This is a genomic window from Anabaena sp. FACHB-595 (assembly GCF_048568275.1).
Lineage (GTDB): Bacteria > Cyanobacteriota > Cyanobacteriia > Cyanobacteriales > Nostocaceae > Trichormus.
Genome location: NZ_CP183473.1, coordinates 5664729 through 5722399, shown reverse-complemented (window position 1 = coordinate 5722399; position 57671 = coordinate 5664729). Strand labels below are relative to the sequence as shown.

Here is a 57671-nt window from a genome sequence, read left to right as displayed (position 1 = left end):
GGTTTCCTACTTATTTTTACTATATTTCAGACCCTGATCAGTGAGGAATTTGGGACTGGGGACTAATTGGGCAGAGGGGCAGGGTGCAGGGGGAAAAGGGGATAATCTTTCTCTAAATTTTTCCCCTTGCTCCCCTGCTTCTTCATCCCTACGCTAAGACTGGTACAGGAATTTCTAAGTGCGGATATAAGGGGAAGCGATCGCACAATGCGGCTACCCGACGTTTACAATCTTGAGCGACTGTGTCTGAATCTGGGTTGAGTAGGCGATCGGCGATAATGTTACCAATTTCGGTAAATTCCGCCTCTCCCATTCCCCGTGTGGTCATGGCTGGTGAACCCAAGCGCAAACCACTGGTAACAAATGGTGATTGGGGATCGAAGGGAACCGTATTTTTATTAGCGGTGATATTTACTTCACTCACTAGCTGGTCTGCTCGTTTACCCGTCATGTTCACAGACCGTAAATCTACGAGCATTAAATGGTTATCCGTACCATCAGATACCAGCTTCAATCCGCGAGTCTGGAGTTGATTGGCTAATGTACGGGCATTATCAATTACTTGGGCTGAATAGCCTTGAAATTCTGGTTTTAAGGCTTCACCAAAAGCAACTGCTTTCCCAGCAATGACGTGTTCTAAAGGGCCGCCTTGAGTTCCAGGGAAAACGGATTTATCCAATTTTTTACCGAGTTCTGCGTCACGGGTCAAAATTAAACCACCTCTGGGGCCACGGAGGGTTTTATGGGTGGTGGTTGTGACTACATCACAATAAGGTAGTGGGTTAGGATGCAGTCCAGTTGCGACTAAACCTGCAATGTGGGCAATATCAGCCAGCAAGTAAGCACCAACTTCATCGGCGATGCTGCGGAATTTTTCAAAGTCAATAATCCGGGGATAAGCAGAATAACCGCAAATCAAAAGCTTAGGACGCTCCCTCAGCGCCAGCTCACGAATTTGGTCGTAGTCTAATTGTTCTGTTTGTTGGCTCACACCGTAGTGACAAACTTGGAACCACTTCCCGGAAACATTCACCGGGGAACCGTGGGTGAGGTGTCCACCATGAGACAAATCCATCCCCATGATTTTGTCTCCTGGTTTGAGTAAAGTCAGGAAGACGGCAAAATTGGCTTGTGCGCCAGAATGGGGTTGGACGTTGGCATGATCTGCACCAAATAGCTGTTTAGCACGATCAATAGCTATTTGCTCAATTTTATCGATAAACTCACAACCACCGTAGTAGCGCTTCCCAGGCAGTCCCTCAGCGTATTTATTTGTCAATACTGAACCCTGAGCCGCCAAGACAGCCGCAGAGGTGAAGTTTTCACTGGCGATTAACTCCAAGTGGTCGCGTTGACGTTGGAGTTCTTGATTAATCAATCCGGCGATCGCTGGATCAGAATTAGTGAGAAAATCTGAATTTGTTCTAGTCACTTCAACTATACCTAATGGAAATTTGCACAACAGTTGATTTTGTTTGAGCGCAGCATATAACTGAGAGTCACCAATCAAGATTTCCATCTATTTTGGCTACTGTACACATCCGATGAATCGCATCTGTACCATTGACTTTTATTCATGCTGATTTATTTATTATTAGCTCCCAGATTGGTTAATGGGATAACCATCATTCGCCTCTCTCCGGAAATATGAACTATAAATACTCTCCATCACTCAATACATCAGTGGGATGAATACTAATGGCTTGCTTGATTCAGCTTCGTTGTCAAAAGGAATAATAATTTATATATGAGTGTTCACCCAGAGAGTTAATCTCTGAGATATACAACATACAATAAATTCAGGTTCACTTGGCAATTTTTTACGAATAAAATTTTCCCCAAAAACGCTGCCGAGTTCTATTAGCGCTACCAGTGCGTTCAACCCGTGCTGAGTTAAGAGGCCGCTAGGTTACCTGCTCCAAAAAAAAGTAAGGCTCGTACCAACTTCAGTTCTGAGTCAGGATACTTTCACTCACTAATCACTACTCAGCCCTAACTTTGGTTCATTTGAGGAGTTACAGGAGGAGATGAGATGCTAGTCATTTTAATGGAAGATCAAATCCTTGCCCCTGAGAGGGTTTGTCCATCTTGTTTACTCGCTAACGGCAGTGGTCAACCCCGATGGCGTGGTGGTAAACTCACCTGTGGTCAAGCTATTAGTCAACTAGCTCAAGAACAGCCAGAGCAGTACGAATGTCTCATGGGTTTTCGTGTTGCCCATATAGAATAATCATAATTGCTAGTAATGCTGAGTAACTGCGTTATCCTAAGCTCAAGTAGCTCATGAAATTTAGCCACAGGAGAACGCACGATGACATGGCGCGGGTCTACAACCATCAAAGATAGAATTTTTGCTTGTTTACCTTATCTGCTTCCTCTAATTGAAGTGTTTGCCTTTGGTGAGTTTTTGTTGAGACAGTTTCCAGTTTTGCAACTACTGTTTCTGCCCCTCATTCCACTATTGAGAATTTATTACGGCGTTCGCTATGCTGGACTGATTATTTTCTTTGTTTTGTGGTTATTGGTAGTGAGGAATGAAAAAATTAATCATTTTATTCGTTTCAACACAATGCAAGCCATATTGTTAGACATCATTATATTTTTGTTTAGCATCCTCACAGATATAGTTGGATTGATTCCTACTGGGGGCTTTGCCATACAAACCCTATACACAACTATTTTCATCGGCATCATTGCTGCTGTGGTCTATTCTGTGGCTAACTCTTTGTTGGGACGTTACGCAGAAATTCCCGCCATTTCTGATGCTGTTTATATGCAGGTGCGCTAGGGCTAACGGGCTGCTACGGTGTTTTCTAGGCGACCAATGCCTTCAATTTCCACACGGATGCGATCGCCTTGTTGCAAAGCTCCTACACCCTCTGGCGTACCCGTTAAAATCACATCACCCGGAAGCAATGTCATCACCTGACTGATATATGACACCAAAAAATCAGGGGCAAATACCATTTGATCAATTCCCGCCGATTGTACGGGATTAGCATCATCATTGAGAAAGGTCTGTAATCTTGCCCCTGGACTCAATTCTCGGACAATCCAAGGCCCCAATGGGCAGAAAGTATCAAAACCTTTCGCTCTTGTCCACTGCCCATCTTTTCGCTGTAAATCCCGCGCTGTGACATCATTAGCAATGGTATATCCCCAAATTTTAGTTTGGGCTTCCTCTGGTGTACAGTTACAAGTGCGATCGCCAATAATCAACGCTAATTCTCCTTCATAATCCACTCGTTGTGACTGGAGAGGATATTTAATCTCTGTTTCCGAGGCAATAATCGTTGTTGGTGGCTTCAGAAAAATCAGTGGTTCACTAGGAACTGGCGTTCCCATTTCGGCTGCATGGTCTGCATAATTTTTGCCGACTGCGACAATTTTAGAAGGAGCGCAGGGAGCCAAAATTTGATAATAATCTGGTTCTAAAATTAAGTCTGTGGGTTGTCCATGCAGCCACGGTGGAGCATCTAGAACCTGCACATTGAAAGACAGTTGTAGTAACCCATAGTAAATCTTACCTTCCCGATTTTGAACTCGCACGTAGCGCTGCGCCATAACTTTGATGAATATCCTTGATATTTCGGCGGATTGAGCTGATGATTCAAATTGAAAACTGGTAAGATTATAGTTCCTTGTTGCTCAGATGTTGATTGATGCAAGTAGTTCTTATCAGACTATTGTATAAATTAGTACGAGCAGCCAGCTTGTCCAAAAGGAGACTTACTCATAATGTCCACAGTTTACGAAACCTTATACATCCTACGTCCTGACCTGACAGATGAACAGGTGGAACTAGCGATCGCCAAATATCAAAACCTGCTACAAGAACAAGGCGCAACTGATCTCGAAGTGCAAAATCGGGGTAAGCGCCGCCTAGCCTATGAAATCAAAAAGCAGCGTGATGGTTTCTACGTGCAGTTTAACTACAATGCACCAGGAAAAGCGATCGCCATTTTAGAACGTGCCATGCGTTTGAGCGAAGAAGTAATTCGTTACTTAACAGTTAAGCAAGAAGTAACAAAAGAAAAAGAAGACAAAGTTGCTGTCACCGCTTAATATAGTCTCTAACTAATCTATACTGGGCATTGAGTTGTCACCACTCAATACTCAGTAAGAGTCTGTGGAGCAGGGAGCAAAGAAAAAAATTACTCCAATCTTTAGTCCCCCAATACCCAGTCCCTAATTCCTTTTACAAAAAATTTTACCTTTTGGCTTTTTTTTGATTTAGTTGGGAATGCTAGATTAACAAGTACTTGCCAAAAGCAGTACTATTGCAGTTAGACATAAGGTTCGACATTCGTCAATGGGAACTGTAAGCCACCGTGATCCAAACTGACACACCCAACATCCAATCTCTATCGACAGAAGTATCGCAGCTGCGTCAAGAACTACAGCTTCGAGATCAACTAGTACAACAGCTATCTCAAGAACTATTTAGGCTAGTCAAGGGCAATACTAATTTTATGCCCCAACGCTTGGAGTCTGAGTATGATTTAAGCCAGTTACAAGCATTGCGAGAGCAATTACAAGCTGTTGAACAACAAGTAACATTTTATCAAGAGCAAATCACATCTCGTGACACTGAAATTTACCAACTGCGTCAGTCTGTACAAGAACTTACAGACCGTAGTCGGATGTTGGAGCAAGTAGTGCAGGAACTACCCCAAATTTACCGTCGTAAGTTTGAAGAACGTATGGCTCCCGTTAGAGAAAAAGTCGCCGTTCTACAACGAGAAAACCGTCAGTTGCAAGCAGAACTCCAAAGTGTGAGTTATCGTCTAGCACTCAAAACCCGTACCTCTAGCCACAGTGGTATTGATTTGCCTAACTTCCCCCGTCCAACATCGGGACAAGCTAATATTCCTAGCGTGCATAACGCGTGATTTTGTAGTAACTTAAAGTATCTCAATACTAAAGAATAGATTCCACCCCTCTATCTTTTCCTTTATATTTGTCATTAAAAGTCTATTAAGTAGACTTGGATTATGTGGGGTGAAAATATTTTTACGCCATAAATTAAAATATATATCAGCTAAGTTTTTAATTTAATATTCTCGACGCTATCACTATCATAGACCGTTAAATTTTTTTATGCGTAGGGTTTTTCACAAAGTTAACAATCATCTACCAGGTGCAGTATGGTTAGCAAAGAAGCTTGATACTAACTTTGGCAATTTCCGGCTGCACCCGCATTGACCAGCGACTCGCCCAATAAATAACCAGTGAGAGACTAGAAAACTAGAAGTTATGGACTAGAAAGTTTTACTTGACACTAAAAAAAGCTTTTTCAAGTTTGAATCGGTGGGGCTTTGCTATCAGCAAAGCCTGTTTATGCTGTCAAAGCATAGGCTGGCACTTCGATGATGAGAAGATTTGAGATTGCTTTCACTCGTAAGTTTTGCTCTCCGACGATAAGTGCAATTATAGGCAATGGCGAATAAATATGGCTATTAGCTGAATGTCACCACTCAATATTGACATTGCCATACATCTATCGTATTTTTATAGGTTAGCTTACTAAAGCAAAACTGTTATCGTTGACGAGGGTTAGAATTTCTTCGTAGGTATCGAAAATTTCAAATACAGAGTCTAGCTGAGTCAGTTCTAAAATCAATCGGACTGGAGTTTGTACGTTGCATAAAACCAAGCGACAACCAAGTTGGCGCGCTGAAGTAAGTCCTTTTACTAGTGAAACTAATCCGGAGCTATCCATAAAATCTACCTCCGCTAAATCAAGTACCCAAAGTTGATGCGGTTGAGACCCTGCCTGAGTCATCTGTTCAGTCAAAGCCAAGCCACCTTGCAAGTCTATACTGCCTTGGGGCTTAAACAAAACTACTTGTGGTTCTTGAGTGAGTGTCATAAATTTAACTAAGTAAATTGCAATCTCAACAAAAGCAAGAAACGACATTAATACTGGTTAAGTCTTATCTGCAAATTCTTGCTCTACCCGCATAAGCAGAATATAGCAGTCATGCAGTTGACCAGTTATCCGTCAGTATTCATGCCGTATAATTTGTGTTAACTTTTCTCAATATAGGCACAAACGCCTAAGGATTTCGGTATCAATCGTATCTTTTACACAATTTTTATATTTTTCCGTGGTTTTTATAAATTTTTCATAATTAAAAAGTTGATTTATCGCTGTAATTGTGCATTTGTGCTATTAACTGCTCACTATTTGATTGTCAATACTGAATAAGTAATAAATATAATAGATTTAATCTAATCTTATCTCCAAAAGCAGCTTGATTGACACCCCAGCCATAAACGAGCCAAGATAAACTATATGGTAAAAAATTGTAAAGACGGCGGTGCGGGATGTCTCTTGAGCTGATTTCACTAGAAAACATTCAGGAGTTTGCCCATCAGTACGGTTACTGGGCTATTTTCCTAGGAATTTTACTAGAAAATTTGGGTCTTCCCATCCCCGGTGAAACCGTAACTCTAGTGGGTGGCTTTTTGGCTGGCAGTGATGAATTGAGTTACTGGCTGGTTCTCGGTGTCGCCGTTACCGGAGCCGTAATTGGCGCTAATTGCGGCTACTGGATTGGTAAACTAGGCGGCTGGCCTTTCTTGCTGCAAATAGGGAAAATTTTTCGGATATCTGAAGAAAAACTATTAAATATCAAAGAACAATTTAGTCAAAATGCTGCTAAAGCTGTGTTTTTTGGCCGCTTTTTTGCGTTATTAAGAATTTTTGCGGCACCCTTGGCTGGTATAGCTGAAATGCCTTTTGGAAAATTCTTTGCATATAACCTAGCCGGAGCAACCGCTTGGGCTAGTCTGATGGTAACATTAGCCTTTTTTGCGGGTAAAGTTATCTCCCTTGAACAGTTGGTAGCCTGGGTCGGTCAATTTGCAATTGTAGCTGTGCTAATACTTGCGGCATTGATTCTCGTGCCTATATGGTTGGAATCGCGCCAGGTTAAACGTGCGGCTGGGGAATAGGGAGTGGGTACTGGCGATTAGGGACTGGGAGAAAAGAGGTGAATCTTGCTTCCAATCCCTACTCTCTCATCCCTCGTTTTTAACCTCTATCCTGCTGCGCCCAGATACGAGTTGGTAATCCCCAAACGTAAATGAAGCCTTCGGCGGCTTTGTGGTCAAATTGGTCTTCAGCGCCGTAGGTTGCTAAATCGGGGGTGTAGAGTGAACTATCGCTCCAGCGTCCGACTATGGTGGCGTTACCTTTGAATAGTTTCACTCTGACAGTTCCTGACACCCGTTCTTGGGTCTTTTGAATAAAGGCATCTAAGGCGGCTTTCAGGGGGCTGTACCACAGACCGTTGTAAACTATTTGGCTGTAGGTCTCTTCAATACCTCGTTTGTAGTGGCTAACATCGGCGGTTAATGTCAGGCTTTCTAGGTCTCTGTGGGCTGGAATTAGCACCAACATTGCCGGAGATTCGTAAATCTCTCGTGATTTGATTCCCACTAATCGGTTTTCAATCATGTCGATGCGTCCGACACCGTGACTTCCTACCACCTGATTGAGTTCTTGAATGAGTGCTACAGGGTCTTTAGGTATACCGTTGAGTGTAGTTGGCAGACCTTGAGTAAAACCTATTTCAATGTATTCTGGCTCATTGGGGGTGTCGGCGATCGCCTTTGTCATTTCATAGATTTCTTCTGGTGGCTCAAATTTGGGATCTTCCAACGCACCAGCTTCAATACTACGACCAAGTAAATTTTTATCAATGCTGTAAGGCGAAGACTTTTTCACGGGTGAGGGGATGCCAAACTTTTCACCATAGGCGATGGTTGCTTCTCTGCTCATTCCCCATTCCCGCGCCGGGGCGAGGATCTTCAAATTAGGATTGAGTGCAGTACAAGAGACATCAAAGCGCACCTGATCATTACCCTTACCTGTACAACCATGTGCGATCGCATCAGCACCGTATTTTGCCGCAGCTTCGACCAATATCTTAGCAATTAACGGACGGGCTAAAGCAGTTCCTAGCGGATAGCGATTTTCGTAGAGGGCGTTGGCCTGTATCGCGGGAAAAGCATAATCTTTAATAAAACTTTCTTTGACATCCGCTACGAGGGATTCACTTGCACCTGATTTTAGTGCTTTTTCTCGGATTGGTTCTAATTCATCTCCCTGGCCTAAATCTGCTGCTAGGGTAATTACCTCTTCTACTCCCCACTCTTGTTTGAGATAGGGGATGCAAACGGAGGTATCTACTCCACCAGAATATGCCAGAACAACCTTTTTGGCGCGACCCATTGCTTTCTCCAGTTAGGAAAACAAATAATGAGTCATTATTATATCTAACTACACCGTGTATATTTTCTTTGTGCAACAACTGATAAGCTCATCCGAGAGTTATCAATCATCATTCACTGACATAGGGATGTCTACAACGATGCTCTACCTACGCAAAAAATTGAAATACAATCATTCTGCTTAACCATTTATTCTATTGTTTTTAACCTCTTGTCGTTGGTTCAAAGCTTATTTAAGTGAAATCGCCACAATATTCACTTTTTAGCTTTGGAGTTGTTTCTGATGAAGTTAAGCAAAAATTTTGGCATTGCTACTTTTGCGATCGCTATTTCTCTAGCTGCTATTGAAGCTAAACCAACACAAGCTGCCATCGTTAATTATAATTTCGCTGTGAATGCTACTGGAGATAATCCGGGGGTATATTTTGGGTCTTTTAGTTTTGATGACGCGAACTTAAACGGTGTTGGCGAAGAGAGTCTGGATGTTGGCAATGGACTATTATCCATTGTGTTTGATTACTTGGGTACTCAATACACAGAACTGGATGATGTTGATTATCCAACGGGAGTAGCACCTTTAGTTAGCTTTCAAGATGGCAAACTCTTAGGACTGAGCTATTTAGTTGAAGACAAGTTTTTTCTTGGTGGTGACTTAGATACTCCATTTACAGGAGGTAATCAGTTTTATAGTATTGTGGGTGCTGATTTATTGTCTGCGAATGAAGCGGGTACAGTCAGCTACTCTACAGTACCAGAACCCTTGGCTATTTTCGGCACAGCGATCGCCACTTTTGTCGGTTTGTGGTCGAACCGCCAGAAAAAAAACTGCCCATTTTTAAAAGCGATGCAGTATTTCCTGTATACAGCTTGTTATTTTTTGAATTTTATAGTACAATTGTACTGATAAGAGAAATCCTGATTGAATCACTCCCCACTTCAACAGTGGGGTTTTTATTTTAAAAGTAAGAGATAGGAGTAGGTGCAAGAATAAGCTAATGAGCGGCTAAATTGTATAACTATACTAATAAGGGCTTTTGAAAGTTAACAGCCCTCACGATGGATTGTGCAACTTAAAAGCAGAATAGCTTATCTTATCTCATAACTCAGTAATCAGCACTTTGCCATATTTCCGTAATTTCACGGTTATGCTGTTTGTATTTAACCCTGGGTTGGGCATTCCTTAACCTCTTGTGATCATTGGAAGGCTTATTAAGTGTAATTGCGTAACTATTCTTCACTTTTTAAGCTTGGAGCATTTTTTCATGAAATTAGCTAAAGGTTTAGGTATTGCAACTATTGCGGCAATTTCTGTTGCTGCTGTTGGTGTTCAACCAACACAAGCGGCGATCGTTAATTACAATTTCATCGTTGATGCTACATCTGGCAGCAATCCCGGTCAGTATTTCGGTTCTCTTAAATATGATGACTCATTCTTAACTGGTTTAGGGCTGGAGACATTGGGAGTTGAGAATGGGTTAGAAGTTAAATTCAACTACTTAGGTAATACCTATACAGAAGAAGATGATGAATTTTATGATTTATACCCGATAGTTAGCTTTAACGACGGTAAACTTTTGGGACTCAGCTATTTTGTTGCAGACAAGTTTTTCATCGGCAATGAAAATAATCTCGATGTAGGCGGAAATATATTTTATGAAATTGATGGATCAGTATTTGCCACAGAAGTGGGTACTGTCCGCTACAGTCAAGTACCAGAACCCTTTGCAGTTAGTGGTATAGCGATCGCTGCTACCGTAGGACTATTCATGAAGCGTAAGAAAAAAGCCACATTAGTAGGCTAGAAACAATGTTTTAAATATTGTTAGCTAGGCAGGTTTTGTACCTGTCTTTTTTTATTGTCATGTCTCTGTAATTTGAGGTGATTAGTTCATGCAATAATTTCATGTTTTCTACCATTATATTGATTAAATATTGAACGATGGGATGAATAACCGAATTCATCATCCCGTTCTTCATATTGTTGAATCCAATTCTGTAGAAACTCGAATGTTTGTGCCTGCTCCTCGGTTGATTTGAATTTGTGTGGCTCCCAAGGTCGATTGCGGTTATTCTCAAGACACTTACTAATGCCAGGATTCAGAAAATAGATTTCAGTTGAGAAGTCAATAGCAACTTTGATTAGCGTACTGTAGCAGCCTTCAATTACCCAAGAAACATTATTGTCTATGAAATGTCTTAGATCCTTTTCTGAATCTTCTTGAGGACGGCGTATGGCTATTTGGTTTGGTTCCCAAACGATAGTATCGAGATCCAGAATTGGAATATTGAAGTCTTTACCAAGTTTATTTGCAAGAGTGCTTTTTCCAGACCCAGAATTGCCAAATATTAAAATTCTATACATTGTGGGGATTTAATTAGGGTGTAGCTGAGTAATTTCTCGATTTTCAAATCACTATAAATCTTTTCTCTGACGAGACGCACTCGCGTTCGCCTGCAATTCCACTCGGTTTTAAGCCTAGCTTTTTTCTATAAAAATAAAGAGACGCTGCAATGCAACGTCTCTTTATTTTTGATCAACTAGAAAAATCTAAATTACAAACCACCAATAACACCACCATCGTTGCGGGTAATTACTACCGTTGCCGAACGGGGGCGGCCAGGTAGGCCGTAACCTTGGCTATAAGGCCAGTGGCTGTTCTGAGTGGGATTCGCGGTAGTCCCGCCATCCCCAGGGTGCTGGATGCCGACAAACATCGCTTTACCATCAGGTGTAGTGATAACACCAGTTACTTCACAATCAGGAGGGCTAGTTAGGAAACGTCTCACCTGTCTGGTGTTGGGGTCAGCACAAAACATACCGTTACTACCGATATTTATTAGCTCAGGAACACCATTAACTGTGCTACCAAGACCATCACCAGCTTGATCAGTTTGAATCCAGAGACGACCGAAGTCATCAAACCAGAGACCATCTGGTGAACTGAGGTCATCACCGTTGATATTGCCCTGAAGGTTGGGTTCAGTTCTTTGGCTATCACCAGCTTCAATGAAAATATCCCATTTGAAGGTAGTAGTTGCAACACTGCGACCATCTTCGCGCCAGCGAATAATGTGACCATAACGGTTGTCAGGACGGGGGTTAGACTTATCTATAGGAGGACGCGCACTACCTGCGGTTGTTGAACCGTCTGCTTGGTTAACAGATTCGGTTCCTGTTCCACGACGGTTGTTGTTCGTCAGGGTGCAGTAGACTTCGATCTCTCTAAATCCACCAATCCGAGGACGTACAGCTACCCATTCTGGTCTATCCATCATAGTCGCGCCGACTCTATCCGCAGCCTGACGGGTTTTTACCAATACTTCAGCTTGGTTTCTGAAACCATTTTCTGGTGTTAAACCATTTTGTCCATAGACTAAAGGTAACCACTGACCAGTGCCGTTGTCGTTAAATTTGGCAACATAAAGAACACCAGTGTCGAGTAAATCGCGGTTAGCCTCACGATTTCTAGGATTATAGGGTTGGGCGCAAACGAACTTGTAAATGTAATCGTTGCGCTCGTCGTCACCCTGATAGAACGCTACACGATTATTGTCATCGACAACAACTTGAGCGCTTTCATGCTTGAAGCGTCCCAGAGCTGTACGTTTAACTGGTGTGCTTCTAGGAGTGTATGGATCGATTTCTACTACCCAGCCGAAGGTGTGGGGTTCGAGTGGGTTGGTGCGGTTGTTGAAGCGAGGGTCAACTTCATGCCAACGATAGCCGAAGCCACCGGCAGAAAGACCGTAACGATTTTGTACTGCTAGAACTTCTGAATCGTTAATCCCTGGAGTGGAAGCTAAAGGCTCACCATTGTTACCGAAGTAACCGTTCCAGTTTTCCTCACAGGTTAAGTAAGTACCCCAAGGTGTGTAACCATGAGCGCAGTTGTTTGCTGTACCATAGGCGGTGAAACCGTCGTTTGTACCAATCTCAACAGAACCATCTGGGTTGATAGCAAACTTTTTGGATTTCAACAAATCACTACCAGCCGCAGGGCCGGAAATCCGCATTGGGGTGTTGGCAGTAATGCGGCGACCAAATTCAGAATTGCGGTTGAAAGTCCAGTCATTACCATTCTTGGTAATTTGTACAACAGACACGCCATGAGCAGCCTGAGATTTACGCACTTTTTGAATTGTGACCGGACTCAGACCTTCGGAACCATGTAGTATTGATTCCTGGGTATATTCGTGGTTTACACACAATAAGCCAGTGTTTATGTTCTGATTTAAGAAACTTCTTAATGATCTAGTTTGTGAACCAACTGTCCGACCAACAGCATTCCCAGGTGATAGAGGGAAGTAGTGCATACCATCAACGTGCATACCATACTGCATTTCTTGAGCAGCAGCACCTTGGGATGCGTCTGGCAACCAGTTTGGCGCGGTGGGCATGATTGGGTCTCCCCAAGCAATCAACACTTTGGCTGTGTATCCTTCGGGAACACTAACCAAGTCTTTTTCTAGAAGTCCTGTAGCTGGGTTGAGTAGGTTTGGGGGAACACTCTTGAACCCAATACCAGCAAATCCTGTTCCTTTCGGAATTGGAGATGCTTCAACACTTTGGAGAAAGCCACCAATAGAAACTTCACCCACAACAGTTAATAGTGACGCACTAGCAGCTGTGAAGATGAATTTACGGCGACTCATGCTCATACGGTCAATTACATCACGAATTGACTCGTTACTAGATGGGTTGATAGTTTGATTATTTTTAGGGTGAAAGCGTCCTTTCATTCTGAGTACTCCACTTAAAGTTCACAAATTTTGCTATTTATTTCATCGCTTGATAGCAAGAAAGGTTGAGTAAATAAAAACTCTACAGATTTACATAGAACACTCAGAAACAGCTTGATTTATTGTGTATTTTTAACGGCAAAAGTCCGTGGTGAATACAGGATAGGCAAGCGTATATTCCTGTAGTTACGACATTTTTCAAGCTTTTAGTGAATTTAAGTAACCAGTGTTAACGTCAGGTTATATATTGATTAATGGGAATTTATTAATAGGGATTATTTGAGCAAAAATATATTTTTTTCTGAAAATTACTGCTTTAGCAATGAAAATATATCGCTATATTTAAAACAAAATTTCAGTAGCTTCGGCAGCATTTATGAGGCAAGTATCTCCGTAATCAGAGTTAGATAAGGAACAGTCGGAAGTACCACACTGTCCTATTCTGGAGATGGGTAGTAATGTTGTGGGTGAGACTGTGTTTATTAGTGTTGTGATACCGACTTACGATCGCCAGCCGATTTTAGAAAAATGCCTCCGCGCCCTAGAGGCGCAACAACTCAGCGCATCAACTGTAATTAACGAATATGAAATTGTTTTAGTCGATGATGGTTCGACAGATGGCACATTAGACTGGTTAGCAACACACAAAGAAGAGTTTCCCCATGTGCGCTGGTTCGAGCAAGACCATGCAGGCCCGGCGGCAGCGCGGAATTTAGGCGTAGAAAAGGCGCGGGGTGATATAATTATCTTTATAGATAGCGATTTAGTTGTGCTGGACAATTTCCTGCAAGCTCATGCAGATGCGTTATTGCAAGGACAAGAGAAATTGGGGAGCGATCGCTTCTTTACATACGGTGCAGTAATTAATACTTGTAATTTCGATAATCCTACTGCTGAACCTTATAAAATCACCGATTTTTCCGCCGCTTTTTTCGCTACAGGCAATGTCGCCATCCCTAAGCATTGGCTAGAACAAGCTGGACTATTTGACACTGGCTTTCAACTCTACGGTTGGGAAGATTTAGAATTAGGTGTCAGACTCAAAAACCTCGGACTACAACTCATCAAATGTCCGGCGGCTGTCGGCTATCATTGGCATCCACCATTTAATTTAGAACAAGTACCTAACTTAATCGAGAAGGAAATTCAACGCGGACGTATGGGTGTTTTGTTCTACAAAAAACATCCCACATGGGAAGTGCGAATGATGATTCAAATGACATGGTTACATCGTTTACTTTGGGGGATTCTTTCGCTTAATGGTGCATTGAATGAAAACACAATGGCTCCTCTATTGCAATGGTTAATTAAGTCGGGGAAACCCCAGTTAGCTTTGGAAATCGCGCGAATTTTCCTCAACTGGTACAACGTTAAGGGTGTCTATCAAGCTTATTCCCAAATGCAGAAAGTATCGTAAAAAATTAGGTTGACATAAGAGGATAACCTGTGTGTTACCCTAGTATGGCTAACCAAATTCCGCACATCTGGGAATTCGGGTGTTTCCTGGTGAGGAAATACACCCAGGTGGAGGTTTAACCCGAATAGGAGTTATAAAAATATGCCAGTAGTTTCATTGGCTCAGATGATGGAGTCTGGGGTTCACTTTGGGCATCAAACCCGACGTTGGAACCCAAAAATGTCTCCTTACATTTACACCTCTCGCAATGGTGTACATATCATCGACTTGGTGCAGACAGCCCACTTGATGGATGAAGCGTATAACTATATGCGATCGCAAGCCGAACAAGGGAAGAAATTTCTCTTCGTCGGTACAAAGCGGCAAGCAGCAGGGATTATCGCTCAGGAAGCTGCTCGTTGTGGTTCCCACTACATTAACCAGCGTTGGTTGGGTGGAATGCTCACCAACTGGGCAACCATCAAAACCAGAGTAGACCGCCTAAAAGACTTAGAACGTCGGGAAGAAAGCGGCGCTTTAGATTTACTGCCGAAAAAAGAAGCATCCATGCTACGGCGGGAACTGGCGAAACTACAAAAATACTTGGGTGGCATTAAAACAATGCGGAAAGTCCCCGATGTAGTGGTAATTGTAGACCAACGCCGGGAGTACAACGCAGTTCAAGAATGTCAAAAACTCAGCATCCCCATTGTGTCTATGTTGGATACAAACTGCGATCCAGATGTAGTAGATATCCCCATTCCAGCAAATGACGATGCTATCAGATCAATTAAGCTGATAGTGGGTAAATTGGCGGATGCTATTTATGAAGGCCGTCACGGTCAGCTAGATGTAGAAGAAGAGTACGAAGATTACGAAGGCTCTGAGGAAGACTACGATTACGATGAAACCGAGTACGCTGACTCGGTGATTCCCGAAGACGGAGAGGAAGCAGAATAAGCCAAATTGTAGGATGAAAGATGAAGTTTACAAGCTCACGCTTCATATTTCATCCTTCAGGCTTGGAATTTCATCGCTTTTTCTTCCCCAGCCCTGATTAAGATAGAAATACTCAACACACTTGCATGGCGCTGAGTATGATCCCAAAATAAATGTTGAGAAAATTCAGCAAAAAAATGGCTGGTTTTCCCAGCAAAAAACGGGAGTAAAAAGTACGTACTGTTGTTTAAGTACTTTCACTTGGCACACAGCACTCTTAACTCAGCACTGTTTCAGTGAGCGATTACAACTCAAGGTCAAGTTAGGAATTGAGGCAACATGGCGGAAATATCTGCAAAACTCGTCCAAGAGCTACGCCAAAAGACTGGTGCTGGCATGATGGACTGCAAAAAAGCGCTGAAAGAAACTGAAGGCGATGTCGAACAAGCCATAGATTGGCTACGGAAAAAAGGTATCGCTTCTGCGGGTAAAAAAAGCGATCGCATTGCGGCAGAAGGTCTAGTGGACACCTACATTCAACCCGGTGGTAAAGTAGGTGTACTGATAGAAGTTAACTGCCAAACAGATTTCGTCGCCCGTAACGATGCTTTTAAAACTCTAGTTAAAAACTTAGCTCAACAAGCAGCAACAGCCGATAGTGTTGAGTCTTTGCTAGCTCAACCCTACATTGAAGATGCTAACCTCACTGTAGATGAAGCCATCAAGCAAACTATTGCTAACTTGGGTGAGAATATCCAGGTACGGCGCTTTATCAATTTTGCACTCACAGATAAGACAGGCGTTGTAGACAGCTACATTCACACCGGCGGTCGAGTTGGTGTGTTAGTTGAACTAAACTCTCAATCAGAAGCTGGTGCTGCTAACGAAGAAGTGCAGAATTTAGCAAGAAACGCAGCTATGCAGGTTGCAGCTTGTCCCAATGTTGAGTATGTCAGCGTAGACCAAATCCCTGCTGAAGTTGTTCAGAGAGAAAAAGACGTTGAATCTGGTAAAGAAGACATAGCAAATAAACCAGAGAACATTAGAGAAAAAATTGTTCAAGGACGAATTGAAAAACGCCTAAAAGAACTAACTCTAGTGGATCAGCCTTACATTCGCGATCAGAGTATTTCTGTAGAAGACTTGGTGAAACAAGTTAAGGCTAAAGCGGGTGAAGAAGTTGAAGTCAGCCGTTTTGTACGCTACATACTGGGTGAAGGCATCGAAAAGCAAGAAAGCAACTTTGCTGAAGAAGTCGCCGCCCAAATGGGTGTGAAGTAATTAATTAGTCATTAGTCACGAGTCATTAGTCATTATTTATGAGTTTTTTGACTGTGGACTGCGGACTATTGACTCTTATGCAGCAGGTCAAGCAGATAGCCTGGCCTGCATTTTATTAATCAGAGCTATATTAAATTTTCTCGCTAGTTATTTTAAAATAATTGCGTACATTTGTACCATGAGTAGGTTCAGGTGGACAAACACAAGATATGGGAAGAGCAATTGAGCGAATTGAGCAGGATATTGCAGCTTTACAAGAAGCGATACAAGCGATCGCCTCAGAACTCCATAGCGCTTATGCTAGTTATCTAGGTGCTTTGGGTCAAGCACTAGGTAAACAGTTAATTTTGGCGAGTTACCATCTGTGTACACAAGGATATCCCGAAAACTTTTTGAAGTTGTCGTTAAATCAACGGCAGCAATTACAGCAAGGTATCCGCAAACTGGGTAAGCAGGCGGCTGAAAAATTACTAGTCCAGCTGATGAGTCAGGAAATTGAGGGAGATGAGGAAGATGAGGGAGATGCAGAAGTAGGAGAAGAGGAGGAGCTAACATCTGCGGCTGAAGTTGCTCAGGTTTATGTATTAGATATTTCTAATCCCGTAGTACTGGCAAAGTGGCAACAGTATATAGAAGAAGAAACCCAACGGACATTGAGAAAGGTTTCTCATGAAACTAATGTGTTACTGCAAAAAGCTCAGGTTTTACCCCAAAAATTACCAGAACCAATTTTAGAAGCTGCTGCGGCTGCATCGGAAGCTTCTGGGGAAATGATGCCAGGGCCACCTAACCTTTTAAACTTGGTAATTGAAATTGAAAATGAGCAAGATGAAGAAGAATCCAGCCTAACGCAAATTACAACAGTTAATTTAAGGTTAGGAGAAATAGAGTTTGCTGACCCCACCCTTTCCTCTAGTCGTAAGCAAATTCGCCATATTTTAGGAAAGCTCAACCAGTTAGGAAGAGAATATCAGAAAAAACAACGAGAACGTTCAATTGCGGAAGCTGAAGCCGCATGGCGTTCAAGTTGGTATGAGGATTAGTTAGTTGTCAGTTGTTATTAGCATTGGTCATAATACTGACTCTGATTGTATTGATTTTGAATTTTGAATTCCCCTTAGGGGTTGACTAATGAGCAATGACCAACCAGATTGGATAAGATTGCATAAAGCCTTAGCGGTGGAAGCAGAACACGGCTTTACAGACTTGCTAGGTAAGCAATACCGCTTTAGTGAATTTCTCAGCTTGACTTTTGGGAAATTCCCGACGGTCTTACCTGCTATTGAACGTCGTCGTTGGCAGGAATTGGCAGAGAAGTTTGCTAACTATCCTCATTTGGTACAGAAAGAAAGACAACATCTCATAGCGGAAACTCGTAGGTATCTTTACCAACTGCAAAAAGAGCAAGAAGAACCTAAAGAGGCGCAAGCAACCAGTTATAAATCAAAACTTCCTAATGCGACCCCAGTTGTAGCGGAGGTAAGTCGGAGGTTAGCACCGAAAATTGACCAGAAACTCAGTGATTTACCAGAAATAGGTATTCGCAAAGCCGATAAATTAGCGGCTTTACGTTTGTATACAGTGCGCGACTTGCTTTTTTACTATCCCCGTGACCATATAGACTATGCGCGTCAGGTAAATATCCGCGAGTTGGAAGCGGGTGAGACGGTGACCATAGTAGCCACAGTCAAAAAGTGTAATTGTTTTACTAGCCCCAAGAATCAAAAATTATCGATTTTAGAGTTAATACTTAAAGATAATACAGGTCAAATTAAAATCAGTCGTTTCTCGGCGGGGGCGCGGTTTACCAGTCGCGCTTGGCAGGAAAGTTTAAAACGCCGTTATCCTGTGGGTAGTGTGTTGGCGGCTTGTGGGTTAGTTAAAGGGACTAAATACGGCTTGACGCTCGATAACCCCGAATTGGAAGTTTTAGCGAACCCTGGAGACACTATTGAGTCTTTGACAATGGGGCGGGTAGTGCCGATTTACAGCCTCACCGAGGGAGTAATGGCTAGTATGGTCAGACAGGCGGTACTTGCGGCCTTACCTGCGGCGGTGCATTTAAAAGACCCATTACCTAAAGGTTTGCGGGAAAAATATGGTTTGATGGAATTGAAGGATGCGATCGCTAACATCCATTTTCCTGATGAAAGTGCTACCTTGCAAGTTGCCCGTCGTCGCCTCGTTTTCGATGAATTTTTCTACCTGCAACTCGGTTTATTGCAACGTCAGCAGCAAGCGAAAGCGATTCAAACTAGTGCAATTCTGGCTCCCAAAGGTAAGTTAATCGAAAATTTCTACGAAATACTACCATTTCAACTCACAGGCGCACAACAGCGAGTCCTGAACGACATCCTCAACGACTTACAAAAATCCGCACCGATGAATCGTTTAGTACAGGGTGATGTGGGTTCAGGTAAAACTGTAGTGGCGGTGGTAGCAATTTTAGCTGCCATTCAATCTGGCTACCAAGCCGCGTTAATGGCTCCTACAGAAGTATTAGCAGAGCAACATTACCGTAAGTTAGTTAGCTGGTTTAACCTGCTGCATTTGCCAGTGGAATTACTTACAGGCTCTACCAAAACTGTCAAAAGAAGACAGATACATTCCCAATTAGAAACAGGTGAATTACCCTTATTGGTGGGAACTCACGCTTTGATTCAAGACCCGGTAAATTTCCAGCGATTGGGTTTAGTTGTCATTGATGAACAGCATCGCTTTGGGGTCAAACAAAGGGCGCTGTTGCAGCAAAAAGGCGAACAACCCCATGTATTAACTATGACGGCTACACCCATTCCTCGGACACTGGCATTAACTATACACGGGGATATGAACGTCAGTCAAATTGATGAGTTACCACCAGGACGGCAAAAGATTCAGACCACAATGTTAAGTGGTCAGCAACGTCCCCAAGCTTACGACCTCATCCGCCGAGAAATTGCCCAAGGTAGGCAAACTTATGTAGTCTTGCCATTGGTAGAAGAATCAGAGAAACTAGATTTGCGATCAGCAGTAGAAGAACACCAAAAGTTACAAGAGAGCGTTTTTCCAGATTTTCAAGTCGGTTTGCTACACGGTCGCATGAGTTCGGCGGAAAAGGACGAAGCTATTACCAAATTCCGCGACAATGAAACGCAGATTCTTGTATCTACAACCGTTGTTGAAGTTGGTGTGGATGTACCCAATGCAACAGTCATGCTCATAGAAAATGCTGAAAGATTCGGCTTGTCACAACTACATCAATTGCGCGGGCGTGTGGGTCGAGGTGCAGCCCAGTCTTACTGTTTATTAATGAGTAGTTCTAGAAGCCCTGACGCTCAACAACGTCTGAAAGTATTAGAACAGTCTCAAGACGGCTTTTTCATCTCCGAAATGGATATGCGTTTTCGTGGGCCGGGTGAAGTGTTAGGAACAAGGCAATCTGGTGTGCCTGATTTTACCTTAGCTAGTTTAGTAGAAGATGAAGAAGTTTTATTATTAGCCAGACAAGCCGCCGAGAAAGTAATAGAAATAGATGCCAGTTTAGAGCGTTGGGCTTTGATGAAAGCAGAGTTGAAATATCGCTATGAACGCTTGATGGGTGGGGCAATTTTAACTTGATAAACTCAGCCCTCACAATAGTAATTGATCCTTACCAATTACCAATAACCAACCCCCACAGATATTATCTATAGGACTTACGCAAACACGTTATCTGTTGAGACCGGGTGTAAGGGTTTCCGGGTACAGGGGTGTAAGGGTTTCAAGCATTTATACCCTTATACCCCTACACCCTTGTCCAAACCCTTGATCTTTCCGTTTTCATGCGTAAGTCCTAATTTACTCTCCGTCATTATGACGATTATTTCCCAAAAATGGAAAATTAAAATTTCTCACACCACGACGGTAACGCTTAACAGGTCTTCTTGTTTGTCGCTTGGTGATTCTGTCGCTTATCTCGTCACTCTCAAGCTCTTGCGTATCGTTAACAGGTAATTGAGTTTTTGTTTCTTCTTTGCTTCGCCACCAAGCAATAATCCAACCTCCCCCAACAGCACCTATTCCACCTAGTAAGATACTCATGGGTGCAGGATATCCCAATAATCCAAACCCCAGCAAGAAAAATAACCAGTATTTCAATCCTGCATCAATACCATCAGAAGAAGCAACAACAGGCGCTTGGGGGCTACTTTTAGTAGAATTAGTGAACCAGCCTAAGGCGAAACCGCCGATAATTCCCAGAAAAATACTTAAAGATAGTGGCGAACCTGTCGTGATTAATATGAATATTAAAAATGCCCCAAATATTAACTGCGACAGGAATTCGGGAGTGAAATTGAATAGGTTGTTATTGTTAGCCATAAATGAGCTAGGGGGATAGGGGTGTAGGGGTGTAGGGGTGTAGGGGTAACGTTTTTAACCTACACTTCTTTCCCCGTAAATAAGCTTTCGGTAAATTACCGATTACCAATTACCAATTACCAATTACCTGTGGTGGTTGAGTTGTGTCCCAAGTTTGCACGTAGGGTTTTTCTTTGTCGGTAAAGGGTTCAGTTTGCTGGAGTTGGGAAGATAACAAATCAACTGTAGCATCGGCAATATCGCCTGTACGCTTTATTAGGCGTTCTTGTATAACTTCTATGGGTGCTGTGCAGTGAATAATCTGGAGGGGAAGGTGATGTTTTTCGGCTTGAGCGATCGCCTCTGCTCGTAAATTTTGTTTATCATATTTAGCATCCAAAATTACTGTGTAACCTTGATTAGCTAGTATAATGCCCAAATTTAATAACCTTGCATAGGTTTTCTGGGTCATTTCGGGTGTATACAAGTCGTCACCGCCACGTTCCCACAAAGAAATTCCCCCCAAGTGTTTGCGGACTGCATCTGAGCGAATTTGAATCGCTCCTAATTGACGAGCTAAGTATTTTGCAGTCGTACTCTTCCCAGAACCGGATAACCCGGACATTAAGATAAGTTTTCCTTGTTTGGGTTTGGTATATTCCCACGCCAGTTTGTAATATGTAGATGCTGTTTTCGTCGCTTCTTCCTTCACTGTCGCTGGGACACTGGGGTCATCTAACAAAAACGAAGTCACCTTAGCTCGGACATAGGATTGACGATTTAAGTATATGGGTAGTACTTCTAAGCCTTCCCAGTCACCAGTCTGCTCTAGATATGTATTCAAATACGCATTACTCAGGTCTGGGCGTTGTTGTGCGTCCAAATCCATCACAGCATAGGCAACATCGAACATCACATCAACAAACCGGAAAGGCTCGTTAAATTCAATACAATCAAACAGGAGAATTTTCTCTTGCCATAGACAAATATTTCTCAGGTGTAAGTCTCCATGACATTCCCGAATATAGTTGTTTTGGATTCGGCGCTGAAATAATTCTTGTTTCTCTGCGAAAAAACGCTCGGTGTAGGCTTTAGTTTCGTCAAATTGCAATTGTGTCTGTGGTTCACCGATATATTTCTCAGTTTGCTGATAATTCTCATCAAATGCAGCCTGCACTTGAGGAACTTCCCCAAAACTGCGGATATAATCATTCGTTTCAGTTTTAGCATGGTATTGAGCTACGACCTTGCCTAATTCTTCTAGGTGTGACTCAGTGAGTTTACCTTGGGCAAAAAGTTCACTGAATAAACCCTCTTGGGGAAACTGGCGCATTTTCAGCACATACTCGACAGCCTCACCTGTTCCTCCTAAAGTATATTTTTCACCTACCAAACTGATTGGTAAGATTTCTAAATATAGTTCAGATGCTCCTCTTTGATTCAGGCGCAGTTCTTCCTGGCAAAAATGTTGTCGCTTTTCTAAAGTGGAGAAATCCAAAAAGCCAAAATTTACGGGCTTTTTTAATTTATAGGCGTACTCTCCTGTGAGTAACACAGAAGAAACGTGAGTCTGGATTAGTTGAATAGGTTCTGTTACTTCATGAGGATAAAATCCTGGTTGTAACATCTGCTGAATTAAGGGTGGGAGAGTCGCTTCTGTCATAGAAATTTTAAATTAACCTGAGTTCGAGATAAGCTGAAACCTTGATTATCCTACTCTTTTGAGGAGAGTAAAAGCCTCAACGCCGAACTCACAAGCATTTGATGAAGATTTTATTGAAAAAAGTCCACAAAAGGCGATCGCTTATTGTAAATGTCTGTGGAAGAACTGTGTCAGCTCATTCCATGAGTCTTCGGCTGCTAAACGGTTATAGGAAGAACGCTCATGGCAGAAAAAACCATGATCAGCATCAGGATAAACCTTCAATGTGTATTCCTTGCTAAGTTCCTGGAACCGCGTCTCAATTTGCTGAACACGCTCAGGTGGAATAAATGAATCGATACCACCGTAAAATAAGTATATGGGTACTGAGATGTTTGTTACCGCTTCTATCCAATCATCCAGAACCATTCCGTAAAAGGAAGCTACCGCCGCAATTTCGTCTGAAAACTTGCAAGCACTGAGAAAAGACAGACCACCACCCAAGCAAAATCCAGTCACGCCAATCTTTTCTGAGAACACATTAGACTGTGACTTGAGATAAGCGATCGCTGCCCTAATATCCTCCTCTATTGGTTTACCGAAGTCAAGGCGGTACATCATCGCCATCGCTTGCTCAACTTCTTCATAGCCAAACTTGTTGTTTGTCAATTCACGATAGTACAAATCTGGAGTCAGAACTACGTAGCCTTCCTTAGCAATTCGGGTTGCTACATCTTGAATGTGGGAAGTTAAGCCAAATGCTTCCATTAAAAGAATTACGGCGGGCTTTTGTCCACGTTCACAAGGCTGATAAAAGAAGGCAGGCATTTTTCCATCAGGCGTAGAAATTTCCACCTCTGTCTTTTCAATTTGCACTTTATTACTCCTGCCTATTTGATTTATTGACATCTTCACTTAGGGACTTCCAGATAAAAAAATATCCCAAATGTAGGGTGCGTCAGTGCAAAAAACCTAACTGTAACAATAAATTATTCGTACTGACGCACCCTACTGGAGTGTCTAGACTAAGCATCAATTTGGAATAATTTATTTTTGAATTTTGAATTGTTAATCTGTCTAAAACAGTCGAGAAAGGCAAACAACAAAAAACCAGGGTTTTAACCCTGGCTTATCAGCAATTATCACAAACTTTAAATGGCAAGTAAAACAAATTTTGCACTTGCTTTAGCCTTTGGCAGTAGCAAGGAAGCTGATGTGATATGGTGTACCCTTGGCTGGATGTATCTGAACTTCTTGAAGAATAGTTTTACCAGTCCATTCCAATTCAGGAATATTGAGTTCGATTTCGGTTTTTTTAACAGCAGCTGCTTTAAGTAATCTTTCAACTACTTTGGCATCAACCACCAGAGAAATTGATTCTCTACCGTTGTGTCCGTACAAGTTGGCGGGGATAAATCCAGCGCGGCGCAAAGCTTTAGGCTTGCTACCTTCTGGTCTTTTTTTAGTTTCGACTGTCAGAGCCATATTAGTTTAATTGTCGGTTGTTAATTGTCAGTTGTCTGTTGTCACAAAACTCTGGACTCTGGACTTTTGACTTAGTACTTAGTACTGATTACGCACTCAATAAAGAGGCGGGAGTACCATCGGGGTGAAGCAAGGCACGTTTTGGCCCGTGGATAGGGTCTTCAACGATGATAGTTTGATCGCGGCTTGCGCCTAAAGAAACGATCGCAATGGGAACTTCCATCAATTCTGCGAGGAATTTTAGATAGTCCAGTGCTTGTTGGGGTAAGTCTTCCAGGGTGCGACATTCGCTTGTTGGCACTTGCCATCCCGGTACAGTTTTGTAAATAGGACGACACCGCGCAAACTGACGCGCACTAGTTGGGAAATGGTCGCAGCGATCGCCGTCTATTTCATAGGCTATACAAACTTGAATTTCCTCTAACTCGTCGAGGACATCCAGTTTGGTAATAGCCATGCAATCCATACCGTTAATTCGCACAGCATAGCGACCAATAACCGCATCAAACCACCCACAGCGCCGCTTCCGCCCGGTGGTTGTGCCAAATTCAGCCCCGCGATCGCATAGTAATTCGCCTAACTCCCCATGCAGTTCAGTAGGGAAAGGGCCTTCTCCGACTCGCGTTGTGTAGGCTTTGGAAACTCCAATTACCCGGTCTATCATTGTCGGGCCTAGGCCTGTACCTACGCAAGCCCCCCCAGCTACGGGGTTGGAAGAAGTGACATAAGGATAAGTCCCATGATCCAAGTCTAAGAGTGTACCTTGTGCGCCTTCAAACAATATATTGCGTCGCCGTTGGATGGCATCGTATATTTTTAACGATGTATCAACAACATGAGGTCTTAGCCGTTCTGCATACCCTATATATTCTTGGATTACCTCTTCAGTATCTAGAGGCGGCAGGTTATACAGCTTTTCTAAAATGACGTTCTTATTATTTATTGTCCATTCCAACTGGTCTCGGAGGGCCGCCGGGTCCATCAAGTCTAATACCCTGATACCTGTGCGCTCGGATTTATCAGCGTAGGTAGGGCCAATCCCTCGACCAGTGGTTCCAATTTTATGGCTTCCGCGTCGCTCTTCTGATGCCTTGTCAATTAGCCGATGATAGGGCATGGTGACATGGGCTGTTTCAGAGATGAGCAGATTTTTAGTAGAAATATTTAAACTTTCTAGTTGGTCGAGTTCTTTTATCAAAACTTGTGGATCGATGACCGTCCCACAGCCGATCATACATTCCGTATCGGGGTACAAAATACCAGAGGGAATCAAATGCAGTTTAAAGGTCTGACCTTTGACTACAATCGTGTGTCCGGCGTTGACACCCCCTTGATAGCGTACTACCACATCTGCGGAGCGGCTGAGTAAGTCAGTTATTTTACCTTTTCCTTCATCGCCCCATTGAGCGCCTATTACAATGACGTTAGCCAAGTGTTTATTTTATTGAGGTAAAGTTTCCACAAAGAACCATTATCAACATAATCTTCGACAAATGTCAATAGTTCTTAGTGATTTTGTCTGCTGCACTAAGTCAGAACGACTGCTAAACTTACCCCAATTGCTACAAATCGGCACAGCCACTCAATTAAAGACTTGATGTTTTTCCTGTTTGTGCTTGTGTTTCAATTGGTTTAACATCTGTGTGTCCCATCTCTCCAGCAATAGTCCGAAAGATAGACATTTGGGCTTCAAAATCTAAATCTTCAATTTGTGAAAGTAAATTATTTATAGTTTCTGTGGGCTGATAATTATCTGGCATTCCTACTACTGTATCACCCATAGCTACAGCCCAAACGTACCAAACTAATAATTGATTATTTTCTTTTAACGCTCCATAAGCGCGAGAATATTCTGTATCTTCACGATTAACAATTTGCCGCATAATATTGAGTTGCTCTTTGTCTGATAACTGGAAATAGTTACCTAATAACAGGGGAGCTAATTCTGGTTCTGCGGCTGCGGGTGCGGCAGGAGTGATAGAATCACCCATTTTTTCATAGACGTAATAAAACCAAGCTAACTTAGCATCGGTATCTAATTTATTAAAAGCTTCGACTAAATTACGGGTTTCATTACTTAGAGCTTGAGAAGCATTTTTTTCGTAACTAGCAGTCATAACTTAGATTTCCAAGTAAATTTTAAGTTCTTCAAGTAATAATTAGCAACATTTTGTTGGCTTTATCTACTTTCCAAAGAAATAATTATATTTGCTACATCTAAGTATTTATATCTATCTTTCAATAGAGGTAATAATCTTACTAGGGGGAGCTACAAAGTAGCCCGTCACGTTGTTACCATCGCTACAACGATTTAAAAAAGATTGAAGGTATTAGCTATGTCTGAAGAAATAAAACCTAATTCTATGGAAGCTCCTACCCACGATGCAAAATTAGCTGCCGAAAATATAGCTAGTGGTGAAGAAAAAGCACCAAAAGTTGATTTTGATGCTGACTATGCAGCTGCACAAGAATTTAGTATTAGCGATGTTGATCGTACTGGTGAAGGCGCTGCGGCAGCCGAAGCCGCTACGGCAAGTCAACAAGAGATTTCTGTACCTGAAGAAGCCAGAACTGAAGCTCAATCAACTAGCAATCCTGACGATTACGTAGAGTTAGCAAAAGAGATAGGCGCGTCTAGAGAAGATGCAGTTACTAACGTTAGCGATGATTTAGTAAAACAGGCTATAGAAAAAGGTCGAGCTAAGAAATAGTCATTGTAGTGCTGTTGAAAACCTTATTCCCGTTTTGGTGGTATGGTTAACAGCGCCCTCTACTTGAGAATATAAATCCAATTCGCAATGGACTAACGTCCCACTCCGCTCTAAGCGCAGCTATGCCGCAGGCTTTACGCAATTCGTAATAAATAGTAGGGTGGGCAATGCCCACCAAAACGCAATTTTCTATTCCGCTTCACTCTACAGATACTAAGATTTTAAGCATCAGCACAGGCTAAAAAACAATAGCCAATCGGATTCATAGAAAAACTTATTTGTTAATACTTAAAATTAAAAGACTAATTTTTAGGAAATATTGCTAAATCAGTATCAGGGTCGAAAAAGTGAATTTTATCTAGTGTTAGTGATAACCAGATTTGCTCACTCACATTGATGATTCGGTCTGATGGAACTCGTACTTGCAAAGGTTTAATTGTATGAGAAAATCGAGATTCAGCCTCAGTTAGTACCACATTAATAAAAGAATCATTACCTAAGTTTTCTACTAAATCTACTTGTACGGGCAAATTTTTAGTAGCGGGTACACTCACAGTTAAATGTTCCGGACGAATACCTAAAATGAGTGTTTGCTTATCATATTTTTGCAGCACACTTGCCCATATCTCTGGAAGGGTGAGACGGAACTGGGAATGGGTAATTAATAATGGCGCGTGAAACTCTACGGGAATAAAATTCATGGGTGGTGTACCAATGAATTCAGCTACAAAGCGATTGGCTGGATGATTGTAGAGTTCTAAGGGGGAAGCTACTTGTTGAATTTGACCTTGATTCATGATGGCGATACGATCGCCCATTGTCATGGCTTCTGTTTGGTCGTGGGTGACGTAAATTGTTGTTGTGCCTAGCTGGCGTTGCAATTTGACGATTTGAGCGCGGGTTTCTGCCCTTAACTTGGCATCTAGGTTAGAAAGCGGCTCATCCATTAAGAATACTTGAGGATTACGGGCGATCGCTCTTCCTAAAGCCACCCGTTGTCTTTGTCCTCCAGATAGTTGCTTGGGTAAGCGATGCAGCAAAGTCTCAATTTGTAACAAATGCGCTACAGACCGCACTTGCTCGTCTACTTCCCGTTCTTGATCAGAAATATAACGCAGTCCTTTGGGAAGCTTTCTTGTCGCACCTACTAATAGATTTTCTGCCCAGGTGGGGAGTTGGGATGGGGAACTGGGGTGATTGTCTCTGTGTTCTTCCGATCCAGAACGGCGACGCAAACCGAAGGCGATATTGTCATATACCGTCATGTGGGGATAAAGGGCATAATTTTGAAACACCATTGCAATATCTCGTTCCTTGGGTGGTAAATCATTCACCAAGCGATCGCCTACCCAAATATTGCCCCCAGTCATCACTTCTAACCCCGCAATTAACCGCAGCAGGGTACTTTTACCGCAACCAGAAGGCCCCACCAACACCATAAATTCCCCGTCAGGAATAGTCAGGTTTATCCGCCGCAAAACATTCACGGTTCCTGCTGGTTCTGCGTCAGTTTTCTTCGCGGATGGAGTTTGTGAACTCACATTTTCCCCTCTGCGGGGAGGGAAACTTTTGTAAACGTTTTCTAAAACAACTTGCGCCACAGTATTGTCACTAGTCATTGGTCATTAGTCATTGGTCATTAGTCAAGAAAGCTCTGAACTTTGAACTATTGACTATGGACTAATCACTAAATGGTCATTTTAGCGTCCATGATACACATTCTCTATCGCTACGAAAAATTAAAAAAATACTCGCACCACCCTAAAGCACACTAATCTTGATTTTAGGGCTGTCTGGAGGTGTTGTGATGACTACCGATTTACTGACTAATCCTGCCCATGAGATTGTAGATGTCAAAACTACGGACTGTTGTATTGTCGGAGGTGGCCCGGCTGGTGCGGTCTTAGCTTTATTGTTGGCGCGTCAAGGTGTTTCTGTAATATTGCTGGAAGCCCATAAAGACTTTGACCGAGATTTTCGTGGGGATACGATTCACCCATCGGTGATGGAAATTATGGAGGAATTGGGATTAAGCGATCGCTTGCTACAATTACCCCATGCCAAAATGCGACAAATTCGCGTAAAAACAACTGAAAATACTTTTACTTTGGCTGATTTTAGCCACCTAAAAACTCGCTATCCCTATATTACAATGTTGCCTCAGGTGAAATTCCTAGAGTTCATTACCCAAGAGGCTCAAAAATACCCAAGCTTTAAATTAGTCATGGGTGCGAATGTGCAGGAATTAATCCAGGAGAACGGAGTAATTCAAGGTGTGCGCTATCGAGGCGGCGGTGGTTGGCACGAAATCAGGGCAATACTCACGGTGGGTGCAGATGGTCGTCATTCGCGGTTACGGCAATTGGGTAATTTTGCCGCAACTGAAACCTCACCGCCAATGGATATTCTTTGGTTCCGCCTACCGCGTCAACCAGAAGATGGTGAGGGAGGAATGGGGCGTTTTGCCCCTGGTCATATCATCGCTATGCTTGACCGTGGTAATGAATGGCAAATGGCTTATGTGATTCCTAAGGGAGGCTATCAGCAGTTACGGTCTACAGGTTTGGAAGCGCTGAAAAAATCTGTTGTGGAAGTCGTCCCAGAATTAGCAAATCGTATCCACAATTTACACGATTGGTCACAGGTAGCATTTCTCTCTGTGGAATCAAACCTTGTGCAGCGCTGGTATCGTCCAGGATTGCTATTGATTGGTGATGCAGCTCATATCATGTCACCAGTCGCCGGAGTGGGGATTAATTATGCGATTCAAGATGCGGTGGTAACTGCTAATGTCCTGACTAAACCACTGCAAAATCACCATGTAAAACTTAGGGATTTAGCCAAAGTCCAGCGTCGGCGGGAATTGCCTACACGGATTATTCAAGCATTTCAAACCTTCATTCAAAAGCGAGTATTTGCCCCTATACTAGCCGAGAATCTGAATTTTCAGCCCCCGATGCTGTTGCGCTTGCCAATATTGCGCGACCTACCAGCTAGATTAATTGCTTTGGGTGTTTTTCCTGTTCATGTTCAAACTTAAATTCAGTATCAAGTATTTTCTCTGTCAATAAAGTGGTACAATTATACTACTCATGCAGAAATCAATGCTCTTTTAGTCAGGCGGGAGTGGCAAACAGCATCTAAAAAATGCTGTTCAAAACTGTCGCTTGGCTTTTATGCTAAAACAGACTCTTAGTTAGAGTGTTTTTTTTATTAGAGATTACTAATTCTAGAAATTCTAGAAAAAGCCAACTATTAAATATTAAGTATTGCTTGGCATTACATCCAAAAATCTCTAATTTTTCAATGGTTGGAAGAAAGTTAAGTAAGGGAAAATCTCACAATCAAAAACAGAAATCTTTCTTCCCTAATCCCTATTTTCCATACAGTCAGGAGGATTTAATGAACAGCTGTGTTTTATTAGCAGAAATCATTCAAGAGCCACAACTGCGCTATACATCTGATAATTTAGCAGTCACAGAAATGTTGGTGCAATTTCCCAATTCCCAAAAACCAGATGATCCACCAGCGACTTTAAAAGTTGTTGGCTGGGGGAATTTAGCTACAGAAATCCAGCAAAACTATCATCAAGGCGATCGCGTCATCATTGCTGGACGTTTAGGGATGAATACCATCGACCGTCCAGAAGGATTTAAAGAAAAACGGGCTGAATTAACAGTACAGCAGATTCAATCAATTAGTGGTAGTGGTAACTTCACCTCATCACCAGCAGTATCCAGAACACCAGCCGTTACCGAAACCCCCTCTCGTCCACCCTCCCCGGCTGTTACGACTCAACATGATCTTCCTAGCTACGAATCACCACGTCCAGCACCAACTCCAGCACCCAGTAAAGTGAGTGTTCCACCCCAGGTAAACAACTATGAACCTGCGCCTCAAACTACCTACTCACCTGTAGAAGTACCAGACCCAGACGATATTCCATTTTAGGTAATGGGTGTAAGGGTGTGAGGGTTTCAAAGATTTATACCCCTATACCCCTACATCCTTGATCTTTCGTTTTCATGTGTAAGTCCTAATTCTTTCTCCAAAATTTCTCACCTTGGGAGGAAGCTAAAGTTACATCTTCCCCATCCCAGTCCCGAATTTTCCAAACTACTGCTAAAATCCAAATAATTTTTACTCATATTATTAATAGGCTCCTATGAGAGAAACTGTCCTAGAGGTTCGCAATCTACAAGTTGAATTTTCCGGTGATGGCAATGCTGTCAAAGCTGTCGATGGTGTTTCCTTTCAGCTGCATCGGGGTGAAACTCTAGGAATAGTGGGTGAATCTGGGAGTGGTAAATCAGTCACATCATTGGCGGTGATGGGTTTGTTGCAACATCCGGGGAAAGTTAGCGGTGGAGAAATTCTGTTTTGTCCACAAGCCAACGCTAACCCCATTAATTTATCGGCTTTATCTGCTGAGGAAATGCAACTATACCGGGGTGGCGACATCGCCATGATTTTTCAAGAACCGATGAGTTCTCTTAACCCGGTTTATAATATCGGGTTTCAACTAACGGAAGCCATTTTCCGCCATCAAAATGTTAGCCAAACAGAAGCAAAACAGATTGCGATCGCAGGTCTGCAAGAGGTTAAACTTTTACCTAGCGATGAGCAAATCAAACAGCAATATATTGAAACCTGGCCGCAAACCAACCCCAATGCTCCACTAGACGAGTTCAAGTTAGCGCAATTGGTGAAGCAGCGTAAGGAAACGATGCTGGAACGCTACCCCCACCAATTATCTGGGGGACAGTTGCAACGGGTGATGATTGCAATGGCAATTTCCTGTAACCCCTTACTATTGATTGCAGATGAACCGACGACAGCCTTAGATGTGACGGTACAAGCGACAATTATTGAACTGTTGCGAGAGTTGCAGCAAAAGCGGGAAATGGCGTTAATTTTCATCACCCACGACTTGGGTTTAATTTCAGAAATTGCTGACCAAGTAGCGGTGATGTACAAAGGTAAGGTTGTCGAATATGGTGCAGCCGAGCAAATTTTTAGTAATCCCCAACATCCATATACTAAAGGCTTGGTAGCTTGTCGCCCCACCCTCAACCACCGTCCCCATAAATTACTCACTGTTGCTGACTACATGAGTGTAGAAGAAACATCCAGTGGTCAGTTAATTATCCAAGCCAAAGAACCGTCACAGCCACCAGAAATCACTTCTGAGGAAATCTCCGCCAGATTAGAAGGACTAGAAGAAAAGAACCCTTTATTACAAATCAAGAACTTGAAAGTTGGTTTTCCTGTAAAAGGTTGGTTTGGTGGAACAAAACGCTATCAAATGGCGGTTAACGATGTTTCCTTTGATGTTAAGCCAGGGGAAACTTTAGGTTTAGTCGGGGAATCTGGTTGCGGTAAAACTACACTGGGTAGAACTTTGCTACGGTTAATTGAGCCAATGAGTGGTCAAATTATCTTTGATGGGCAAGATATTACTAATCTTAAAGGCGAACCGTTGCAAAAACTGCGGCGGGAAATGCAAATAGTCTTTCAAAATCCCTTTAGTTCCCTTGACCCCCGGATGAAGGTTGGGGATGCAGTCATGGAACCGTTATTAATTCACTCTGTAGGTAAGACGGTACGACAACGGCGCGAACGAGTGGCGGAACTTTTGGAACGGGTGGGTTTGAGTGCAGATGCAATGAATCGCTATCCACATCAATTTTCTGGTGGTCAGCGTCAACGGGTTTGTATTGCTCGTTCCTTGGCATTGAATCCCAAGTTTATCATTTGTGATGAGTCGGTTTCGGCGTTAGATGTGTCAGTACAAGCCCAGGTATTGAATCTGTTAAAAGAATTACAGGATGAATTTCAGTTAACTTATATATTTATTTCCCATGACTTAAGCGTGGTTAAATTTATGAGCGATCGCATTTTAGTCATGAATCGTGGTCAAATAGTTGAACAAGGTACAGCCGAAAGTATTTACCGTGAACCGAAGGAAGCCTACACCCAAAAATTAATCGCCTCCATCCCCACAGGTAGCCCCGAACGAGTCCGCAGCCATCATCTGAAAACTTCTTGATTATGTGTTTTGAATTTTGGCTTATCCACATTTTATAAAATGTGGATAAGCTTTTACTGTTGGCACCAAGGCATGATAATGGCGCTATAATTTGTTATTCACGTCCACTCTAAATACTTACATTTTTCATCTTCCACAAGCTTACGTAATGTTTGCAAGGTTTTAAGCTTAGAGGGTGTTTGAAAAGTCGGTCAATGAGAAAAGCCATAACTAGGAAAAATCTTTTCCTAGTCTCCTACTTCTAATTTACTCCGCGTAGCTTGCGAGTATTTTCTACTAAACTTTGAGCAAATTGATCAAATCGTTGGGAGAGTTTTTCATCAAGTAACTTTCCTTCAGGGCTAAAAGCACTGTAGGCTTGTCCAATGGCAATTTGCTCTGGAATTACCCAACCATGTACCCAACGCACAATCAGCCTGAGGTCGTTTAAGGCGTTGCTATTTGATTGACCACCCAAAACGCTAATCAGTCCTGTTACTTTACCAGACAGTTCATCAAAGCTCATCAAATCAAGGGCATTTTTGATTACACCACTAACGCCGCCATGATATTCAGGTGTAGCTAAAATCAGTCCATCAGTATTACTAACGGTGTCACGCAAGCGCTGAACATCTGGATAATCTGAGTAGTCTTTACCACCATTACAAAATGGTAATTGCCACTCCCGCAAATCGATAATTTCTACTTCCGCACCTAAAGCTTCTAGGCGTTGCGCTGCTACCCGCAAAGCTAACTGAGTGTAAGAGTTCGGTCTTAAACTACCAGCAATACCTACAATTTTTACCATAATGCACCTAAAGTTAAGAATTTGTAAAAATGCGAAGTCATTACGAATTTGTATATAATCTTAACGATTTATTTTCCTGTAGTCAAATTACCGCTAGACCACGGAAAATCGAGCTTTTGGTGGATATCAAGAATAGAACAGGAAATAAATCCGCAACAGTCCTGATATTTTTTACCTGTTCCTGATTACCTATTGCCTATTATCTGCCCTCCTGCCTCTTCTGAGAGTTAGACTAGATTAGATAAAGTGATGTCCAGTTATGGCAATTTTTGCTAGAAGAATAGGCTTAAATCAGCACTCAGCCTATGGCAGCAGACAAAGGGTAATTGTTATGAAAAATTTTGGGAAAAAGGCATTGATAAAACAGCAATCACCAAAGCGCGTTGCTTGGACTGGTGCTTTGGCGGCCAGCTTGATTATGTTACCAACGATGTTTGGCGGTAATCCTGTCTTAGCGCAGAAAGCAGAGCGTGAGTCTCTGTCATACGGAGAGTTGATTCAAAAAGTTAATCAAGAGCAAGTCAAAAGAGTAGAACTGGACGAAACTGAACAGATAGCCAAAGTTTATTTAAAAGGTCAAAAACCAGACGCACCACCAATACAGGTGAGGTTGTTGGAGCAGAACAACGAGTTAATTAATAGACTCAAAGAAAAAAATGTTGATTTTGGCGAGATTTCTTCTGCCAATAGTAGAGCGGCTGTAGGGTTATTAATTAACCTGATGTGGATTTTGCCATTGGTGGCTTTAATGCTGCTATTCTTGCGTCGTTCTACGAATGCTTCTAGCCAAGCCATGAACTTTGGCAAATCTAGAGCGCGTTTCCAAATGGAAGCCAAGACTGGGGTAAAATTTGACGACGTAGCGGGTATTGAAGAAGCGAAGGAAGAATTACAAGAAGTTGTGACATTCCTCAAGCAGCCAGAAAGATTTACGGCTGTGGGTGCGCGCATACCTAAAGGTGTGCTGTTGGTGGGGCCTCCAGGTACTGGTAAAACTTTACTAGCAAAAGCGATCGCTGGGGAAGCGGCTGTGCCATTTTTCAGTATCTCTGGTTCGGAATTTGTGGAAATGTTTGTGGGTGTAGGTGCTTCCCGTGTCCGTGATTTGTTTAAGAAAGCTAAAGACAATGCACCTTGTCTGATATTTATCGATGAAATAGATGCAGTTGGCAGACAACGAGGTACGGGTATTGGTGGCGGTAACGACGAAAGAGAACAGACCCTCAATCAGTTACTCACGGAGATGGATGGTTTTGAAGGTAACACAGGCATCATTATTATTGCTGCCACTAACCGTCCTGATGTATTAGATTCAGCCTTGTTACGTCCTGGTCGTTTTGACAGACAAGTAATTGTTGATGCACCAGACTTGAAAGGACGCTTAGAGATTTTGCAAGTCCATTCGCGCAATAAGAAAGTTGACCCTAGTGTATCACTGGAGGCGATCGCTCGCCGCACACCCGGATTCACTGGTGCAGATTTAGCTAACTTACTCAACGAAGCCGCTATCCTCACAGCACGTAGGCGCAAAGAAGCAATTACGATTCTAGAAATTGATGATGCTGTTGATAGAGTCGTCGCTGGTATGGAAGGGACACCCCTAGTAGACAGCAAAAGCAAACGCTTAATTGCTTACCATGAAGTCGGACATGGTTTAGTCGGGACGCTATTAAAAGACCATGACCCAGTGCAGAAAGTTACCCTCATTCCCAGAGGACAAGCACAGGGTTTAACTTGGTTTACTCCCAACGAAGAACAAGGGTTAATCTCCCGTTCCCAACTCAAAGCCAGAATTACTTCTACTTTGGCTGGTCGTGCTGCTGAGGAGATTGTCTTTGGTAAGCCGGAAGTGACCACAGGTGCAGGGGATGACCTGCAAAAAGTCACATCAATGGCACGGCAAATGGTGACAAAGTTTGGTATGTCTGAATTAGGCCCCTTGTCTCTGGAAAATCAAAGCGGCGAGGTATTTTTAGGACGCGACTGGATGAATAAATCCGACTATTCTGAAGAAATCGCCGCCAAGATAGATTCTCAAGTCCGAGAAATTATCAACACTTGCTACCAAACATCAAAAGAACTTTTGCAAACTAATCGCGTGGTTATGGAACGGCTAGTAGATTTGTTGACAGAACAAGAAACTATTGAAGGTGATTTGTTCCGTAAAATTGTTAGCGAAAGTCAAAATCCAGTAGTTGATGAGCAATTGTCGATGGTTAATAGTCAATAGGAATCAGTGATTGGTAATTGGTAAGATATTTTTACTTATTACCTATTACTATTCTTTCAATATAGGATTCATGATTCGTTCTTGAAATATACGTAGGGCATAGCCCACAGTATCATGGTTTTGGTGGGCGATGCCCACCCTACTATTACTACTATTACCAATAATTCCCCGTACCTTCATAGCTTATTTGCGGCCTACGTTCGTAAGAAAAAACCAGAGAATTTACTCTCTGGCTGATTACAGACACAACAAAAATCTACTGAAAATTAACTTCGGTAATAACCTATAACAGCATGGTATGAGGTACAAATACCACTGTCGGGAAATAGCAAATAGCCCAGACGATGAGTAATTGTCTGTGTTGACTTTTTGCTGTTTCTCATTAGATTCTGCCTAGATTATGCAATCCTAAAACAAGACCTACTCCCAGAATATGACCGAAAGCAGTTGTTGCAAGTAACGCAGGCGCACCAAAACCACCAAAGAATTTGGCTGAAGGTAAAGCTGGTTCTGCACTAGGATACTTGATGGTCTGCCTACCGAAAGTAATGGCAATCACATTGGCAATAACCATAATAATCCCAACTGTAGGACTCCATTCCAGGGGGGTGGTTGCAGCAGCGAGTAAGGTTGAAGTTAACACCTGATTAGCTCCTGAAATTTATTAATGATTGACAATATAATCAGGATATTTCTCAACTAAATTCAAGGAGAATCCCTATTTTGCATTATTATTTAACATTGCGTTTCATTCCTTAATAAAAAATATTTTGTTTTTAAGAGATACAGAGGAGAGGAAAGAAGGTTTAAGGGAAAAATAGGATGACTACGATAAATCTTTGGGGCTGTATCTATTGTGAAGGGATTTGATAGACTAGACACCGTGGATTTGTCTAATTGGGTAACATTAGCAAAGACTAAGACAAATTGTGGACGAGTGGTTGAGCGCATCCCAAAATTAGCTGTGGCTGACACCGCTTGGTTTGCCGTCCACATTTGTTGTCAATCAGGTAAATTCTACAGTGAAGGAGATACACAATGTGTATTTCCTCTAATGAGTGTGATTAAGCCTTTTACTTTCCTGTATCTATTGGAACACATGGGAGTGGAAAAGGTTTTAAGTTGGGTTGGTACGAAACCATCAGATGCACCTTTTAATTCCTTAGAACAACTAGTTGCTGATGGTGGATATCCACGGAACCCGATGATTAATAGTGGGGCTATTACTCTCGCTGATAAATTACCAGGAGAGGATGCTGATCATCGCACTCGCTTTTTCTGCAAATGGCTCAACCAATTGGCTGGTAGTCAGATTCAGTTAGATGAATCTATGCTGGCTTCTGTCAGATTATCTCGCTCTCCTGCTAATCAGGCGATCGCTAATTATCTTGCAGAAAAAGGTTATTTAGAAGATCTCGATGTAGCACTTGATACTTACGAGCAGATATGCTGTCTTTCTGGGACGGTTGAAGATTTAGCTTTACTGGGGAAACTCTTGGCTTTAGAAAGTAGCTCAATATCACCGCAGCATCAACAGCTTGTTAACTCGGTCATGTTGACCTGTGGTTTATATGAAGCTTCTGCTGAGTATGCTGTCACAATTGGTTTACCGATGAAATCTGGGATTGGTGGGGGTTTACTCGCTATAGTCCCAACAGCAGGAGCGATCGCCTGTTATAGCCCAGCTTTAGATAGGATTGGTAATCCTGTGGGAGCGATCGCCTTTGTTGAGGTTTTATCCCGTTCTCTAGGTCTGTGTGGGAGATTTTCCCACCTTTAGCCAAAAACTAACTCTTTGGCTGACCCATCATCAACAAAACGCTGTTCACCAACACCAACTAATTCCACAATCATTTCCCGTTCTGTGGGGGAAAACTCGCCATCCCGCGCGCCTATTTCTACTATGGTTTGTTCACCCTTAATGTAAACACGGTAATGTGTTGTGCAGAAATTACCTGTTTTATACTCGAAACTCCGACCATCATCTTCATACAGCGTAAACTCACCCGCACCTATCCACACCCGAATGGTTAGCTGAGTTAGGGGATGCTCATCTACATATTGCATGACTGGAGCCATCGGTATAATTGCACCAGCACGGACATATAGGGGCATTCTTTCTAGGGGTGCATGGGCTAAGATGTTTGTTGGGCCTGTAAAAGCTTCACCAGTCCACCAATCATACCAGCAACCTTCAGGTAAGTAGACTGCCCGATATTCCACACCAGGGCGGTAGACGGGGGCTGCAAGTAAAGAAGCACCAAGCATCACCTGATCAGCCATACTGAAGGTTTGGCGATCGCTGGGGAAGTGATAAAGTAAAGGGCGGAGAATCGGCGCACCAGTGGTTGCAGCTTCCCAAAACAGCGTGTAGATGTAAGGTAGCAGTTGGTAACGCAATTGAATATATTCGCGGCAAATTTTCTCAGTGCGATCGCCAAATACCCAGGGTTCGTGTCTGGCGGTACTTAGTGCTGAGTGTCCCCGCATTAAGGGATACAGCATTCCCACCTGCATCCAACGGGCAAATAGTTCTGAGGTAGCATTCCCCGCAAAACCACCAATATCAGCCCCTACAAAAGCTACACCCGATAAGCCTAAGTTACATAACATTGCTAAAGACATTTCCAGGTGTTCCCAGAGAGATTGATTATCTCCCGTCCAAACTGCTGACCAACGCTGAATCCCTGCATAACCAGAGCGTGTCAAAATAAATGAGCGTTCCACCGGACGTAACTTTTGCATTGCTTGGGAAGATGCTTGCGCCATCATCAAACCATACAAATTATGGGTTGCTGCATGGTTACTCATCTCATCTGCTGATCCTTGAGGAGCATCAAGAGGGAAAGAAATTTTATTACCAGGGTCGCCAAAAGGACGGTCATCTAATGCTGGTTCGTTCATGTCATTCCAGATACCAGCCACACCCATACTTATCAGATTTTTGTGCCAACTTCCCCACCAATCTCTAACTTCTGGGCGCACAAAATCAGGAAACACAGCTTTATCAGGCCACACATACCCATGAAATAATTGACCATTGGTTTTTCTGACAAAATAATCCTTCTGCAATCCCTCATCAAAGACTGGGTAATCGGCTTCCGGCTCGTACTTCACCCCAGGGTCAACAATCGTCACCGCCTGAAAACCATCTTGCTTGAGGTCATCTATCAAAGCTTTCGGCTCACTAAACCGCTTAGGATTCCAGGTAAACACCCGATACCCGTCCATATAATCAATATCGAGATGGATGACATCACAAGGAATTTGACGCTGACGAAATTCCTTAGCTAGTTGACGGACTATATCCTGTGATTCATAACTCCAGCGACACTGATGATAACCCAGTGACCATTTTGGTGGTAATGACATTCGTCCGGTTAACTGGGTATAAGTAGCCAGGATTTTTGCTGGTTCGGGGCCGTAAATAATGTAATAGTCTAGTTCGCCTTCTTGGGTTTCCATCCGCCAAACACCGGGTTCCTGAACACCGAGATCAAACTGACTCCAAAAAGTAGTGTTAAAGAAAATACCGTAACCCAACCCTGGACGCAACGCCATAAAGAAGGGAATCGCCTGATACATATTGTCTGTGAGAACATCGTAATCAAGGGCATCGCAAGCCCAGTTGGTTCTGATTGTGGCTATTTGGTCAAGTAAGCCTGTACGTTCTCCAAAACCATAAAAATGTTCATCGGCTGCGATTTTCTTCCATCCAGCGATCGCACCAGTCCGCCAGCCAACACCTGGGTCAATATCCTCAGCAAAGGAGTTTCCTGTTAAGTCAAAACACTCAATCCGGCAAGGATTTTTATGTACTAGCAACCTTAGCGACTGTGTTGTAATTTCGATAATATCTGCTTGTTCTTTTACCTCAAATTCCACCGCCGGCCATTGTTCATCTTCCTGTGTAACTGCCCATGATCGACGTTTTTGAAACTCACCCATCGGTGTAACTCTGACCCGAATTAGGTTTGGTGCAATCACACTAATTTTTACCAAGGCATCGCCACAATTGAAAAGCAAATGACGATCGCTTTGTTCTATTGCTTGCACATTTCCCAGAGTAGTCCAAGATGGCTCAGTAGTATGCAGTTGTCCGAAATATTGGGGCATAAGGTTAGTTTGTCATTAATTGTGAATTTTTCAGTCCCCAACTACGTAATCGAAAACCCATAATTAAGAGTAGTGTGCCAAACAGGATGGTATAGGCAGCAATTAACCACAGAATAGCCAAAGCTTCCGCTACTGGCCAGGTAATCAATATGATACCGAAGATGAAAGAAAGAATTCCGGCTACTGCGGGAAGCCACTGATTTTCTATCGCTTGTCGTAGTTGCACAGATGTAAGAATCTCGAATATGCCTGTACAAATTGCCCAAGCAGCAATTAAATAAAGTAATACAAATGCAGTGATACCAGGGTAAATAAAAGCGATCGCTCCTACTCCAATACCGATGATTCCCTCTAGTAACAATAATTTACTGTGATTATCCTGCAACTGCTCTTGAAATGCTGCGATCGCCAATAATATTCCCCCCATCAGCCAAAAACTCCCAAACAGGTACACCAATGACTTTAAGGTCAGAATCGGCCAGCATAAAGCCACTAAACCAAAAATAATGGCGATCGCTCCCCGCGCAACCACTGTCCACCAATTGCGAGTTAGTCGTTTTCTCACACCCAGGGATTTATTTCTCATGATTTGAGTAAGTTATTCCCGACACACCTTTGGCAAGAAGCAATACACGTTGTTCAACTTAGTATTGCGCGTCTGATATTTGTTACTGCCTTGTTAAACTCAGCTTAGATACTTCCTACTGGTCTTCCATCTGACCAAGGGTGCATGATAAGTATCTATCTGTTGGAAGACGCGGGCAAAGCAGAACCATGAAAGTGTCTTGTTCTCCCACTCCCCACTTTCAAGCTAGAAAGCTATATCTATGTCAGTCTGGTAATTGAGAATCGAACGCTTCTGCCGCCGTTACAATGTCTACTCAAGATTGGTTATCACAGTTGCAAAAACAGCGAGCGATCGCAGTCATCCGCGCGCCACAGATCGAATTAGGGTTGCAAATGGCTCTGGCTGTAGCTTCTGGGGGAATGCAGCTAATTGAAATTACCTGGAGTAGCGATCGCCCAGGGGAATTAATCGCCCAATTACGTGAGCAGTTACCGGAATGTACTATTGGTACTGGTACACTATTTAATTTGCAGCAACTAGAAGAAGCGATCGCCTGTGGGGCAGAATTTCTATTTACGCCTCATGTTGACCCAGACATGATCAAAGCATCTGTCATTAAAAACATACCCATCATTCCCGGCGCACTCACCCCCACGGAAATTGTGAGTGCTTGGGCTTATGGTGCAAGTTGTGTCAAAATATTCCCCGTGCAAGCTGTAGGGGGTGCTGATTATATTAAAAGTCTGCAAGGGCCGTTAGGTCATATTCCCTTAATTCCCACTGGGGGGGTAACTCTGGAAAATGCCAAAGGACTAATTCAAGCAGGTGCGATCGCTGTTGGTTTGGGTGGGGAGTTATTTCCACAGCAACTAGTAAAAGAGGAAAATTGGCCAGCGATCGCCCAATTAGCTAAAGACTTAATTCAAGAATTAGCGTAATTTTCAGGATGAAATTATTTAAAAACCACTGTTATAGTTGATTTCTCAAAATCTGCTTTAACTCCATGATTGATGTGTTTCAACTATGAAATCACTGATTTATCTCGACTGGAAACGTGGTTTAAAAATGTTTGCGGCTAGTGCAACATTATCCTTAAGTATGGTGACTACTGGCTCTGGTGAAACATTAGCAAATTCCACCTCACAAAAAATTGAAAATACTATCGAGACTTTACAAAAATCCGAGCAGCGCTGGATTCAGATTAATCTTGCTAATCAAAGATTAATCGCTTGGGAAGGTGGAAAACCTGTATATGCGATCGTCATTTCCTCTGGTAAAAGATCGACACCCACCCGCATAGGTTCCTTCAAGATTCAATCAAAGCATAAGTCTACGCGGATGCGTGGTAGAAACTATGATGTTCCCAACGTTCCCTATGCTATGTTTTACAGTGGTAATTACGGGATTCATGGTGCATACTGGCATAGAAAATTCGGTACACCCGTAAGTAATGGCTGTGTAAACCTCGCCCCTAATCATGCTCAATGGCTATTCAATTGGGCATCTTTAGGAACACCAGTTGTCATTCAAAAGTAGTGAGTAAAAATCAAAAATCGTTACAGGTTATAGCCTATAACGATTTTAAGTTTTCAACCTAATACATCTAACAAAAATGTTGTGTGCGATTAATGAAGTTAATCAAAGACAAAAGAAATTAGATTGAACGACGACGGCGAACTTTTATCATTCCAGTTGCTAATAAACCAAGACCTAACAAAGTACCAGGTTCAGGTACGGAAGTAGGAGGAGGGGGAGTATTTCTCCCTATATTAGAGACGAATAATGAGGCGTGAGATAAAGCTTTCCCTGCGTTTCCACCACCATCCAAAGCGACACCAATAGTATTGAAGATTCCCGTTAAACCTTGAGAGAAATCATAATCTTTGAATAGGTAAGCGCTATAACCATTACCTGCTTTGAGACTTACTACAAATGTGTTACTTGACAATGTTGATCCCAAACCCCATGCACCTGAACTAATCTCTCCATCATCTGTTGTAATCGCAAAGGGATTTGTGCCATCAGATTTACCCGCTAAACTCCATTGCACCCCAGTACCAACAAAGCTGCTAAAGAGATCATCATCATTTAATTTAGAGAGCAAGGTACCTTTGTCACCCGTGTCGTTACCAGTATTTGATCCGTCACAAGCTGTAGCTGAAACACCTCCAAGTGAAATATCACCAATGCTACATATTACTGAAGAAGTTTGACCGCCACTAGCTTGACTTTGACCTTGACCACCACCTCTAGCATACGCTGGTGCAACAATTGAAGCAGAAAGAATTCCAGTAACTAATAAGGCAGACGCTGATATACAAGAAAATTTTCGTTTCATATGTGGCTAAAATTTACATCTCAAGAAATTGGTATTGCCATTTGAGGAGTTCAGTTAACAGATGTTCTATTAAACAGTTTTACAACCCGTCATAGTTTGAATTTTAATAGGGATTTTCTATATTAGTAATTGATTATTCTCTTGCTTCATCATATTTTTAGAAAACCGGATTTAAGTTTATTCATAGATGAAAATGTGACTGTATTTTCCGTATAAAGCCTGCCTGTCTTCATATAGGAGATATATAAAAAATTAGTATCATCACCAATGGTTTTATAACTAAATAAAATCTTCATCAAATGGTGATGTTTCTATTTTTTATCAACCGTTAAATTACTGGTTCTTAGTTAAGAGATACTTTATAAAGTAAATTTTAAGTAGGACAGGTAAAAAGCGGTGTAGATGTTCTTCCCGCTTTATTGCCGTTGTGTTAAGACTGTGAAAGGATTTGGGACTGAGAGACGAGAAAATTTAGCCGTAACGCATTGCCTCACGAATGTTGCGTTAGGCGCGAGTATAGTTATTTCGTGATCAATCATCTGGGAAATCGTTTATTCTCAAACAACTATCAGTCTCAGCTTTTGAGGAAAATAATTTCTAAAAGTGTCTACAAATCAAGACAATTACATTTATTTTATAAGAAATGTCTACTGTGAATTTCCGGAATATGAATCGCTGAACATGAAATAAATTATAGAAGAGGAAAACCTCAGAATCTGCCTCAAGGGAATTAGCGTAAATCCAGACTTTCGGTAAACTTTAATTCAAAAGCTCCTAGAAGTACAACCGCTACAAAAAACCAAGATTTTTGTGATGAATCTTGGATATTGGGAAATTCAAAATCTAGGAATGGATGATGTTTGCATAATCAAGAAGGTGATGGGATATGCAAAGCTGGATGCTTAATATTTGGACACGTCGCTCAGGAAATTTGTTGACAGGTACGATAGTTATTATGGTGGTTTTGCTTTCTGGGTTACTACCCACGACAGCTGACCCCAGTTCTGGGATATATAGAACCGCCGTAGTTGAGCAAAATAGCATTACTCAGCCTCGGAGAATTGAAATTGATTTATCAGCGCAACGCTTATTTGCCTGGGAAGGTAAAAAACTGGTGTATTCTTTCCGAATTTCCACAGGTAAGCGCTCCACCCCTACACCCATAGGTCAATTTAAGATTAATTCCAAATATCGCACTAATCGGATGCGAGGCCCTGGCTATGACATTCCCAATGTTCCTTACGCCATGTATTTTCATCGAGGCTATGCTATTCACGGTGCTTACTGGCATAATCGTTTTGGAACTCCAGTTAGTCACGGTTGCGTAAATTTACCAGTCAAGCTAGCACGTAAGTTATACAATTGGACAACGCCAGGGACACTAGTAATAGTCCGGCGATAAAGAGTAGTAAATCGGGTGTTCTGCCTCCGTTGCTTGCCTTCATCTATTACTATTTAGTAGATGTTGTCAGGTTGATTGAGATATGAGAGATTACCTTTTGCGATCGCTACTTGTGAGTGGAGTCGTCATTGGCTGCGGATTTTCTCCATTGTCTGCTCAAGCACAGCAACAACAGGGTGTTGATGTTCAAGTTGCTGCACTAGTGGAAGCATTGAGACAAGCTGCACCACAAACCAGTAAAGCCAACGATGGATATTATAGTGCTTGGCAAGTTAAGCCGGAAACTCTTAGAGGTTGGTCAAGAACTTGTCTGAAAAAAGAAGTTACACCCACACAATTTGAAAATAACCCCGCGTTAGCGCGTCAGGTAGTTTCTTGTATTACCCGCCGTGAGTTAAACAATCAATTCCGTGCTACCGGAAACAATGAAACTGCGGCTGTGCGTGGTGTAGCTTGTTGGTGGATGACTGGGGCATATACGGGTTGCAATACTGGTTTTACTGCTACCTATGTCCAAAAGGTTGCGGGATTTTACCAGCAGCAGCGAGCTAATCCATCAGGGCGATCGCGTTAATCAGGAGTTTCAAATCTACCTTTCACAACATGGGTGGACAAGATGTCCGCCCTAATATCTGGGCTAGTACCGCAAGACAACATTCAAAATTCAAATCGCCTTTTATACTTGAAGCTTTAGCTCTAGAAGCTGAAGGTTGAGCCTTTGAGGTCAAAAGTTGAGCCTTTGAACATAAACGTTGAGGTTCTAAGGCTGAAAGTTTAACCTTTGAGGGTGAATGTTGAGGTTTCGAGGCTGAAAGTTTAACCTTTGAGGGTGAATGTTGAGGTTTCGAGGCTGAAAGTTTAACCTTTGAGGGTGAACGTTGAGGTTCTGAGGTCGAAAGTTGAGCCTTTGGGGTTGAAATGAGAATATCGTTAGGGGTGGGATTGCGTCGCTTTGATTGCGGTGACCGTAAATATTTAGAAATTGAATTTGTCCAAAGAAGATGACAGATTCAAAGCCTAAATACAATCAGGATTTGTTAATTAAAAATCACGAATTACGCATTCTTTTATTAGCCACCATCTTCATTCCTCCTGGTGCTGCCAAAGTTAATCCCCGACGCACAGGCTGCACCGGACGCTTACTGAGTCTAGATACTTGGAATTGTGACAAAATTGTTGCTAAGACAATTTTCATTTCATATTGGGCAAATGCTAGACCGATGCAGCGCCGATTACCGCCGCCAAAGGGTAAGTATTCGTAAGGGGAGAATTGCTTTTCTAAAAAGCGTTCTGGTCGGAATTGCTTGGATTGCGGATAAACTTCTTCTCGATGATGGGCTAAATAAATACTAGGAACAACTAATGTTGCTTTCGGCAGTTTGTAGCCCATAATTTCCATAGGGTTTTTTGTTCGCCGGAAGAAAGCATTCAGCACAATAGGATAAAAGCGTAGGGTTTCTTGGCAAACTGCTGTTAAATAAGGCAATTTGGCAATAATACTGGGTTCTGAATCGTCATTCAGTGTATCTAATTCCTGAAATAACTTTTCACGTACTTCTGGTACGCTATCAATCCAATAAAACGCCCAAGTCAAGGCTGAAGCAGTGGTTTCATGTCCTGCAACCAACATTGTCATTAATTCATCCCGTAACTCTACGTCTGACATTGGCTGTCCGTCGTCATAACGTGCCGAAATTAATAAACTAAGGATATCTTGACGATTTTCGCCAAACTCAGCCCGACGTTGAGCAATCAAAGCGTAAATCAGTTGGTCAATTTTTTTGATGAGGCGCACCATTCGCCCCCAAGGACTCCATGCACCATAGTCCTTTTGCGTGAAACTAAAAAAGAAGGTGCTGGACATTAGAGGAGAACCCATGAAATCTAACAGGGTAGTTAGCAATTGCCGCAGTTCTTGAAACAATTCCCCCTCATCAACACCAAACACTACCCGCAAAATGACACGCATGGTAATTTCCTGCATGGAAGCCCGGATATTGAAGGGCTTACCCATTTGCCATGCTTGAGTGACTTGTTGAGTTATTTCACGAATAGTTTGACCATAAGCCCGCATCCTTTCACCGTGGAAAGGTGGGGTTAATAGTTGACGTTGGCGCTGATGGCGATCGCCTTCTAGTAAAATTAAAGAATTCTTACCCAATAAAAGTTCTAAAAGCGGACTACCTCCACCACTACTCTCAAAACAACTAACATTAGTAAAAATCTGTTCCAATGCTTGGGGATGGCTAAAGTAGACAAAATAACTTTCTCCACTCCCCCAGATAGTGAAGTTGTCACCGTAGACTTTGGCAAAATCTTCCACATACTGTATTGGTTGAGTAATAAACTTAAACAACCGTAACAACCGGGGTATTCTGGGGCCGTTGGGTAGGTTTTGAGTGACTGTCATAGAAATAGGAGTCCAGGGCTACTGACTTCTATTCTTACGAGTTTTTTTGAGACTGTGGGCGAAAAAACAGCTTTGTCCTTATTTTTACGGACAGGGATATGGAGATTAGCGCCGGGAAAAGTTGTAAAATCTGGATTTATTAATTTGGAATTTTGAATTTGTCAGGTCACACAAAGCTGTATATTCAATTATGGCAGGGTCGGAAGTAAGCAGTGCCAAAAATCATCACTATTCTCAACGGTAAAGGGGGAGTCGGTAAAACGACTACCGCCATCAATTTAGCCGCTCAGTTTGCGAAGAAAAAAAAGTTATCCTTATTGATACAGACATACAAGGTTCTGCCAGTTGGTGGTTTGGCCGAAATGAAAATGGCATGGGGTTTGATTTATCCCAAGAAACCAATCCTCAACTCTTAGGGCAGTTGCAAACAATAAAAGGTTACGATTTAGTAGTAGTAGATACGCCACCTGCGCTACACTCGGAAGCATTAGCTACAGTAGTAGCGATCGCAGACTATCTAGTTTTACCTACACCTCCATCAGCAATGGATTTGGCTGTGTTAATTGAGACAGTCAAAGCGGCTGTAGTTCCGGCCGGGGTTCCCCATCGGGTGCTACTTACAAAAGTGGACACCCGGAGTATAAATGAAGCAATAGAAGCACAAAATACTCTCCAAAGATTAGGAATTCCCGTTTGTAAGGCTTTTATTCGGATATATAAAGCCCATGAGAGAGCAGCCTTGGACGGTGTAGCTATTGACCAATGGCGAGGCAAAAATGCTAGAGAAGCGGAATCAGACTACCATCGAGTGGCGGAAGAATTACAGCGTGACTGGAGGAAATAATGCCTAGAAAACAGAATCTCTCCGACTTAATCCAAGAGGAAGCCCAAAAATTTACACCATCTGCTGGCGAAACCGCCATTGAAGTGACAGCTCAAGAAGTGGTTGAAGAAACTTCTACTACCCCAGAAGAATCAGAACAGACGCTGGAAGCAACTGCTACTAAACGTAGCACTCCTACTAAAGCAGATTTAGAAGCTACTATCAAAGAATTACAAGCAAGTTTACAAAAATCTGAACAACAGGAAAAATCGCTACAGCAAAAAATAGATGATTTGCAATCAGCTTTATCTGAACAAAAATCTTCAGTCAAAAAACTTACCAAGGAACTAGACGAAACCAAAAAAACTGCCCTACAACTGGCAGAAGCTAACTCCCAGCTGATAGAAGAACAGAAATCTTTGGCTTTGGCACAGGAAAAAGAACTTCTAGAAAAAGAACAGCTAGAAAAACAAAGACAACTGAATGAACAGCTAGAAAAAGAACAGCTAGAAAAACAAAGACAAGAGAAAGAAAGCTATAAACCAGTACATTATAGAAAATCACATCGTCTGCCTGAAAAGTACCCAACACAACAGATAGAAACTAATGATGATTTCTCTTCAAATACTTGGTTGTATGATTAAAGATAGAAGGCAGGGGTCATAAGAGCTTAGGAGGAAGGATTTGATATTACATCCTTTATCTCCCGTCCTGTGGTTTGGCAGTAGCGTCTCTAAAAGAGAAACTGAAGTAAAATATACCTTGATGTTTTTTCTACACGGGGATGCTGCGGTAACAATTTTGAATTTTGTAGCGCTTGCCTTTATGACGCAGGCGCAAGTTTACCCCTATGGTATTTTGAATTAATTTTTCCCTAATATCTTGAATCGTTTTTCATGCGTAATTCCTATTGATATCAATCCGCTTCATCTGCTTCTGCATCTTGAGAATTGCTCATGAAATACCGAATAATATCTCTGTTGCTGTGTGTAATGGTCATTACTCATGCTTTTCCAGCAAAAGCCGCACCTAATATATTGGTAGATTCTAGTGATAAATCTATACATATTACTGGCTGGTTAGGTGAAGAAAGTGCTTTAGTTGGTAACTTAAGATTAACGGCTCAGAGAGAAAATATTGAGAAATTTGTCTTTTTAGCCTCGGATTTGCGGCAAAAAGAAGGCAACGAAATTATTAACCGCCACCAAGTAACTGTAGTAGGTGAAACAAAACTTTCTGTAGGTATTCCTCACGATTTCCAACTAAAAGTTACGGATGTTCGTTTACCCGGAACTTATGAAGGAACTCTCCAAGTATTGCTACCAAATCAGACTCAGCCGCAAGCACAAAATATTCCTATTCAAGTAATTGCTAAAGCTAGACCGACTCTCATTCCCTTGGGTGGTACAGAACAAATTCAACTACACTTAGTAAACTGTGATGGTGTTCTTAGCTTTTTCGACTGCTTACTTGCTAAAGCTTTACTACCAGCTAGTGCATTTTTAAATCAGTGGCAACTTCAATTTGATAATCCTAATCAAGCGTATGTAACTATCATTGATGCTAAAGTCATTCTCAGAGGTGAGCAGACAGGCTATCAATTAACAGAGACAGCCTTGAATTTATCTCAAGGAACTGTGAATTTACCAGGCGATGGGCTACGCCCCGCCGTAGGCGATCGCATAATTACTCTACCATTAAATTTAAATCGTTCTATCATCCCCCCAGATCGTTACACAGGGACTATTTACTTCACCCTATCAGAGCAAACGCAAAGATTAGCCATACCAGTAGATTTGAGGATGCGTTCTGGGCCAATTATACCCCTAATGGTATTAATATTTGGCGTAATTTTAGGTCGATTACTCAAATATATGCAGGAATCTGGTAGCGACATTACCAGAGCTATTAAAGCAGTTTACCGCCTCAAAGCCAGAATTAGACAAGAAGCAGGACATAGCGAAGACCAAGACATCCTCAACAACATGGTTGAATGGGTAGGACAATTAATTAGATGGGAAAAGATAGATAAAGCCTTAGCAGAAATAGATGCCATTGAAGCCAGATTGGAAGCCTTAAACAAACTGAGACAAATAGAAAACCAAATACTAGAGATGCAGCAAGAAGACAGCCTCAATAAAATTGCTCACGAGGTGCATAAAAATATCATTAAAACTCGTTCACTGTTAGCACAAAGGAATGATGCTGTTGCTCAAAGGTGTATGCAGGAAGTAATGAAGGGTTTAGCCAACCTCAATCAAAAACGGCAATTAGATAAATATTTTCTGCACAACGAAGCTTTTTCACTGCTAGAACTAGCCGATTCAGTACAAAGGTTTTTAATTCAAGCCGATGCAGTTTCCCCAATACCGAGCAACCAACCGGAATGGAAAATTCGCTGTCAAGATTTCCTAATATTGCTTTCTGGGGTATCTGATGACATACGCATCGGAGCTACATTTTGGCTGGTGCGCCCTTTTTTATCCTTGACACTGCTGGTTGGTTTGTCTTTGGTTGGTATCGGTTCGCTTTATGTCGATAACGGACTCACCTTTGGTGCTAGACCTTTCTCCGACTATTTAGGATTAATTCTCTGGGGAATTAGTGCTGATGTCGCTAGTCGCAATCTTAGCAATTTACAAAATAAAAATTTAGATAATAATACAAACTTGAGTTAAATAAGCCGATTACCGTCCTTCCTACAGGGAAACAGCAGCCAAGGACGGTTGTCAACACCTCCAGGTATGATTTAAAGAATATGGTGCGTAATTCGTAATGGGTAATTCCTCGTGTGTAGTTAAGAATGCTGACTACGAATTGCAAAATAATTACAAACTATATGAAAATTTTTATTTAAAACAATATACTAGTCTAGCCTCTACTTTCAGATAGTTGGTAAATAGCTGGAATGTACAAATTTGCCCCTGCTTACGAACAAGAAACAATTGTATTTGGTGCTGCCCGTCCTGGTTACTCAGACCAAGAAGTATGCAATTGGATAGAGTTTATGAGGCAGCAAAATATAAAACGAGTGTGTTGTCTTCTGTCTAATGAACAACTAGCTACTTACTCCCATCTTTTAAATACATATCAACAAGAATTCGGCAATCAACAAGTTTGTTTGGCAGCGATCGCTGATTTTCATCTAGCTGATTTAGCAACTCTTACAGAGAAAATACTACCATTTTTAAGAGAAGCAGACAAACTCAAGGAAAAAGTTGTGGTTCACTGTTCTGGTGGCATTGGACGTACTGGCCATGTATTAGCTGCGTGGTTAGTTTGCGGTAGAGGATTTACAAATCAAGATGCTATAGCCGCCGTCAAACGTACAGGAAGAAATCCTTATGAAGCCGTAATCGCTTCTGTATTCCAGGGTAAAAATCCCTTAACAGTTGCGAAAGAACTTGATTTTCTGCTGAATAATTGTCGTATCTTAACGTGAGTTGTAGTTATTAACTAACTACTAAATCTAAAGAATTATATATTTTTGTAGTGATTGATATTGCCTATTTCTAGGATGTCATTTCTGGGAATGTTGCAAATTATCTAGAATTTCCATAGCACAACAAAATATTGAATAATTATTACAGTGATGGTGATGATATGAATTTAGCGACTGCAACTACCCCCAAAACATTTAGTCTTTTAAGTATTGGTCAACGAGGAGTTGGCAAAACAGTTTTCCTCGCCGGCAGCTATACAGAATTAAGTCCTGATAGTCAAACGAATACTCCTCAGAAGTTGTGGTTTGATTGTCAAGATACGGAAGTGCAAGCAAACCTGGAAAATATTAAAAATCACGTTGCTCGTACCAATCTCTACCCACCTCCCACAATTAAGATTACTAATTTTAACTTTAGTTTGAAGCGTCAAATTCGCTCAAGTGTGGAAACAGTGTGCAACTTTCGTTGGTGGGATATTCCTGGTGAGTCCTGTAATATTCATAATCCTGACTTTCAGGAAATGATCCTCACTTCTAGTGGTTGCTGTGTATTCATTAATGCCAATGCTCTGATTAATGATCAAAATTACCCGCACTTACTAGAGGATATTTACAACCAAGTAGCAGCGATCGCCTCTGTAGTTTACAAGTATAATATTAAGTATGCGTTCGCCTTGATTTTGACTAAGTGCGATCTGCTCGAACTCAATCCATCAACCCTGCTACAAATTGATCAGCACCTGCAACCACTAATTACCTATCTTGATTCCCTGAAAGCTACCTATCAAAAATTTTATTCTGCTATTCCTATTGTTTCTCTAGATGGTGTTTCCAGTCTCAAAGCTAAAGGCGCAGCTAGTCCCTTACTGTGGTTGTTATCAAATCTCAACGATGTGGAAATTTATCCACCACAAGAAGATTTGACAGATGAACCGAGCCAGCAGTCATTTATTGCATGGATACCACGACCAAAAAGCTCCAAGGAAGTTTTACTTGTATCTTTGGTAAGTGCTATTTTACTAGGGGCGATCGCATCACTTTTCCTATCCTTCAAATCATTAACATCTATTCCCCAACAAGCACCAACCATAGAACAACCATCAAACCCAATTAAACAATATTAATTTGATAAAATTTCCCAGTTTCCAAATTTAATAAAAGATCAGATTCTCTTTCCCCTGCCCTCGTAGTATGACCCCTTTACATTTAGGTCAACTTGTATATACCAGCTTTGCTATCGCGGGATTGAGAACCGTGGCGAGTAAAGAAGTTCCTCCGGAAATTCAGCAAGCCTTCTTAGAAAAGGTGGTTTACCAGTATTGGGATGCCTATAACCCACCCAGTGCTGGATATAGATCTGCATACTTATTTCAGGTAACTTCAGAGCATAACTTGTTTGGTTGGTTATACAACGATGGGCTGGATGATTTTGGTCGCAGTGATGTTCCCTATTTTCTTTGTTACTATTTAGCAGGCAAACTACATCCCCGCCAACTCGAAAACATTTTTATTTGTCTGTGTACTGGGCCACTAACCATCATAGACAGGCAAAATCTCCCAGTTTCTTTAGAAAGCTTGGTGACTCAGAACTTATGGAGTTACCAACCTACTCGTGCTGGGGTAAAAATTTCTAGACAGGTGATTGAGCAAAGCCAAATTGCCCTAAAGCAAGAAGAATTGCTCAATTTATTTGTCTGTGCGCCCCAGGATGAAATAAAAGATACTTCCATAGCCGATGGAAATTTACTGATCGTTAGTAAACAGAAAATACGTTTACTAGACACCCCTACCACCCCCAATCAAGCCATCATCCAGCAAGAACTACCTCTGGCTTTCAGGATAGCGGAAGACGATGATCAGATGCTGGTAGCTAAAACTCATCTCACGTATAGCCAAAAAGCTGTTTTCCCCTTCCCTGGAAAGTTAACTTTCATGCTGGGGACAATAGCAGCCGTTGCTTCTCTACTCACCTTGAACTATTTTCTCAAAGTCGCCCCTTTTGCTGCGACTGTCCAAAAAGTTACCGAACCTATCCCCAAGCCAAATCCGACTTTAGCCCAGAAACGTACTACCCTAACTAACACATTATTTGGTCATACAGATTCGGTTTGGTCTGTTGCACTCACCAAAGATGGACAAACTTTAGTGAGTGCTAGCGAAGATCAAACTATTAAAGTTTGGAATCTAGAAACAGCAAAGGTTACAACCACACTGCAAGGACATACCGATACAGTACGGGCGATCGCTCTCACCCCAGATGACCAGACTTTGATCAGTGGGAGTGCAGACAAGACAATTAAAATCTGGAATCTCCAGAGATTAAGGATAAAAAGAACTCTGAGTTCTCATGCTGGTGGTATTTGGTCACTGGCTATCAGCAGCGATGGACAAACACTGGTCACTGCTCACGAAAATGGTAGTATCCAAATTTGGAACTTTCCCACAGGACAACTACTCCGCACAATTAAGGGACATCAAGGTCGGATTTTCTCTGTGGCGATGAGTCCCGATGGGGAAACTTTTGCTACTGGTGGCATTGATAAAAAGATCAAAATTTGGAACTTATATACAGGGGAATGCCTCCACACAATCACCGAACATCAGGACACAGTAAGAGCGTTGGTCTTCAGCCGTGATGGTAAGATGCTGGCTAGCAGTAGTTGGGATAAAAGCATTAAGATTTGGCAAATGCCCACAGGTAAATTACTACATACCTTGCTTGGGCATACTTCACGAGTGGTAACTCTGAATTTGGGAATTGATGAACAAACCCTCGTCAGTGGCAGCCTTGACAATAAGCTCAAAATCTGGGATATGCAAACGGGAAAATTACTTGACACCATATCTGGACATACAGACTGGATTTTAGCGATCGCCGCCAACCCTGCAAAGCAAATCCTAGTAAGTAGCGCTAAAGATAAAACGATCAGAGTTTGGCAGCCGCAAATCAATGGTAGATGAAGTTATTTGAGATAAAACAATAATCCAATACCGGTGATCGCAATTATCACCCCGGCGATCGCTCGCCAACTCACTTTTTCACCTAGAAATAGGGACAGGGGGATAACAAATAGTGGACTAGTCTGCATCAGTGTAGAAGCAACTCCCGCATCTGTGAGTTTAATAGCTGTCTGTTGTAGCCAAATTCCTAGATATGTACCGCAAAAAGAAGCGAAGCAACTAATAAATATAATTCGCCACGGTTCTCTGTAAGCATAGGACGACATTTGATGTTTGTGGCTCAACCATATCCCTACCACCAAAATTAACTCAGCCGCAGATAATCGCAGTAAAGCCGCCCACAAAGGTGTAACGTTACCAGTGGCAAATGCGACACGAGAGATTACTGTACCTGTGGCATTAGTAATTGCTGCGAGCAAAGCAAAGCCAAGACCCCGGATTAAAAGACTATCCTTTACTCTCCTGTCTCCTGTATCGGGAACCCGTTCTGTTACTACCCAAGCCACCCCCATAATAGTCAGTAAAATCCCACACCAAGCGCGGAAATTTAACTGTTCTTGGAGGACAATATTGGCGGCGATCGCTGTCATGGGAGGGGCTAAAGTGCCGATGAGTAAAACACGACGCGCCCCTAAATGATTGACCGCAGTCAAAAAAGCCGTATCCCCTAAAGCAATACCAACAACACCACTCAAACAAAGGAGCAAAATCGGTGTGTGGTTAGAAGTAGATAGGGATTCGCCTGTTAACCAAATAGTCAGGGAAAAAAAGGCGATCGCCACGATTCCTTTGATCAAGTTTAGCTGTAGCGGCGGAATCCTTTGCCCTACAATTCCATACAGTACGGAAGCGATCGCCCACAAACCAGCAGCAACTAAGGCCGCTAATTCACCTTTACCATCCGTGAACGGCAAAGTTAAATAATTATTAAAAATAAAATACTCCTCTAAATTTATGCCTGAAACTATTTAATAACACCCCAAATAATAGCATATCTTTTTAGCACTCAAACCTAGAGAGTGCTAAATATAAAAGACGATTTTAATCTGGATAAATAGGCAAATATTCCTGTATTTATGGATAAGGCATAGATGATTTTGCCCACATAATTAATTTTCAAAATATGTACGTTACGTAAAACTAACTAACCACTGGGAATACTAGCATGAAATATACTTTTGATATTGTTGGTGTATCTCCTGTTTGGCAATTTTTTAGTCACCAGCAGCAAATTAAGGAGCAATCAAATCATCCAGGCATAGAATATTTAGGTAGCCATAAATGTACACTTGACGCATTGATAGAAACTGTAGAGCCAGTACCATTAAAATGGGGGTGGAACACTGAGCAAGTATTAGATACTGTTGTACAGTTTTGGATGAACAATTCCGAAAGTATTTGTTACTGGAAAACCAGATTAACTGATGGTGGTAATGAAAATATACTTGTAGCTAGATTGGCCGATATTACTGCATTACAAGCTGAATTTGAATCTCTATTAGGTAAAAACTGGTAGGTACAAAAAATTTCAGTATCTGTAGGGTGAGCAATTTCTCGGTGCAGCTAAGTTTTCTTGCAAGTAGCGCACCCTTGTATATTAAAAGAAGTGGTAGACCGTCGCACCCTAGGTCATTAAAGACCGCTTTGTAGCATGGGTCACCACAACAATCTCTTTGACAGAACTCGAACAGTCGCCGGGGTCAAAGCTTTAAACTACTGACATTTAAAGTATACAGTCCGCATCGGGCAAGGATGAGTGAAATCAAGGGGATGAATTAAAAACTTCTTGACAAAATAGTTGAGATTCAAAAATGGAAAACATCTCTGTGTGGGTAGGCATTGACGTGAGCAAAGCGACCCTCGATGTTTATATCCGTCCCATCGGTAAAGCATTGAAGTTTGCTAATACAGAACTAGAAATATTTAATTTAGTTGAACAATTAAAATTTTATGATTTGAACCTCATCGTACTAGAAGCAACCGGAGGATTAGAAACAGAACTGGTCATTCAACTACAGGCAGCAATGCTACCAGTAGCATTAATCAATCCACGTCAAGGACGAAATTTTGCCAAAGCCACTGGTAAACTCGCCAAAACAGATGCTATCGATGCACAAATATTGGCACACTTTGGGGAAGCAATGAAACCTCAAGTGTTAAACATTGAGTCACAAGCATCTCGTCAATTAGGAGAATTAATTAGTCGTCGAAGACAATTAGTTGAGATGCAAACTGCTGAAAAAAATCGACGCTCACGCGCCCGTGGTAAAGCATTGGCAGATATTGAAGCACACATTGAATATCTTGACGAACGTCTCAAACAACTCAATCAAGAAATTGAGCAATTAACTCAAAACAATCAACAATGGATTGAAAAAGTTAATTTACTCAAAACTACTCCTGGTATTGGCCAAGTTATTTCGACAACTCTGGTTTCTGATTTGCCAGAACTCGGTCAACTCACTGCCAAACAAATTTCTCGCTTAGTTGGTGTTGCACCTATCAATCATGATAGTGGTCAACACAAAGGTAAGCGCATGATTAATGGCGGTCGCGCTCATGTTCGTGCCACTCTTTATATGGGTGCTGTTGTTGCTATGCGTCATAATCCGGTTATCAAGGCCTTTTATGAGCGTCTTGTCGAACGTGGTAAATCGAAAAAATTAGCTCTCACTGCTTGCGTTCATAAAATGTTAGTCATTTTAAATGCAATGGTTCGGGATAATTTACCTTGGCGTGTTACTGACAACTTACAACCCATTCCCAACGCTTAATCACAATTGACCGTTTTTATACTTGGAAATACTCTCCCTGATGATCCTATTGCCGCATTTGGGTCAATTTTTGATGCTCTTTTTTATCTTCACGGGAAATCCAGCAACTGGGGAAGATTCTGCGGCGAAGCGGAGTGGCTGGTGCGGGCTGCTACCATCTTAGCCAAGAGCCACAAGTCTTTTTGCCCGTACCAGCCACCGCAGAATCTAGCGCAGCGTTCCCCAGTTGCGTCAATGTTCAGAGTCCCGGTTTTTGTTAACGATCGCTTGACTTTCAAGACAGTCGCTACTAACTAAATAAGCAACGTATTCAAAATTATTTTTCCAAATGTAACCTCTGACAAACCAACTCAGCCGCTAATGAGATCGCCTCCTTCATACTAGTAGCATCAGCAATACCCTGACCCGCGATATCAAAGGCTGTTCCGTGGTCTGGGGAAGTACGAACAAAAGGTAAGCCAATAGAAGTATTCACAGCTCGGTCAAAGGCCATCAGTTTGACGGGAATTAAACCTTGGTCGTGGTACAGTGCCAGGTAGGCATCAGCAGGGTGCTGCACAATCGCATTACCATACCAAGCTTGACCAGGTTTAACCCACATCGTATCCGGGGGAATCGGCCCATCTAGCTGGAAATGTGGGCGTTTTTGTCGTTCTGACTCTAGCCAAGGAATTAACCAATCTAGTTCTTCTGTTCCCAGTTGTCCTTGTTCGCCACTGTGGGGATTTAAACCAGCGATCGCAATTCTCCCACTAGTGATGCCAAAATCTTTCTCTAAACACTCCACCAACAAATCTAATTTTTGCGTCAGCAATTGCGGTGTCAGTGTGTCCGCCACTTGACGTAAAGGTATATGGGTAGTTGCGAGTAAGGCTCTCAGTGTCCAACCAGTGTAAGGCGATCGCGCGACAAATAACATCCCAAAGCGTTCAACACCAGACTTTTGGGCTAACAGTTCCGTTTGTCCTGGGTAATTGTAGCCTGCGGCTTTCCATGCAGATTTAGCTATGGGGCCA

50 protein-coding genes and 1 pseudogene (1 of these 51 only partly in view) are annotated in these 57671 nt (G+C 42.2%); 30 read left to right on the top strand and 21 right to left on the bottom strand.

Features of this window, described 5'->3' with window-relative positions:
- Positions 1-148 precede the first annotated feature (148 nt).
- Positions 149-1432 (bottom strand): serine hydroxymethyltransferase, encoded by a 1284-nt coding sequence (glyA, locus tag ACN222_RS24010; RefSeq protein ID WP_010998936.1) that lies wholly within the window; start codon positions 1430-1432, stop codon positions 149-151.
- Between the two features lie 600 nt (positions 1433-2032).
- On the opposite strand from glyA, the gene ACN222_RS24005 reads away from it, so the two are divergent.
- Together ACN222_RS24005 and ACN222_RS24000 are read left to right on the top strand one after the other, a co-directional pair.
- Positions 2033-2230, top strand: a complete 198-nt coding sequence (locus ACN222_RS24005; RefSeq protein WP_010998935.1) for a hypothetical protein — start codon at positions 2033-2035, stop codon at positions 2228-2230.
- Positions 2231-2311: 81 nt separating this feature from the next.
- Positions 2312-2788 carry a Tic20 family protein gene (locus tag ACN222_RS24000; RefSeq protein WP_010998934.1) on the top strand — a complete coding sequence of 159 codons (477 nt, stop codon included), beginning with the start codon at positions 2312-2314 and terminating at the stop codon, positions 2786-2788.
- Positions 2789-2790: 2 nt separating this feature from the next.
- Here the strand turns inward: ACN222_RS24000 and ACN222_RS23995 are convergent, their stop codons facing one another.
- Positions 2791-3564 carry a fumarylacetoacetate hydrolase family protein gene (locus tag ACN222_RS23995; RefSeq protein WP_010998933.1) on the bottom strand — a complete coding sequence of 258 codons (774 nt, stop codon included), beginning with the start codon at positions 3562-3564 and terminating at the stop codon, positions 2791-2793.
- A gap of 174 nt (positions 3565-3738) precedes the next feature.
- Here ACN222_RS23995 and rpsF point away from each other — a divergent pair, with 174 nt between their 5' ends.
- A complete protein-coding gene (gene rpsF / locus ACN222_RS23990; protein ID WP_010998932.1) occupies positions 3739-4065 on the top strand; it encodes a 30S ribosomal protein S6 in 327 nt (108 codons plus the stop codon).
- 266 nt (positions 4066-4331) lie between these two features.
- Positions 4332-4892, top strand: a complete 561-nt coding sequence (locus tag ACN222_RS23985; protein WP_010998931.1) for an Npun_F5560 family protein — start codon at positions 4332-4334, stop codon at positions 4890-4892.
- A gap of 626 nt (positions 4893-5518) precedes the next feature.
- Here ACN222_RS23985 and ACN222_RS23980 read toward each other — a convergent pair.
- On the bottom strand, positions 5519-5872 hold the full coding sequence (locus ACN222_RS23980; protein WP_190449791.1) for an STAS domain-containing protein: 354 nt from the start codon (positions 5870-5872) through the stop codon (positions 5519-5521).
- Between the two features lie 458 nt (positions 5873-6330).
- On the opposite strand from ACN222_RS23980, the gene ACN222_RS23975 reads away from it, so the two are divergent.
- Positions 6331-6960, top strand: a complete 630-nt coding sequence (locus ACN222_RS23975) for a DedA family protein (protein WP_096637210.1) — start codon at positions 6331-6333, stop codon at positions 6958-6960.
- A 79-nt stretch (positions 6961-7039) separates the two neighbouring features.
- Here ACN222_RS23975 and ACN222_RS23970 read toward each other — a convergent pair whose 3' ends face one another.
- Complete coding sequence (locus tag ACN222_RS23970) at positions 7040-8242, bottom strand: argininosuccinate synthase (RefSeq protein ID WP_010998928.1); 1203 nt, start codon at positions 8240-8242, stop codon at positions 7040-7042.
- Between the two features lie 282 nt (positions 8243-8524).
- Here ACN222_RS23970 and ACN222_RS23965 point away from each other — a divergent pair, with 282 nt between their 5' ends.
- Both ACN222_RS23965 and ACN222_RS23960 read left to right on the top strand, forming a co-directional pair.
- On the top strand, positions 8525-9145 hold the full coding sequence (locus tag ACN222_RS23965) for a PEP-CTERM sorting domain-containing protein (protein WP_199315915.1): 621 nt from the start codon (positions 8525-8527) through the stop codon (positions 9143-9145).
- 358 nt (positions 9146-9503) lie between these two features.
- Positions 9504-10043: a PEP-CTERM sorting domain-containing protein gene (locus ACN222_RS23960; RefSeq protein ID WP_044522344.1), complete on the top strand. Its 540-nt coding sequence runs from the start codon at positions 9504-9506 to the stop codon at positions 10041-10043.
- An 86-nt stretch (positions 10044-10129) separates the two neighbouring features.
- Here the strand turns inward: ACN222_RS23960 and ACN222_RS23955 are convergent, their stop codons facing one another.
- Both ACN222_RS23955 and ACN222_RS23950 read right to left on the bottom strand, forming a co-directional pair.
- Positions 10130-10603 (bottom strand): hypothetical protein, encoded by a 474-nt coding sequence (locus ACN222_RS23955; RefSeq protein ID WP_010998925.1) that lies wholly within the window; start codon positions 10601-10603, stop codon positions 10130-10132.
- A 191-nt stretch (positions 10604-10794) separates the two neighbouring features.
- Positions 10795-12981 (bottom strand): PhoX family protein, encoded by a 2187-nt coding sequence (locus ACN222_RS23950; RefSeq protein WP_010998924.1) that lies wholly within the window; start codon positions 12979-12981, stop codon positions 10795-10797.
- Positions 12982-13429: 448 nt separating this feature from the next.
- Here ACN222_RS23950 and ACN222_RS23945 point away from each other — a divergent pair, with 448 nt between their 5' ends.
- From ACN222_RS23945 to recG, 5 genes are all read left to right on the top strand, one after another.
- The gene (locus ACN222_RS23945) at positions 13430-14398 is read left to right on the top strand and encodes a glycosyltransferase family 2 protein (RefSeq protein WP_044522339.1); all 969 of its coding nucleotides are present in this window, start codon (positions 13430-13432) and stop codon (positions 14396-14398) included.
- A gap of 141 nt (positions 14399-14539) precedes the next feature.
- Positions 14540-15337, top strand: a complete 798-nt coding sequence (gene rpsB / locus ACN222_RS23940) for a 30S ribosomal protein S2 (protein WP_010998922.1) — start codon at positions 14540-14542, stop codon at positions 15335-15337.
- Between the two features lie 318 nt (positions 15338-15655).
- Entirely contained in the window at positions 15656-16597 is a 942-nt protein-coding gene (tsf, locus tag ACN222_RS23935; protein WP_010998921.1) for a translation elongation factor Ts, read from the top strand.
- Positions 16598-16806: 209 nt separating this feature from the next.
- Positions 16807-17640 (top strand): hypothetical protein, encoded by an 834-nt coding sequence (locus ACN222_RS23930; RefSeq protein WP_010998920.1) that lies wholly within the window; start codon positions 16807-16809, stop codon positions 17638-17640.
- A gap of 88 nt (positions 17641-17728) precedes the next feature.
- Positions 17729-20197: an ATP-dependent DNA helicase RecG gene (recG, locus tag ACN222_RS23925; RefSeq protein WP_010998919.1), complete on the top strand. Its 2469-nt coding sequence runs from the start codon at positions 17729-17731 to the stop codon at positions 20195-20197.
- 219 nt (positions 20198-20416) lie between these two features.
- Here the strand turns inward: recG and ACN222_RS23920 are convergent, their stop codons facing one another.
- From ACN222_RS23920 to ACN222_RS23895, 6 genes are all read right to left on the bottom strand, one after another.
- Positions 20417-20938, bottom strand: coding sequence for a hypothetical protein (locus ACN222_RS23920; protein ID WP_010998918.1), 522 nt, complete (start codon positions 20936-20938; stop codon positions 20417-20419).
- A gap of 109 nt (positions 20939-21047) precedes the next feature.
- On the bottom strand, positions 21048-22580 hold the full coding sequence (locus ACN222_RS23915) for an AAA family ATPase (RefSeq protein ID WP_010998917.1): 1533 nt from the start codon (positions 22578-22580) through the stop codon (positions 21048-21050).
- Between the two features lie 141 nt (positions 22581-22721).
- Complete coding sequence (locus ACN222_RS23910) at positions 22722-23435, bottom strand: dienelactone hydrolase family protein (protein ID WP_044523321.1); 714 nt, start codon at positions 23433-23435, stop codon at positions 22722-22724.
- Between the two features lie 309 nt (positions 23436-23744).
- On the bottom strand, positions 23745-24044 hold the full coding sequence (gene rplY, locus ACN222_RS23905) for a 50S ribosomal protein L25 (protein ID WP_010998915.1): 300 nt from the start codon (positions 24042-24044) through the stop codon (positions 23745-23747).
- A gap of 88 nt (positions 24045-24132) precedes the next feature.
- A complete protein-coding gene (locus tag ACN222_RS23900) occupies positions 24133-25476 on the bottom strand; it encodes an adenylosuccinate synthase (protein ID WP_044522336.1) in 1344 nt (447 codons plus the stop codon).
- A 154-nt stretch (positions 25477-25630) separates the two neighbouring features.
- Entirely contained in the window at positions 25631-26161 is a 531-nt protein-coding gene (locus ACN222_RS23895; protein ID WP_010998913.1) for an orange carotenoid protein N-terminal domain-containing protein, read from the bottom strand.
- Between the two features lie 219 nt (positions 26162-26380).
- Here ACN222_RS23895 and ACN222_RS23890 point away from each other — a divergent pair, with 219 nt between their 5' ends.
- Positions 26381-26755 carry a hypothetical protein gene (locus ACN222_RS23890; protein ID WP_010998912.1) on the top strand — a complete coding sequence of 125 codons (375 nt, stop codon included), beginning with the start codon at positions 26381-26383 and terminating at the stop codon, positions 26753-26755.
- 302 nt (positions 26756-27057) lie between these two features.
- Here ACN222_RS23890 and ACN222_RS23885 read toward each other — a convergent pair whose 3' ends face one another.
- Positions 27058-28356: an ABC transporter ATP-binding protein gene (locus ACN222_RS23885; RefSeq protein ID WP_010998911.1), complete on the bottom strand. Its 1299-nt coding sequence runs from the start codon at positions 28354-28356 to the stop codon at positions 27058-27060.
- A 206-nt stretch (positions 28357-28562) separates the two neighbouring features.
- Here ACN222_RS23885 and ACN222_RS23880 point away from each other — a divergent pair, with 206 nt between their 5' ends.
- From ACN222_RS23880 to ACN222_RS23870, 3 genes are all read left to right on the top strand, one after another.
- Complete coding sequence (locus ACN222_RS23880) at positions 28563-29795, top strand: FAD-dependent oxidoreductase (protein ID WP_044522332.1); 1233 nt, start codon at positions 28563-28565, stop codon at positions 29793-29795.
- A 362-nt stretch (positions 29796-30157) separates the two neighbouring features.
- Positions 30158-30706 (top strand): single-stranded DNA-binding protein, encoded by a 549-nt coding sequence (locus tag ACN222_RS23875; RefSeq protein WP_010998909.1) that lies wholly within the window; start codon positions 30158-30160, stop codon positions 30704-30706.
- A 214-nt stretch (positions 30707-30920) separates the two neighbouring features.
- Positions 30921-32804 carry an ABC transporter ATP-binding protein gene (locus ACN222_RS23870; RefSeq protein ID WP_010998908.1) on the top strand — a complete coding sequence of 628 codons (1884 nt, stop codon included), beginning with the start codon at positions 30921-30923 and terminating at the stop codon, positions 32802-32804.
- A gap of 241 nt (positions 32805-33045) precedes the next feature.
- Here the strand turns inward: ACN222_RS23870 and ACN222_RS23865 are convergent, their stop codons facing one another.
- Positions 33046-33591, bottom strand: coding sequence for an NADPH-dependent FMN reductase (locus ACN222_RS23865; protein ID WP_010998907.1), 546 nt, complete (start codon positions 33589-33591; stop codon positions 33046-33048).
- Positions 33592-33922: 331 nt separating this feature from the next.
- Here ACN222_RS23865 and ftsH point away from each other — a divergent pair, with 331 nt between their 5' ends.
- Positions 33923-35821 (top strand): ATP-dependent zinc metalloprotease FtsH, encoded by a 1899-nt coding sequence (gene ftsH / locus ACN222_RS23860; RefSeq protein ID WP_044523317.1) that lies wholly within the window; start codon positions 33923-33925, stop codon positions 35819-35821.
- Positions 35822-36203: 382 nt separating this feature from the next.
- Here the strand turns inward: ftsH and psaK are convergent, their stop codons facing one another.
- Positions 36204-36464 (bottom strand): photosystem I reaction center subunit PsaK, encoded by a 261-nt coding sequence (gene psaK, locus ACN222_RS23855; protein WP_010998905.1) that lies wholly within the window; start codon positions 36462-36464, stop codon positions 36204-36206.
- Between the two features lie 213 nt (positions 36465-36677).
- On the opposite strand from psaK, the gene ACN222_RS23850 reads away from it, so the two are divergent.
- Positions 36678-37601 carry a glutaminase gene (locus tag ACN222_RS23850; protein WP_010998904.1) on the top strand — a complete coding sequence of 308 codons (924 nt, stop codon included), beginning with the start codon at positions 36678-36680 and terminating at the stop codon, positions 37599-37601.
- Here ACN222_RS23850 and ACN222_RS23845 read toward each other — a convergent pair.
- Both ACN222_RS23845 and ACN222_RS23840 read right to left on the bottom strand, forming a co-directional pair.
- On the bottom strand, positions 37598-39937 hold the full coding sequence (locus ACN222_RS23845) for a glycoside hydrolase family 31 protein (protein ID WP_010998903.1): 2340 nt from the start codon (positions 39935-39937) through the stop codon (positions 37598-37600). The two genes, ACN222_RS23850 and ACN222_RS23845, sit on opposite strands and share 4 nt — an antisense overlap.
- Before the next feature lie 4 nt (positions 39938-39941).
- Positions 39942-40523: an HdeD family acid-resistance protein gene (locus ACN222_RS23840; protein WP_010998902.1), complete on the bottom strand. Its 582-nt coding sequence runs from the start codon at positions 40521-40523 to the stop codon at positions 39942-39944.
- Positions 40524-40810: 287 nt separating this feature from the next.
- Between ACN222_RS23840 and ACN222_RS23835 the strand changes: the two genes are divergently transcribed.
- A complete protein-coding gene (locus ACN222_RS23835) occupies positions 40811-41443 on the top strand; it encodes a bifunctional 4-hydroxy-2-oxoglutarate aldolase/2-dehydro-3-deoxy-phosphogluconate aldolase (protein WP_010998901.1) in 633 nt (210 codons plus the stop codon).
- Positions 41444-41528: 85 nt separating this feature from the next.
- Positions 41529-42041, top strand: coding sequence for a L,D-transpeptidase (locus ACN222_RS23830; protein ID WP_010998900.1), 513 nt, complete (start codon positions 41529-41531; stop codon positions 42039-42041).
- A 118-nt stretch (positions 42042-42159) separates the two neighbouring features.
- On the opposite strand, the gene ACN222_RS23825 is transcribed toward ACN222_RS23830, so the two are convergent.
- Positions 42160-42843 (bottom strand): PEP-CTERM sorting domain-containing protein, encoded by a 684-nt coding sequence (locus ACN222_RS23825; protein ID WP_010998899.1) that lies wholly within the window; start codon positions 42841-42843, stop codon positions 42160-42162.
- 886 nt (positions 42844-43729) lie between these two features.
- Here ACN222_RS23825 and ACN222_RS23820 point away from each other — a divergent pair.
- Together ACN222_RS23820 and ACN222_RS23815 are read left to right on the top strand one after the other, a co-directional pair.
- Positions 43730-44245 carry a L,D-transpeptidase gene (locus ACN222_RS23820; protein ID WP_010998898.1) on the top strand — a complete coding sequence of 172 codons (516 nt, stop codon included), beginning with the start codon at positions 43730-43732 and terminating at the stop codon, positions 44243-44245.
- A gap of 82 nt (positions 44246-44327) precedes the next feature.
- Entirely contained in the window at positions 44328-44819 is a 492-nt protein-coding gene (locus tag ACN222_RS23815; protein ID WP_010998897.1) for a hypothetical protein, read from the top strand.
- 474 nt (positions 44820-45293) lie between these two features.
- Here the strand turns inward: ACN222_RS23815 and ACN222_RS23810 are convergent, their stop codons facing one another.
- Positions 45294-46655 carry a cytochrome P450 gene (locus tag ACN222_RS23810; RefSeq protein ID WP_010998896.1) on the bottom strand — a complete coding sequence of 454 codons (1362 nt, stop codon included), beginning with the start codon at positions 46653-46655 and terminating at the stop codon, positions 45294-45296.
- A gap of 212 nt (positions 46656-46867) precedes the next feature.
- Here ACN222_RS23810 and ACN222_RS23805 point away from each other — a divergent pair.
- The 6 genes and pseudogenes from ACN222_RS23805 (at position 46868) to ACN222_RS23780 (ending at position 53881) form a co-directional block, all read left to right on the top strand.
- Positions 46868-47499: pseudogene (locus ACN222_RS23805) on the top strand (AAA family ATPase).
- Positions 47499-48122: a hypothetical protein gene (locus ACN222_RS23800; RefSeq protein ID WP_010998893.1), complete on the top strand. Its 624-nt coding sequence runs from the start codon at positions 47499-47501 to the stop codon at positions 48120-48122. The pseudogene ACN222_RS23805 and the gene ACN222_RS23800 overlap by 1 nt, the downstream one beginning before the upstream one ends.
- Positions 48123-48434: 312 nt before the next feature.
- Complete coding sequence (locus ACN222_RS23795; RefSeq protein WP_010998892.1) at positions 48435-50156, top strand: coiled-coil domain-containing protein; 1722 nt, start codon at positions 48435-48437, stop codon at positions 50154-50156.
- 230 nt (positions 50157-50386) lie between these two features.
- Entirely contained in the window at positions 50387-50920 is a 534-nt protein-coding gene (locus ACN222_RS23790; protein ID WP_010998891.1) for a protein-tyrosine phosphatase family protein, read from the top strand.
- Positions 50921-51051: 131 nt separating this feature from the next.
- Positions 51052-52044, top strand: a complete 993-nt coding sequence (locus tag ACN222_RS23785) for a hypothetical protein (protein ID WP_231865489.1) — start codon at positions 51052-51054, stop codon at positions 52042-52044.
- 67 nt (positions 52045-52111) lie between these two features.
- Complete coding sequence (locus ACN222_RS23780; RefSeq protein ID WP_010998889.1) at positions 52112-53881, top strand: WD40 repeat domain-containing protein; 1770 nt, start codon at positions 52112-52114, stop codon at positions 53879-53881.
- Positions 53882-53883: 2 nt separating this feature from the next.
- On the opposite strand, the gene ACN222_RS23775 is transcribed toward ACN222_RS23780, so the two are convergent.
- Entirely contained in the window at positions 53884-54795 is a 912-nt protein-coding gene (locus ACN222_RS23775) for a DMT family transporter (protein ID WP_044522327.1), read from the bottom strand.
- Positions 54796-55046: 251 nt separating this feature from the next.
- Between ACN222_RS23775 and ACN222_RS23770 the strand changes: the two genes are divergently transcribed.
- Entirely contained in the window at positions 55047-55397 is a 351-nt protein-coding gene (locus ACN222_RS23770) for a hypothetical protein (RefSeq protein WP_010998887.1), read from the top strand.
- A 295-nt stretch (positions 55398-55692) separates the two neighbouring features.
- Positions 55693-56655, top strand: a complete 963-nt coding sequence (locus ACN222_RS23765) for an IS110 family transposase (protein ID WP_010994426.1) — start codon at positions 55693-55695, stop codon at positions 56653-56655.
- Between the two features lie 316 nt (positions 56656-56971).
- Here ACN222_RS23765 and pdxA read toward each other — a convergent pair whose 3' ends face one another.
- Positions 56972-57671: the 3' portion of a 4-hydroxythreonine-4-phosphate dehydrogenase PdxA gene (gene pdxA / locus ACN222_RS23760; RefSeq protein ID WP_010998886.1), read on the bottom strand. Its footprint extends 389 nt past the window's final position; the window shows 700 of its 1089 coding nt (coding positions 390-1089); the start codon falls outside the window, past its right edge; the stop codon is at positions 56972-56974.

Bases quoted from the DNA above. Each gene is read 5' to 3' on its own strand.
- ACN222_RS24005 (WP_010998935.1), top strand. From the start codon at position 2,033: ATGCTAGTCATTTTAATGGAAGATCAAATCCTTGCCCCTGAGAGGGTT.
- ACN222_RS24000 (WP_010998934.1), top strand. From the start codon at position 2,312: ATGACATGGCGCGGGTCTACAACCATCAAAGATAGAATTTTTGCTTGT.
- ACN222_RS23995 (WP_010998933.1), bottom strand. From the start codon at position 3,564: ATGGCGCAGCGCTACGTGCGAGTTCAAAATCGGGAAGGTAAGATTTAC.
- rpsF (WP_010998932.1), top strand. From the start codon at position 3,739: ATGTCCACAGTTTACGAAACCTTATACATCCTACGTCCTGACCTGACA.
- ACN222_RS23980 (WP_190449791.1), bottom strand. From the start codon at position 5,872: ATGACACTCACTCAAGAACCACAAGTAGTTTTGTTTAAGCCCCAAGGC.
- ACN222_RS23975 (WP_096637210.1), top strand. From the start codon at position 6,331: ATGTCTCTTGAGCTGATTTCACTAGAAAACATTCAGGAGTTTGCCCAT.
- ACN222_RS23970 (WP_010998928.1), bottom strand. From the start codon at position 8,242: ATGGGTCGCGCCAAAAAGGTTGTTCTGGCATATTCTGGTGGAGTAGAT.
- ACN222_RS23965 (WP_199315915.1), top strand. From the start codon at position 8,525: ATGAAGTTAAGCAAAAATTTTGGCATTGCTACTTTTGCGATCGCTATT.
- ACN222_RS23960 (WP_044522344.1), top strand. From the start codon at position 9,504: ATGAAATTAGCTAAAGGTTTAGGTATTGCAACTATTGCGGCAATTTCT.
- ACN222_RS23955 (WP_010998925.1), bottom strand. From the start codon at position 10,603: ATGTATAGAATTTTAATATTTGGCAATTCTGGGTCTGGAAAAAGCACT.
- ACN222_RS23950 (WP_010998924.1), bottom strand. From the start codon at position 12,981: ATGAAAGGACGCTTTCACCCTAAAAATAATCAAACTATCAACCCATCT.
- ACN222_RS23945 (WP_044522339.1), top strand. From the start codon at position 13,430: ATGGGTAGTAATGTTGTGGGTGAGACTGTGTTTATTAGTGTTGTGATA.
- rpsB (WP_010998922.1), top strand. From the start codon at position 14,540: ATGCCAGTAGTTTCATTGGCTCAGATGATGGAGTCTGGGGTTCACTTT.
- tsf (WP_010998921.1), top strand. From the start codon at position 15,656: ATGGCGGAAATATCTGCAAAACTCGTCCAAGAGCTACGCCAAAAGACT.
- ACN222_RS23930 (WP_010998920.1), top strand. From the start codon at position 16,807: ATGGGAAGAGCAATTGAGCGAATTGAGCAGGATATTGCAGCTTTACAA.
- recG (WP_010998919.1), top strand. From the start codon at position 17,729: ATGAGCAATGACCAACCAGATTGGATAAGATTGCATAAAGCCTTAGCG.
- ACN222_RS23920 (WP_010998918.1), bottom strand. From the start codon at position 20,938: ATGGCTAACAATAACAACCTATTCAATTTCACTCCCGAATTCCTGTCG.
- ACN222_RS23915 (WP_010998917.1), bottom strand. From the start codon at position 22,580: ATGACAGAAGCGACTCTCCCACCCTTAATTCAGCAGATGTTACAACCA.
- rplY (WP_010998915.1), bottom strand. From the start codon at position 24,044: ATGGCTCTGACAGTCGAAACTAAAAAAAGACCAGAAGGTAGCAAGCCT.
- ACN222_RS23895 (WP_010998913.1), bottom strand. From the start codon at position 26,161: ATGACTGCTAGTTACGAAAAAAATGCTTCTCAAGCTCTAAGTAATGAA.
- ACN222_RS23890 (WP_010998912.1), top strand. From the start codon at position 26,381: ATGTCTGAAGAAATAAAACCTAATTCTATGGAAGCTCCTACCCACGAT.
- ACN222_RS23880 (WP_044522332.1), top strand. From the start codon at position 28,563: ATGACTACCGATTTACTGACTAATCCTGCCCATGAGATTGTAGATGTC.
- ACN222_RS23875 (WP_010998909.1), top strand. From the start codon at position 30,158: ATGAACAGCTGTGTTTTATTAGCAGAAATCATTCAAGAGCCACAACTG.
- ACN222_RS23870 (WP_010998908.1), top strand. From the start codon at position 30,921: ATGAGAGAAACTGTCCTAGAGGTTCGCAATCTACAAGTTGAATTTTCC.
- ACN222_RS23865 (WP_010998907.1), bottom strand. From the start codon at position 33,591: ATGGTAAAAATTGTAGGTATTGCTGGTAGTTTAAGACCGAACTCTTAC.
- ftsH (WP_044523317.1), top strand. From the start codon at position 33,923: ATGAAAAATTTTGGGAAAAAGGCATTGATAAAACAGCAATCACCAAAG.
- ACN222_RS23845 (WP_010998903.1), bottom strand. From the start codon at position 39,937: ATGCCCCAATATTTCGGACAACTGCATACTACTGAGCCATCTTGGACT.
- ACN222_RS23840 (WP_010998902.1), bottom strand. From the start codon at position 40,523: ATGAGAAATAAATCCCTGGGTGTGAGAAAACGACTAACTCGCAATTGG.
- ACN222_RS23835 (WP_010998901.1), top strand. From the start codon at position 40,811: ATGTCTACTCAAGATTGGTTATCACAGTTGCAAAAACAGCGAGCGATC.
- ACN222_RS23830 (WP_010998900.1), top strand. From the start codon at position 41,529: ATGAAATCACTGATTTATCTCGACTGGAAACGTGGTTTAAAAATGTTT.
- ACN222_RS23825 (WP_010998899.1), bottom strand. From the start codon at position 42,843: ATGAAACGAAAATTTTCTTGTATATCAGCGTCTGCCTTATTAGTTACT.
- ACN222_RS23820 (WP_010998898.1), top strand. From the start codon at position 43,730: ATGCAAAGCTGGATGCTTAATATTTGGACACGTCGCTCAGGAAATTTG.
- ACN222_RS23815 (WP_010998897.1), top strand. From the start codon at position 44,328: ATGAGAGATTACCTTTTGCGATCGCTACTTGTGAGTGGAGTCGTCATT.
- ACN222_RS23810 (WP_010998896.1), bottom strand. From the start codon at position 46,655: ATGACAGTCACTCAAAACCTACCCAACGGCCCCAGAATACCCCGGTTG.
- ACN222_RS23800 (WP_010998893.1), top strand. From the start codon at position 47,499: ATGCCTAGAAAACAGAATCTCTCCGACTTAATCCAAGAGGAAGCCCAA.
- ACN222_RS23795 (WP_010998892.1), top strand. From the start codon at position 48,435: ATGAAATACCGAATAATATCTCTGTTGCTGTGTGTAATGGTCATTACT.
- ACN222_RS23790 (WP_010998891.1), top strand. From the start codon at position 50,387: ATGTACAAATTTGCCCCTGCTTACGAACAAGAAACAATTGTATTTGGT.
- ACN222_RS23780 (WP_010998889.1), top strand. From the start codon at position 52,112: ATGACCCCTTTACATTTAGGTCAACTTGTATATACCAGCTTTGCTATC.
- ACN222_RS23770 (WP_010998887.1), top strand. From the start codon at position 55,047: ATGAAATATACTTTTGATATTGTTGGTGTATCTCCTGTTTGGCAATTT.
- ACN222_RS23765 (WP_010994426.1), top strand. From the start codon at position 55,693: ATGGAAAACATCTCTGTGTGGGTAGGCATTGACGTGAGCAAAGCGACC.